Raw genomic sequence first — 52,867 nt, 5'->3', positions numbered from 1 at the left:
CCTCCCAGCGCGGCCCCAACCACCAAATGGCAATCAATAACGCCACCACCAGCAGCGCCCAAAGCAGCGTTGAAAGCCGTAACAGCCCTTTTACCTTGTTGCTCTTGGCCTTGGCACTATTGTGCGCTGTCTGTGCTCTCGATAGACCCGGCACCCAGCGGCCCAGCTTTGATTTTAACGTTGACCACATTAGCCTTTATCCCTCGTCCCTTGTATTAACGATACTGTCAGTGCGACGCATTGAGTGCGGCTTCCAGCCGCGAGACCAATGTCGGCTCCCACTGCTCTAGCGCCAGCGCCGTGACTGTTTGGTGAAGCGTTCGGTAGTGCTGCTGAGCCAGACTTTCCAGTCCCGCTTCATGTAACAAATCCGCGCTTGCCAAACGCCAATAGGCGCTATCGCGTGGCGAGCGGGCACGACTCAATCCTTGATCAAGCACCTTTAACGCGGCTCCGACATTGCCATCCGCCATGGCATCGCGAGCCTCTTGCAAGCCTGCCTGCCAAGCCTCCCCTCCGTCGCTCGATGCTCCCGTACCCTGCGAGCCGCTGAACAACCACCGCTTTGTTTCATCATCGATAAATGCCACCCCGTTATTAAAGGCCAGGGCGTCGATACCCGATAACCGCTCCACAAAGCGCTGGGCTTCCTCACGAATCGCCTCGGCGCAGCGGGGGTGCCCTAACTGCTTCGCAACTCCTGCGCTCAAGCGATGGCCTTCCAGCCAATAAGGGCTCAACGTCAGACTGTTCTCAATGCGCTCCCACAGGTCGTGATCGCTTCCCCGCGCAATCGCGTCGCGGTAATCGGCAACCCGGTCGGCTGAAACAGGCGCCAGTTCGGTTTTACCGTCCTCCCTGGCATTGGGAAGTGCCTGAATCGCGCCCCAGATCGCGAAACGACGCAATCGATAGGCCAAAGGCTCACCGGGGGTTTGCTCGAGCAGGAAATCGGCCATCTTCAACAAGCTTTGGCGATTCGAGCGCTCGTTTCCGGCTTCCATGCGCAGCTCAGGCGCTTTGGCTGAAGAGGGCTGCGTTGTCGTCGCCGCCTGTCTATTCGCATCAGGCTGGTCAGGCAGCGTATTGTCCGACGGCGTTGTCTCGGCAGCGGACGTTGATGCTGTCGGCCGTTGGGCAAGCAATTGTCGGCTCAGCTCATCCAGGTTCTGCCCGGGCAACGCGTTCGCTTCTGCTTGCTGTTGGAGTTCTTCAAGCGATGCCTGGCAGGCCTCAAATTCATCTTCTGCGTTGTGAAAATCGAGGCTCGACACCAACTTCACGCTGCGCTGGATAAACTGCTGAAATAAACGGGCACGTAGCTTGGCACCCCGGCTGCCCGTAAACGGGTAAGCCTGTGACCACCAAGGCTGGCCCACGCTGCGGGCCAGCAGACGCAGCGAAAGCGCAAAACGCACGCCATTTCCACCGTGCTGCAGGCAATGCACTAAATGCCCCAGCACCTTTAGATCCTTGCCTTTGCCGCTTAGCATCCGAACGGCCAGCGTTTCAGCGGTGTCCCAGTCAACGTGGGCATGCTGCAACGAGCCTACCTTCATCATTTCTTCATCGAGCGCCAGATAGTCATTGGTGTCTTCCAGCGGTTCGCCGACGGGGTGTCCTTCATCGTTAACGTCCAGCGGAGCCAATACGGGCGTTAGATGATCTTCAACGGTGATGCGCATTGAGTGACTCCTTTACCAGCGACACGCATCGCGCAGTGGTTGAATATCCTCACGAAGGCCTGATACATCAAAGCGCAGCCCGTCCAAGGCACTCTCATCACTGCGTAATGTCAGTTCCTCAGCACCAAGTAATTGGCGAAGGGTATCGATGGCTGGTAAACCGCGGCCGCCGCTAATCACCTGCCCGCCGTCACGAACCCGCCACTGCTGCTCAATGACGCCTCCATGACCGCTAAGCTCAAGCGTCACTCGGGCACTATCAATGGCTACCGGCATATGCAGTTGAAACCGGGTAATCAGATTTTCACAGGCCATCACCATGACGGGCCTGGGTGGTGTCGTGCCTAATGCGGGCACACTGATCAGCACGTCGCTGCCCGCTTTGCGTATGGTCAACCCCATGTCGTCGCCGGCGCGCGCCGCCTCCTGGCGTTCAATGGCGTGCCATAACGCGGGCAGCTCACTGGTGTCGCCGCTTGGCGTTGGCGTTTTAAACAGCGCGTCGTAGCAGTTCAGGCGCTCTAAACGGGAGGACTCCTCGGCGCATGACCGGGCCTTTTCCAGCAACGCTGTGCGCCCTTCTGCGCGAGAGGGGTGGCTTAATAGCGTCAATAGCACCAGCAAACCACCGGCTAAGACGTGGCGGTTTAACAACATCGTGTTCATTTGGTATCCAGTTCTAATAGCTGGCATTTATGGGCCAGGGTTCGCTTGGGTAAACCAAGGCTTTCTGCTACCTGGGCACGATTGCCCCCGAACCGCCGCAAACGTTGACGAATAATGGCGGACTCGACATCGCGCAGGGCCTGGCGCAGGTCATCAATGTCATCGGGTAGTGCGAATCCAGCGTCTTCCGTCACCTCCGATGAGGCTTGATCACTTTGCTCACCCGGCAACAGGTAAGCGTCGATATCAGCGCCCTGAGGCGTCATGGCGCAGGCATAATCGATCACGTTTTTTAGTTCGCGAACGTTGCCCGGGTAATCGCGGCGATAAAGCAGGCGCAGTGCGGCGGGGGTAATACCCATTTCGTCACGTGCTTCACGTTCACAAAAGTCGCGAATAAAGGACTGGGCTAACGTGGCAATATCGTCGCGCCGTTCACAAAGTGGTGGCAATGCAAGGGGGAACTGGCCTAACCGGTAGTAAAGGTCTGCGCGGAACCGCCGCTCACGAATCTGTTCACGTAGCGGTTGATGCGTAGCCGCCACCAGGCGCAAATTCGCGCAGCGTTCCTCACTGGCCCCGAGCGGTCGGTAGCGGCCACTTTCCAGCACACGCAACAGTTTGGCTTGCAGGGCTAACGGCATATCACCGATTTCATCGAGAAATAACGTGCCCCCGTCCGCTTGGCTGATGAGTCCTTCGCGGGCCTGGTCGGCCCCGGAAAAAGCTCCCTTGGCATGGCCAAAAAGCTCCGACTCAAGCAGCGCTTCGGGAATGGCGGCGCAGTTAATCGCCATGAAGGGACCTTTTGCCCGTCCTGAAAGCTGATGGATAGCACGTGCCACCCGGTCCTTGCCCGTGCCGGTTTCACCCTGGAGGAGGACTGCCAGATTTGTTTCGGCCGCACGCACCACATGCCGACGCAGTGCTTGCATGGCTGACGACTGACCCAGCAGGTCGGCGGCGAGCTGGTCGGCCAGTGCCTGGCGACGGGCACCATCGTTGAGCTTGGCAAGCGAATCTTGCAGCAGGCGGGAGCGCTGACGCTCCCCCTGCTCCCGGGCCAGTCGGGCCCATACACGGCACAGCAAGGCATCAAACGCCACCATGCCGGGGTCTTCCGTCAGGCTGCTTAGCCTTGCCTGGGTACCTACCAACACCATCACTCCCAGCCATTCGTGGTCTTTGTCGGCCGCCCGCAGGGGGCGGATGTGCAGGTACGAGCCTGCGCCAAGTGCGGCCACCTGTTGCTGGAAAGTGGCATCATCCAGGCGCGTGCGTGCATCGGCGACGCTCAGGGTCAATGCTTTGCCGCTGCGAATGACGTGGGCATAGGGGTGATTGAAATCGCTGCAATCAAACTGTCCGTCGTCGCCATCTCGCCCCAGCCAGCGGCCGCTGCCATCGATATACAGACATTCGGCCGATGCCAGCCCCAGGTGGTCTTGCAGCAGTTGGGCTGCTCGCTGGCGCAACATCGACGTTGAGCGACTTTCCACCAGCATCAATGCCAATGGCATAGCCGCCAGTTCAGCTGATAACGCGCTCTTGGCAGAGGATGTGGCATCGGCAGCAGACGTCATGGTGTCAGGCGACCTCCGCAGTAAAGCTGCCGTGGTCAGGATCGACCCCCAACACAACGCTGGCCACGCTTTCACGACGCGCCATCCGCTCAAGCAGTGCACGGGAGAGCGGCGGTAGCAACTCGCCGTCGATCACCGACTCCAGCATGCGCGCGCCATTTTCACTACGCGTTGCCCGGGCGCAGATCGCCTCGACCAGCGCGTCATCCAGTACCACATCTGCCTGGCGGTGGCGTTCGCGGATGCGCGCCGCCAGGGTGGCAAGCTTGGCATTGACGATAGCGCGGAGAGTATCGCCCTCTAGCGGTAAGTAAGTCACCACTTCCATACGTGCCAGCAAGGCCGGTTTGAAGAAGTCGGCCAACTGCGGATAGAGCGCATCATCGAGTGCCGTGGGGTTATCACGGTGAGCGACGATGGCTTCATAACCCAGGTTGGAGGTGAGGAAGAAAAGCACGTTCTTGCAGTCAATCAGCCGGCCTTCTCCATCTGCCAGTTCGCCTTTATCAAACGCCTGGTAAAACAGATTCAGCACATCGGGGTGAGCTTTTTCCACTTCATCCAGCAGTACGACCGAATAAGGGCGCTGACGAATCGCCTCTGTCAGCAGCCCACCTTCACCAAAACCGACATAACCGGGCGGCGAGCCTATAAGGCGGGATACGGTGTGCTTCTCCTGATACTCGGACATGTTGATCGTGGTAAGAAACTGGCGACCGCCATACAGCTGGTCGGCGATCTGTACCACGGTTTCGGTCTTGCCGACCCCGCTGGGGCCAACGAGCAGGAAAGCACCCAGCGGCCGCCCAGGGCGACGCAGGTCGGCACGCGCGGTCAGTAGATGACGGTGGATACGTTCAATGGCAGCGTCTTGCCCCTGAATCATGTCACTCAGGTAGGCAGGTAGCGCGGTCAAACGCGTTAATTCATCGCTGGTCATCCGCTCAACCGGCACGCCGGTCCAGTCGCCAATCACCTGGGCAACTTGCGCTTCTTCAACGCTCGGGTTGACCAGGGTAAAGGTCTGCTGCAATTGGGCTAGCTGCTGTTCACGCGCCGCCAGCTCGGCGTGCAGGGAAGAGGAAAGCGGGTCTTCAGCATGACTTTCGTCATCGAGTAGTTGGCGGTGCAAGGCGACGATGGCATCGACACATTCACGCTGCTCGCCCCAGGCCGCTTCCAGCGTCGCCAGTTCATCGTCAAGGTTGGCTAAACGCTCGTCGAGTTCCTGGCGGCGTGATACGTCGACGTCTCGGCCCAGCAGCGTTTCACGGGCAAGCTGGTCGCGTTCGCGCAGCGCTGCGGTATGCTCGCTTTGCAAATGGCTAAGCTTTCGCGGCGGTGTATCAAGCGTTTGTGCCAGGCGCGTGCAGGCAGTATCCAGCACGTCGATCGCCTTATCCGGCAATTGCCGGCCGGCCAGGTAGCGAGCGGACAGGGCCGCTGCCGCTCTTAGGCCACTGTCGCCAATCAGGACGCCGTGGGCCTGTTCATAGACATCCCGTAAGCCCCGCAGAATCACCAGGGCTTGATCGACGCTGGGCTCAGACAGCGTAACCGGCTGGAAGCGCCGCGAAAGCGCCGGGTCTTTTTCAAAGTATTTCTTGTATTCCCGCCAGGTAGTGGCGGCGATGGTGCGTAGCTCCCCTCGCGCCAGCGCAGGCTTGAGCAAGTTGGCCGCATCTCCACCGCCTTCCTGGTTACCTGCGCCAATCAAGGTATGCGCTTCATCAATAAACAACAGCGTGGGGCGCGGTGCGTTCTTGACCTCGTCTATAACGGCTTTAAGTCGTTTTTCAAACTCACCTTTGACAGCCGCCCCGGCTTGCAGGGCCCCCAGGTCGAGGGTGAGCAACTCGACATCGGCAAGCGCCGCAGGCACCTGGCCAGCCACAATGCGTGACGCGAGACCTTCAACGACAGCGCTTTTGCCGACCCCGGCATCGCCAATCACGATGGGATTGTTTTTGCGTCGACGCCCAAGGATATCGAGCATCTGGTCGATCTCAGGGTCGCGTCCCAATACAGGGTCGAGCGTGCCTTGACGCGCCTGCTCGGTGAGTGAGGTAGCGAAGCGGGCCAGCGCACTGTCGTCAGTATCAGCGGGCACTTGGCGTGGGTGCCCCGTTACCTCGTCCTGGGGAGCCTCGGCTGAATGCGCGGTTATCTGATCCAAATGTCGGCGCAGGCTTTCCCGGTTGATGTCGGCCAGCAGCCTTACCACACCTGCCCCCAAATAGCGTTCCGGATTATGCAACAGCGCAGTAAATACAGCACCGCTTCGCAGTGTTGGATGCTGATACTCGGTGGAGGCAAGCAGCCAGGCATCCTGAAGCAACTCGACCAGAAGCGGTGAAAAGCTCGGCGTTGCCACCTCTACCTCGCGGGGCGGGCGTGTTTCTTCCGCCAACTGCGCGCGTAACGGTGCGATATCCATATCCAGGTGTTCACATATGGCGCGGACATCGCACAGCGGCTGATCCAGCATGGCTTGCAACAAATGCCCCACCGTCACCTCGGGCGCCTGCTGTTGCGCACATAGTAACGCGGCCTGCTCTAGGCCTTGGCGAGCGATCGTATTAAGACGGCCAATCAGCGCTGGTAGCTCTACCCTGAGCATGGTTTCTCCTAACGGTAAAGTTGATTAAGTAGCGAGGTAATTTGTGCCGCCTGTTGGTCCAGCGACCAGGAAAAGCCCCAATAAACGCCGACCATGGCGATACCAAACAACGCAAAGATGCCCCAGGTAGGGAAATGCGATGAACGGCGTTGATGCCCCTGCACGACATTATCAAGGGGGTGGGTTAGCGCTTCTTCACCTGGTTCCTCCAGGCTGTTTAACTGGTCACCCAAGGCCCTGACAACTTGCTCGTACTCCTCGCGACCGTGAGACATCACCCGGTATCGACCTTCAAAGCCAAGGCACAGACACAGGTAAATGAACGCCAGCATGTCTCGGTAGCGTTGGGGTTCTTGCTGGAGGCGGGCAAGAATCGAAAACACTTTTTCGCCGCCCCAGGTTTCGTTATGAAAGCGGGTCAACAGCGAGTGTTCGGCCCATTTACTTTGCCGCCCCCAGGGCATGCCCATCACGGCCTCATCGATAAATGAACACAGCACATAGCGATAGGCGAGCAGCGTGGCTCGGTCATAACCCTGCTCGGTCAGCTCGATTTCAATGGCAGCGATTTCATCGACAACCTGACGGTAAAGGCGCTCAATATCACCCGCTTCATCCAGTTGCCGCACCCTGACCACCATGCCCAGCAGGCTGCTGGCCGCATCAACCAACGGATTCAGGTTATGGCCGCGCAGGCGGAACCAATAATCCTCATCAGCATCAAGCTGCTCGGCGTGGCTATGAATCAAATGCTCCAAACCACGCTCGTTAATTAGATCCTCATGACGCACGCTGTCATTAGGTGCCTGGGAACGGCTCAAGCTGTGCGAATCGGTGGCAAGCTGCTGCATGGTTTAACTCCTGATAGCCCAGAACTGCATTTCCAGCCCTGGAAATTCACCGGCGACGTGAAAAGCAAAGCCGCTGGCACCGTTGAGCATGCCCCACGCCTCGCTTTGGCGGTCGAGCTGGAAATAGCTATAGCCAGCGTGATAGGGCAGTTCGCGTGGAGCCACCGGTAACGGCTCAAGCGGAATGCCGGGTAGCTGAAGGCTGATGAGATCGCGGATTCGCTCGACGCTCGCCACCTTGGTTTGCTGTAAAAACAGCTTGCGTAGCCGTTCATTGGGCATGTCGGCGCGCACGGCGAGGATGAATTCCGCAGATTCGATCAGGCTAAGGTCAGACAGCGGCGCCACTAGCAGGCCATAGCGCCGTGTCTGCAGCTGGATAGCCACGGCACGGGGTTCGAGCACCGTCGACAGCGCCTGGCGAAGCATTTTCATCAACGGATGAAAGGCGCCTTCGGGGTGATCGTGGTCGTAGGCGGGACACTCTGGGGGCAGCCGTGATTCGTCAGTAAAGGTGACAAGTTCACAGGCCACTTCATGCATGGTGTCGTAAAGTCGCTCAGGGTGCAGTTGACCCAACCGAGCGAGGTGCTGAAAACGCGGCTGGGCGCGGTTAAGCAGTTGCAGCAACATAAAATCGGAGACATCAGCAACGCCCGCCTGATGCGGCGTAGACAGGCGCTGGGCAATGTTACGCGCGCGTTCGCGCATCAATCCGGCCATCTCGCCCACAAACCGCTGCAACCCAGGTGCCGCTTGCACATTGAGCAGGGTTGGCAAGAACTGCTCATCAAGCACTAGGCTGCCGTCAGGGCGACGCTCAACAATGCGCGCAACGGCGAGGCAGGCGTAGCCGCTACGGTCATCGCGTTCGAGCAGCAAGCGGGGCGACACCCGAGCGACATTGATATCGGTGGACACGCCCTCCTGCGAGTGAAGATCACGCACGCTGCGCGACAATAACCGGTAGCGCGCCGACAAGTTGTCTTCAGGCCAACGCACTTCGCCAATACCATCGGTTGCCAGCGGCAAGCCTAGGTACACGACCTGATTGGTAATACTGGCGTCACTAATTTCCAGCGGCGCGGGCTCAACGTCATCGCCTGGGAGGTGAAACGCCACGCCGTCGGGCATGACGCCACTTGCCCGACTGATGGCGATGCGGCCAAAACTGAGGAATTCATTATTGAGTTCCAGCGAAAGGAAGCCGTATAAATAGTGGCTTACCCCCTTTAAGCGCGTATCCAAGATCCCTTCCAGGCTGCGCTGCTGTTGCTGGAAGTGCTGAGGCTTGATGAATAAGCCCTCGCTCCAAACCACACGATTCCGGCTGGCCATTATCCCTCCTTCCTTAACTCAGCTTCGCTGTCACGGAGGTGAACCAGCAGGTGATAGTGCTCGCCACGGCTTTTCACCTTGACGACCTTCTTCCATTCCGCCTCATTGGGGGAGGCGTAATACGCAATCAGCCCGATATAACGAGTGTCTTCATCGACCTCGAAGGGCGCGTAGAACTTCCATTGCTCTGGCAGCAACGTAAAGTCATCGTGGGCGAGGTAATTCGTGCCCAGGGTTTCTTCCAGGTCGTTTTCCAACTGACCTAAATCCGCGGCCATAAGCATTGAATCATCTTTCAACTGCAGGACTTGAAAGCGAAGCGGTGTCCCCTCGCCTTCCACGTTAGGGTTCACATCGGGTTCCGCCAGCATGCTGAGATCAATCTTGGTAGGCTGATCACCGGGATAACCCACCGGGATGTCGGGGTCCTTCATGACCTGCCAGGCTTTACTGGTGGCTTCCCGAGTCGACGCGCAACTTGTCAGCAGCAAGGTGAGGCAGAGCAGTCCGACAAGCCTTGCGATACCAGGCGCAGTCATGTCTCCTCCCGCTGCTGGCGACGCACAGACTGGTCGTAGGCTTGCTCAAACACTTCCCAAAACAGCTTTTGAAACCCTTGCTGCCGGTCAGAATTCAGTTCCCGGTAATAGTGGTCATACATTTCCCACGCCCAGCCACTTTCGTTATCGATACGATTTCCGGCGCCGCGATAGGCATGAAAGCGTTTAAGCAACGCCTCGGGGGAAAAGGCGTCCAGAATGGCGCTCAGTGCGTGGCCAATGGCGTCTTCGACCGCCGCTTGATGCTGGCCCTGGTGACGCAAACTCTCGGCCACGGCTTCCGGTGCTGACAGGTGCACAGGGCTGCGGGACGCTGACAGCATGGTTTCAGCCGTTTCCTCGAATGACTGCCCCAAGCGCAGTGGATTGTCCTCGATCGGTTGCAGGCGCCGATCACGTAGCGGGTACTTACTGTCATTTTGGGTCTGTTGTAATACCCGCAGCCCGTCGATGGCGGCACGCAGCGTCTGGCCCGCTTCTTCCAGGAAAGCTTGTTGCTCTTCACTATCCCGAAAAGGCAGGTCAATACCCAATCCCCGCAGTAATGGGTCAGCACCAACATGGCTTAGCGAGCGCGACGTTGGCTTTTGCCAACGGTCTTCCAATTGCTCACCCACCGAGCGTTCCAGGTCGTCTAATTGCCGCTCATCCATGTCATTGCTCCTGTGTGTTTTTTGGCCGTTAAGTGAGGGTATGTCTGGTAGGCTCACCGCTTCGCGACGGCGTTCTTGCTGAGCCCATTGCTGATATTCATGGCGCTGAGAAACAGGCAGGCTATCGACCGATTCCAACATGGCCGGTCTGGGAGCATCGTCTTCCAGTGCCACCATCGGGTCGTGCTGCAACGATCCGGGGATGACGCCGCCCAGCGCTTCGATAGGATCTTGGCGCTGCGGTTGCTCACGATTGAGGCCATGGCTTCCCACCGGCGACGCATGCCCATGAACGGTGACGTCTTCGTGCTCCTCATCAACCAGAGTAGCGAGGGAGTGCGCGCCAGGCTGCCAGGACTGACGATCGCCAAGATGCACTTTCAAGCGGTACTCACCGATCAACAGCTCGTCTCCGTCACGCAGCGCCACCTTCCGTCCACGCCCCAAAGGCAAGGTCGAGCGGTTGATGAAGGTTTGTCCACTGCTATCGATGAGGCAAAACTTCCCGTCAATTTTGGTGATATCAGCATGACCTGGCCGAATACGCCCTCTATGGTCTTGCAGCAGCCAGTGATCGTGCGCGCCGCTGCCCAAGGTGCCACCGCCGCCACGGAAGACGAAGCTGCTGGTCGAGCGCCCTTCGAGCGCTTCACTGTTGATGACCACCAGGGTGATGGCATCGGTCTGAATGGCATTCATGGCTTAACTCGTCATTTGGATGCGCACGCGGCGACGACTTGGGTTATCACCGCTCTCTGGGTCGACAAAGGTGGTCCAGCCAAGCTGGCACGAACCACCATCCCCCAGACGCATGGGTTTGACAGCGCTGGGCAACAGTTCAAGTTCAAGGTCGTAGGCCAGCGGCTCACGCAGTACAAAACTCACCAGCGTTTTCAAAGGATGGTGCTCCTCACCGTCGGGCAAAAAGTCTCTAAAACGAGAGAGGCTCAAGCCCCGTAAGCACAGCGCGAATTTGCCCTTGACGTCGGCAACACGCTCCCCGGCCACCACGTTCTCGCCCAAGGTCATACCAGCAAGGCCCGCACGGCTTCGTTGGTCGGGGGGTATGTCGACCCAACGCAACACCCATTCATCAACCTCTACCTGATCCAGGTCAAAACAGTGACCGACAATGCCGCATACCACGTCGGGAGAACGCGAGCGGCCTGCCAGCAGACCTGCGTAGGCCAGCATCTTGCTCCAGTTGATCGGTGTCTCGCCGCGTAGATCACCGTCAGCCAGCCCCACCAACGCAAAAATCGCCGCTGAAAACCCATCCTTGGCATCATCCTGGTAACGCACGTAGTGGCGGTATTTGCGCCAATTGCGGTGCATCAGGGTTAGCAGGCGATGATTAAAAAAATCTAGAAAATCGCCCGCTGCTCCTTCCTGGTGTGCTGACTCATGGGCCAGCGCTTCAAGGTAATAGCTTGGGAGCGGCGACTGGGCGCCCTGCAGTCCCAGAAAGCTGACCTTCATCTCGTACTGGCCACTTTCGTTCATCGCCAGGTTCAGCACATCGCTACCGGGGAAACCCAATGAAGCCGATGCCTTGAAGCGCACGCGCTGCCTTGAGGGCACGCTACCGCCAGGCCCCTGCTCTAAATCATCGCCATGATGACGGTGCAGGAGCTCAACCAACTGGAAAAACTCGTAACGTCTCGCCTCCTTAATGAGAGGCGCTAGCGCTACATCAGGGGCTGCTGCCCCGCCTGTAAACTCCATGTGTAGCGCTCTTGGTTATGTCGATTAACAACATGCAACTCATGAAAAGAGTTGATGCTGGCGTAAAGAGAGAAAAACCGCGCCAGCACACTGCCAAACAGGTACAAACTGCCTTCATCACCAAAGGCGTCCTGATCCAAGGTCATCACTGAGCGAAGGCCACGTATGGGCATCCCTTTGCTCAGCCGATCAACCGACTGCGTTTCGATATCCACGATGCCTGCCCATCTTTTTTGCGCAATGCGCTCTGCTTGACGATCGACAAGCGCGCGAAAGTCATACGCTCGCAGCACCGAACACAGGGCATCACGCTCCAGTAACGAGAGGTAGTTGAGCGACAGATTGGAGATCAGCATCCAGAGCAGCCCATCATCCAGTGCGGGTCGCAACACAGGCGTCGGACGGGTGATATTGCGAAAATCGGCATAAGCAGGACTGCTCTCAGTCGGCACGCAAACATCGCCCACCGTCAGTTGCTCTGGCAGTTCACGATTGCTGCAAGTCAACTGCAATGAGATTGTTTCACGGCTTTCAAGGTGTGCCTGCTCGTCGCCCCGAATAAAAGCGATATCGTGGTCAAAGCCATCGCTACGCAGGCTGTCACGCACTCGTAAACGGTAATAGAGGGCTTCGCGCCCCCGGTCGCGCTCTATTTGATGTTGAAAACTTTCAAAGGGCACATAGCGCCGGGGCTCACCCTGTTGGCCTGCCCGACCTACCCAACCGTGAACATTGTCCACACTGAACACCTCGTAATGCGACGGTGAGCGTGTGCTTGGACGCAGACGATACTCGCTACGCTCACCACTCAGATCGATCGGCTCGGCATCGTGGCTGAACAAGTTAATCGCCGGTGTGCAATAAAGCGCCAGGTGTTCATCCTGAACCCGTACATCCGTCGGCAGGGTGCGCGAAAACTCAAAACGTAACGTGACCCTTTCCGCTGGCCTTGACGGTAAGTACTGGTTCAGCCTTGTGACATCGAAGAAGTGAAACGCTTCGGGAAAGCAAAGGTACTCCTGCAAAATCCGATAGCCCTGATGCACATTACGGGGGTAAGGCAATAGCGCCTGATCACGCTCAAAACCGACTGCTTGAAGTGCATCGGTGGGCAGGGATTGCTGCCAGCCATCAACGTCCAACTCGACGCGGGTCAGGTAATGGTTAAGCCATAGGTACAACGTTCTTGCCGTATAGGCATCGCCGCCTAGATGCAGCCGCAACGACTCAATCCCCATGGCGTCCATCGGCTGGTCGCTGTGCACATCCATCGCCAGCTCGACCACTGAGGCTTCACGCGTATGCCGTGCGTTCACACCACTATGAGCTAGCGGGTATAGCGTTACGTCGTGACAGGTGCGGAATAAACAGGCGGTATTTTCCACGGGCGTGCTGGCAAGCGACGTACCTCTTGCAACGGGCTGTTGATGGCTTAACGCATGCCACGCTGGGGTAAATTGCACGACCGTCATGCTGGGCACGGGCCGCAGATAGTTCGGCCACAGCATGCTGATAAGCGAATGAGTGAGCTCAGGAAACTCGTCTTCCACTTTCTCCCGCATACGACCGGTTAAAAAGGCAAACCCTTCCAGCAGGCGCTCGACGTCCGGGTCGGTACTACGTTCAGACAGGAAGCGGCTTAGGCCTGGGTTTGCTTGTGCAAACTCCCGCCCCTGACGCTTCAGAAAGTTGAGTTCATCTCGATAATAGCGATTGAGCATGCGTGCCCCTCAGCCCATCAGTTGAGACACTGATAACGCTTGTTGTTAAGCAACAGGTCGATGGTGGTATGGGCACTCGCCTTCCCAAGCGCAACGGTGGCATGGACTTGAAAACGCAGTTGCAATGGATCGCCTGCACTGGGCAAAGCCTCAACATCCACGCGTTTTACCCGCGGTTCGAAGTGCTCAATGCATTGCCGGATCGCCTGCTGGACGCTGAGCTCCAGGTCGAGTACGCCGATCGTGGCATCGTTAAAATCCAGCAGACCCAATTCTGGCGCGCAGGCGCAATTCCCCGGATGACTGTTCAGCAATTCCACCAGATGGCGCTTGATGGACTCAACGACCTCTTCAAGCCGACCGTCTTCTTCGTAACTCACCGGTTGATGAGGTGCAGCAAGACGCTCGAACAAGCGAGTGCCTAATAGCCCGTTGCTGTTAGCTGCCATCGACCTGCCGTCCCTATTATTCCTTGTCGAGACGCCCGACGAGTGATAGCTCGAAGTTAGCTCCCATGTATTTAAAATGCGGCCTAACCGCCATTGAGACCTGATACCAGCCTGGATCGCCCTCTACATCCGACACCTGAATAGAAGCCGCACGGAGCGGGCGCCGACTACGCACATCGGCAGGCGGGTTCTCTTGGTCAGCGACGTATTGGCGAATCCAGGTGTTGAGCTCACGCTCAAGATCCTGACGCTCTTTCCAGGAGCCGATCTGCTCGCGCTGGAGCACCTTCACGTAGTGCGCCAAGCGGTTGATGATGAACATATAAGGCAGTTGGGTGCCCAGCTTGAAGTTGGTTTCCGCCGCCTTGCCTTCCGCCGTGTTGGGAAACACCTTGGGCTTTTGCACAGAATTCGCCGAGAAGAAAGCGGCATTGTCGCTACCTTTTCGCATGGTCAGCGAGATAAAACCCTCTTCAGCCATTTCAAATTCACGCCGATCCGTGATCAGCACTTCCGTGGGAATTTTGGCCTGTAGCTGACCAAACGCCTCATAGGTATGAACCGGCAGGTTTTCGACGGCCCCTCCACTTTGCGGGCCGATGATATTGGGACACCAACGGTATTTAGCGAAGCTGTCAGTCAAACGTTCGGCGAGCAGGTACGCAGTATTGCCCCACAGATAATGATCATGGTCTTCACTTACCGTTTCCCGGTAATTGAATGTTTTAACAGGGTTTTCGACAGGATCGTAAGGCGTACGCAACAGGAAGCGCGGCGCCGTCAACCCTAGATATCGCGCATCCTCAGACTCACGCAAGCTGCGCCAGCGCGCATATTTAGGACCTTCGAAGATGGCCTTGAAGTCCTTGATGTTCGGCAGTTCCTCAAAACTTTCAATACCGAAGAACGAAGGCGCTACCGATGACATAAAGGGGGCGTGCGCCATGGCGCCCACCGCGGCGGTATGCTGCAGCAACTTCATGTCAGGAGTGGAAGGCGAAAAATCGTAATGACCGATTATTCCGGCTACCGGCTCGCCACCAAACTGACCATAACCCGCATTATAAACATGATGATAGAGGCCGCTCTGACTGATTTCCGGCGCGAATTCGAAGTCTTCCAGCAGCTCTTGCTTCGTGGCATGCAGCACATCGAGCTTAATATTCTCACGAAAATCGGTCCGATCAACGAGAAGCTTCAGACCTCGCCAAGCTGACTCGAGCTCCTGAAACCCCGGCTCGTGCAAAATTTCATCGACTTGATGGCTGATCTTGCGATCCAGCTCAACGATCATGTTATCGACCAGCGACTTATTGACACTAGGCGTCGCTTCACTGCCTTTAAGCAACTCAGAAATAAACGCTGCCACACCCTGTTTGGCGACGTCATACCCTTCATCGGCTGGTGCCATGCGGGTCTGAGCCATTACCTGATCGAGCAGCGAAACATCCTCTGATTCTGTCTCTGCCGCCGTAGTCTGCTGCTTTGCTGTTTTACTCATCATTCCGCCCCGAATTCGCTGAAACGCACGCTTTAAAGATCTATCTGACTAAGCGTTACTCGCCTTTGCCCTGGGTATCCAGCAACGCCAACTCATCCAGCAACTGCTGTCGAGCTTCATCGCTTTCCAACAACTTCTGCAGACGATCACGGAAGGCAGGAACATTGCCCAGCGGCCCTTTCAGAGCTACCAGGGCTTCGCGCAACTCGACCAGTTGGCGCAACTCTGGCACTTGCTTGGCAACCGAATCAGGTGAGAAATCGCTGAGCGATTTGAAGGACAGATCCACCGCCATGTCGCCCGACTCCTCGCTATCGTCAGCGAGGCGGTTAGGCACCGACGCCTGCAGGGTTAGGCCTGCCTCGCGCATGACCGACTGAAAGTTGTTTTTATCAACAGAAACGGCTTGCCGCTCTTCTATCGGCGCCTCTTCCTCTTTGCCCTTAAAATCGCCCACAACCAGCAGCTTGAGCGGCAACTCAGTCTCCGCCTGCTGGTCACCAGTCGCCGGTACATACTTGATATTGATGCGCTCTTTTGGCGCAACAGTGCCTTGTTTAGCCATGATGGTTCGCTCTGCCCCGGAGCCTAGCAAAAGGCTTCCTACAACTGTGAATGGTTATTAATCCCGGGAATTTAGCGGACTTGACCAATACCCGCCAACCCGGACATTGAGCAACGACGAGCCACTTCCATCCAGCTGGCTTACAAGGTTTTGGAGATTTTCCTGAATTTCGGCGCTTTTGCCTTCCATTTCACTTCAGAAAAACAAAGCCCAAAATTCCATGTAAGAAATATCTTACATACGAATGGTCAATCTCTTATAAAAATGGACCGCTTTTTCCTACAAACCCACTTATCTTTTATTGCGTAAAGACCAATCTGATCGCTAATCAAAGAAAAACAATACAACAAAAAAACACCAAGAAAAGACCGGGCAAGATACCGCCACAAGGAGCAAAGACTTGCTTAAAACCAGGCAAATAATTGCCTAATCAAAATTAACTATATGCAATAACACAATTAAATTATTGAAATAAAAATAAAATTTATTTTAGGCACGATAGTTGCTGTTTTATAGCGCCCACACTGGGTGTTTTTCTTTTACTTATTCCGTCAAGGAGCAGACTTATGCCAACCCCATGTTATATCAGCATCGAAGGGCAGTCTCAGGGCAACATTACGGCAGGCGCATTCACTCCCGACTCGGTCGGCAACATCTATGTCGAAGGTCACGAAGATGAAATGCTGGTGCAGGAATTCAAGCATGTGGTAACGGTTCCCACCGACCCACAGTCTGGCCAGCCTTCCGGTCAGCGCGCCCACAAACCTTTTGTGTTTACCGTAGCGCTGAACAAGGCCGTTCCATTGATGTACAACGCGCTGGCATCCGGTGAAATGCTGCCCAACGTCGAGCTCAAGTGGTACCGCACGTCGGTAGAGGGTAAGCAGGAGCACTTCTTCACCACGTCGCTAACCGACGCCACCATCGTGGATATCAACCTGCGCATGCCGCACGCCCAGGACGTCACCAAGTCTGAGTTTACGCAGTTGATGGACGTATCCCTGTCTTACCGCAAGATTGATTGGGAGCATACTGTCGCGGGCACATCAGGGTCTGACGACTGGCGCGCCCCCATCGAGAGTTAATCCCTTCACCATGCGTCGCCTTTGAAGGCGGCGCATGGGTTCATATCGATAGTCACCCGCTTCAATGAGCCTCATCCCAGTTGTCACCGCTTTCCGCTTCCACAATCAACGGCACGCTCAACTGCGCGGCACCCTGCATACGCTGCTGCACCTGCTCGATAAAGCTTTCGACCTGAGACTCGGCGACTTCAAACACAAGCTCGTCGTGTACCTGCATGACCATTAGCGCGTCAAACTCGCCCTCTGCCAGCCAGGCATCCACATCAATCATCGCCTGCTTGATGATATCCGCCGCGGTGCCCTGCATGGGCGCGTTGATCGCGGTACGCTCGGCACCCTGACGGCGGTTGCGGTTTTGCGAGTGAATTTCCGGTAAGTAGAGACGGCGCCCTCTTACGGTTTCCACATAGCCGTCCTCTGCCGCCTGGCTGCGAATACGATCCATGTAACGCGCTACCCCTGGATAACGGTCGAAGTAGCGATCGATATAGGTCTGCGCCTGATTACGCTCGATATGCAGCTGGCGTGACAGACCCCAGGCGCTCATGCCGTAGATCAAGCCGAAGTTGATCGCCTTGGCGCTACGCCGCTGATCGCCGGAGACTTTCTCAAGCGACGTGCCAAACACCTCTGCCGCCGTGGAAGTGTGAATATCGCGGCCTTCCGCAAACGCTGCCAGCAGGCCTTTATCTTCCGACAGGTGGGCCATGATGCGCAGCTCGATCTGCGAGTAGTCGGCCGCCACAATACGGTAGCCGGGGCGCGCCACGAACGCCTGGCGAATCTTGCGCCCTTCTTCGGTACGGATGGGGATGTTCTGCAGGTTAGGGTCGGACGATGACAACCGCCCAGTGGCCGTCACCGCCTGGTGGTAGCTGGTGTGTACACGTCCGGTGGCTTTGTTCAAAAGACGCGGCAGCTTGTCGGTGTAGGTGGACTTCAACTTGGCCAGCCCCCGGTGTTGCATAATGACCTTCGGCAACGGGTAATCCAGCGCCAGTTCCTCAAGCACGGCTTCGGCCGTAGAGGGTGCGCCCTTGGGGGTTTTCTTGATCACCGGGATTTTCTGTTCTTCGAACAGGATCTGCCCCAGTTGTTTGGGTGAGCCAAGGTTGAACTCGCGTCCCGCCAGCTCATACGCTTGGCTTTCCAGCTCGCGAATACGCGATTCCAGCTGCTGGCTATGCTCATGAAGGCGTTCAGCATCCAACGCCACGCCATTGCGCTCGATGCGGGACAGCACGCTGATCAGCGGCAGCTCCAGATGATCCAGCACCTCGGCGAGGCGGCCTTCGCGTTCTACCTGGGGGCGCAGGGTTTCCTGTAACCGCAGGGTAATATCCACGTCTTCACAGGCGTACGGGGCCGCCTGCTCAAGAGCGACCTGATTGAAGGTCAGCTGTTTGGCACCTTTACCTGCGATGTCTTCAAACGAAATGGTGCTTTCACCCAGATACTTCAGCGCCAGGGAGTCCATGTCGTGTCGCGTGGCGGTGGAGTTCAACACGTAGGAGGCCAGCATGGTGTCGGCCAGCGGCCCCGCCACGGCAATATCATAGTTGGCCAGCACGGAAATATCGTACTTGAGGTTCTGGCCAATCTTGGTTTTCTGGACGTCTTCCAGCAGCGGTTTCAGCGCAGACAATACCGCTTTGCGGTCAAGCTGCGCCGGGGCATCCAGGTAGTCATGGGCCACCGGAATATAGGCGGCTTCCCCCGCTTCCAGCGCCAGCCCAATGCCAACGATTTCGGCGTCCATGTAGTTGAGGCTGGTGGTTTCCAGGTCGAAGCAGAAACGCTCCGCTTTGTTGAGGCGTTCCAACCAGGCATCAAACTCACTCTGCTCAACAATCACGTGGTCGTGGCGCTCGCTGGGAGTGGCAACGCTATCATCAGCCGCATTAGCCGGTGCGGGCTCGCCGCCCTGGACGTCGTCAACGCCTTCGTCCTTGCCTTCCAGCAGCTCGTTCAGCCACTGTTTGAACTCCATCTCCTTGTAGAGCGCTACCAGCGCTTCGCGATCTGGGTGCGCGATGTCCAGGTCGTCCAGCCCGACCGGCAGGTCGCAGTCGACCTTGATGGTGGCAAGTTGGTAAGAGAGAAACGCCTGGTCACGGTGTTCTTCCAGTTTTTTGGGCAGCGTTTTGGCACCCCGGAATGACAAGGTTTTAACCCGCTCCAAATCCCCGTAAATGGTATCCAGCCCTCCGCCCATGCCCTGAAGCAAGCCAATGGCGGTTTTTTCCCCGACCCCTGGCACGCCGGGAATGTTATCGACCTTGTCGCCCATCAAGGCGAGAAAATCGATGACCAAGGCGGGCGGCAGGCCGAATTTCTGCTCAACGCCCGCTTCATCCAGGGTCTCATCCTTCATGGTGTTGACCAGCGTGATGTGGGCATTGACCAGTTGCGCCATGTCCTTGTCGCCGGTGGAGATCACCGCATCGCGCCCCGCCTGGGTGGCATGGTGGGCCAGGGTGCCAATCACGTCGTCGGCTTCAACGCCTTCAATACACAGCAGCGGCAGGCCGAGGGCTTTCACGCACTCGTGCAGTGGCTTGACCTGGCTGCGCAGGTCGTCGGGCATCGGCGGGCGATGGGCCTTGTAGTCGCTGTACAGGTCATCGCGAAAGGTCTTGCCCGGGGCGTCAAACACGACGGCCATGGGGCTTTCGGGATAATCTTTTATCAGCCGCTTGAGCATGTTCAGCACCCCCTTCACGGCGCCCGTAGGCTGGCCGTTGGAGGTGGTTAGCGGCGGCAGCGCATGAAACGCGCGATACAGGTACGAGGAGCCATCGACAAGCACGATCGGAGCACGGGCCATAACCAAATTCCATTGTTGGCAAACAGTAAGATGTCTGTTTCATGATACGCGTTCAGCGGCCACACTGCAGACCCAAGGTGGCCCGATAACGTTATTCAAGATGACACAATGCTGCCAACTGACGCATCAAGCCGCTACAATAATGGGCTTAGCAACCTGGGCGAGATTCTCATGGCTGTATTCACTCCGCTTAGCGACGCACAGGTCGCTACGTTTTTAGAAAAATTTGATGTCGGTAATTTCTTGTCGCTAAAGGGCGTGACGGCGGGGACGGAAAATTCGACCTTTTTTGTGACCACCGACCGCCGCGAGCTGGTATTGACCCTGTTCGAACAGGGCGAGCATGCCGAGCTGCCTTTCTTTGTCGAGTTATTGGACTACCTGGATGAACACCGCCTACCGGTTCCCGGCACCGTTCACGATCGCGAAGGCATCGCACTGCACAGCCTGGCCGACAAGCCCGCGCTGCTGTTTCCGCGCTTACCAGGGCGTCATCCAGAGGCTCCCAACCTGGCCCAGTGCCACGCTTTGGGTGACACCCTTGGTCGAATGCACGTCGTTTCAAAGCGCTTCCCCGGCCACCGTCCTAACCCGCGGGACCTGCATTGGCTACATGCCATGCATCACAGGGTGCTGACTTACCTCAGCCCTGACGACCAGACGCTGATGAAAGACGAGGTCGATGACTTCGAAAGTGCCTTCGCCCAACACGATGAGTTGCCCCAGGGCGCGCTTCATGGCGACCTGTTCCGCGACAACACGCTGTTTGAAGGCGATGAGCTTGGCGGCATTATCGACTTTTACAATGGCTGCACCGGTGACCTGCTGTTTGACCTCGCCATTGTGATTAACGACTGGGCTTCCAACGAAGACGGTACCTTGAACGGCGAACGCTATGCGACCATCCTGAGCGCGTATCAGGCCCGCCGTTCGTTAACGGCAGATGAGCAAGCGCTATGGCCGACCATGCTGCGCATGACGGCGCTGCGTTACTGGCTCTCGCGGCTGCTGGTGGTTTACGTGGACCCGCCCGCCCACGACTTGACCCCCCACGACCCCGACCGTTTCCGCACTATCCTGAAAGCGCGCATCACCCATGGTGCATTACCACTGCCCGAGGCATCTTCATGAGCGAAGCGTCCACCAACCGTTCAGCCCAACGCGCTCGTCGCACCTGGAACATTGACCAGTGGGGGAGTGGTTACTTCGACGTGGATGACCAGGGCCAGGCACTGGTGCGCCCTTTAGGCAACGATACCGAGGGGCCAGCACTCCCGCTGAGCGGCCTTGTACGCCAACTTCAGAAAACCGGATTACGCCTGCCGGTACTGGTACGCTTTAGCGATATTCTGCATGACCGCGTCGAGCAGCTATGCGGCGCCTTTGACGCTGCCATGCACGACCTTGACTACCAGGGCGGCTACACGGCGGTTTACCCCATCAAGGTCAACCAGCAGCGGCGCGTGGTGGAAGAGATTCTGGCCACCGCCGAACGTGGCCGCGGCCGTGTCGGCCTGGAAGCCGGCAGCAAGCCCGAGCTGCTGGCGGTGCTTGCCCTCTCAGAGGGTGGTTCTTCGCTGATCGTTTGCAACGGCTATAAAGATCGCGAGTACATCCGCCTGGCACTGCTGGGCGAGAAGCTCGGCCACCGGGTTTACCTGGTGGTAGAAAAACTCTCGGAGCTCGAGGTCATTCTTGAAGAGGCTCGTGAGCTGGACGTGACGCCGCGTATCGGCCTGCGCGCCCGGCTTGCCTCCGTCGGCAAAGGCAAATGGCAAAATACCGGCGGTGAAAAATCCAAGTTTGGTCTCACTGCCAGCCAGATCCTGACCGTCGTGGAGACACTGCGCGCCCAGGATGCCCTGAATAGCCTGCAGCTTGTGCACTTCCACCTGGGTTCACAGATTGCCAATATCCGCGATATTCAACGCGGCCTGCGGGAGTGCGCACGCTTCTATCAAAACCTGATGACCCTGGGCGCCCCGATTGATACCGTCGATGTGGGCGGTGGCCTGGGTATCGACTATGAAGGCACCCGCTCTCGCAGCGACTGCTCCGCCAACTATTCAATGCGTGAGTATGCCCGCAACGTGGTCAGCGCCTTTGCCCAATTGTGCCAGGACGCCAACCTGCCTCAGCCGCACCTGATCAGCGAGTCCGGCCGGGCACTGACCGCCCATCATGCCGTACTGATTACCAACGTGATTGGCGACGAACGCATCGATGACACGCCGCCCGAGCGTTCACAACAGGATGACCTGCAAGTGGCTGCGCTATGGCGCGTCTTCGAGCAGTTGGCAGACCCTCAGGAACCTCGCGTGCTGGTCGAAGCGTGGCATGATTTGCTCCAGGCGGTCAGCGAATTACAGGACCGCTTCGTGCTGGGGCTCAGTGATATCAATGCCCGCGCCGAAGGCGAGCGCCTGTATATGGCCGCGTGCGCCAGACTGCGCGGCCAACTGGATACCCGCAACCGGGCGCATCGCGACATCCTGGATGAGCTCGCGGAGAAGCTGGCCGATAAACTCTTCGTCAACTTCTCGCTGTTCCAGTCAGTACCCGACGTCTGGGGCATCGAACAGATTTTCCCGGTACTGCCGTTAAGCGGGCTGGATCAACCCCCAACGCGTCGAGCGATCATTCAGGACATCACCTGCGACTCCGATGGCCGCATCGACAGCTACGTGGATGGCCAAGGCGTTGAAAGCACCTTGCCGATTCCTGAGTGGGAAACCGAGGATGAGCGCTGGCTGGGCTTTTTCCTGGTGGGCGCTTACCAGGAAATTCTCGGCGATTTGCACAACCTGTTCGGCGATACCGACTCGGTGGATGCGGCCCTGGGCCTCGACGGTGAGTGGCAGCTTTCCAATGCCCAGGCGGGCGATACGGTGGCGGAAGTGCTCGCCTACGTGAACTTCGATGCCCGGGTCCTGAAGCAAAAGCTCACCGAACAGCTTGCCACCAGCGGTTTTTCCGCCAGCGAACAGGCGCATTTTGCCGCCAGCCTGAGCGACGGATTGGAAGGCTACACCTACCTGGAGTAGCTCTGACTTACCGTCTTTACAACACAACGGCCACCGAGTCTGTCGGTGGCCGTTTGCGGCGGCGGCTCACTCAACCACGCTGGTGGTAATGTCCAAACCACCGGTCAACGTCATGCGCAGCTTGGCGCCCCGAGGCAGCTCGCCCACCCCCGCAGGCGTCCCGGTCAAAATGACATCACCGGCTTCCAGGGTGAAATGACGGCTCATCTCTGCGACCAGAGTGGGGATGGTGAAAATCATGTCGGCCCCTTCACCGTGCTGGCGTTCTTCGCCGTCAATTTCCAGCTTGAAGGCCAGCGCGTTCCAGTTCGGCACGCGGCTTAACGGTAGAAACGGGGATAGCGGGCAGGCACCGTCAAATCCCTTGGCAATCTCCCAGGGGTGACCTTTCTCTTTAAGTTCGGTTTGAATATCGCGCAGCGTTAAATCAAGCGCCAGACCCAGCCCGGTAATCGCCGCGCTGGCTTCATCCGGCGTCGCATCGCTGATGGTCTTGCCGACTAGAAGCGCCAGCTCAACCTCGTAGTGAACCTCTCCACGATGGAAGGGCGGTGACAACGGCTGCTGGAGATCCACGACGCTGGTCGACGGCTTGATGAACAGCAGTGGCTGGCTGGGAACCGGATTATCCAACTCTTTCGCGTGGTCAGCATAGTTGCGCCCGACACACACAACCTTGCCCAACTCGTAGGGAAACGCTTGACCATCGGTAAATTGAGGAACAAAACGCATGATGGGGTGACTCCTTATGATGCACACATAATAGCAAGCGCACCAGTCTACCCCACCCATGCGATTGTTCCACACCTGAGTCGTTACCGGGTTGCCTCTATTAATGACTGGGCGTCGTCGTCAGGTTCATGAGCAAGAAAGCTCGGCCGCTGCGCTGGCGCCGCATAAGGCTCGCGGCAACGGTTATCGGGGCGGTTGAACACGAAAAAAACGTTGCTGCGGGGGTCCGGCGACAGGTTGGCATTGGAGGCATGCAGCGTGTTGCAGTCGAACAATAACAGGCCACCTGCCTGCCCCTTGGGCGCCTCGATACCATGCTCGGCGACCAGTTCCGTCAGCGCTTCTTTGCTTGGCACACCGATTTCCTGCATTTTAAGCGAGCTTTTGTAGTTGTCTCCTGGCGTTTCTCCCAGGCACGGCACGAATTTCTTGTGCGACCCGGGGATCAACATCAAGGGGCCGTTAAATTCGTGGTTTTCTGTCAGAATCAGTGAGGCACTCACGGCATGCATGTTGGGCATACCGTCTTCAGCGTGCCAGGTTTCAAAGTCGGAGTGCCAGTTGAAACCCTTACCGGCAAACCCCGGCTTATAATTGATGCGCGATTGATGCACATAGGGGTCAGCGCCGATAAGTTGCCGCGCGGCGCCCGCCAGGCGCTCATCCTGGGCGAGCTCACCCATGCGCTGCGAGAGAAGATGCACGGCAAACAACGAACGAATTTCCTGGCTTTCCGGCTCGGTAATGCTGAAAGGCTTGTCACGATAGGCTTCATTGTTCATGAGCGTCTGCATTTCCCGACGCAGCTCATCGAGCTCTGAACCGGAGATCAGGTTGGGAATGAACAGAAACCCTTTACGCTCGAACTCGTCGAGTTGCGCCTGGCTAAGCGGACCTGTCAGGTGACGACCTTTGACAACCTCTTCCTGGCGCGGCTGCCAGAGTGATGCAGGCGCTTCCGACAACCGCGACGGATAAGGATCCTTGACCATCGAAAGCTGCGCCGACGGTACATCCGCCATTTCGCTGTACTGCTTCTGCGTTTTTAAAACATTGAGAGGTGTATTGCTGACTGTCATCTAATCCACTCCTTGTATGATTAAATTTCAGATCATTCTCAGAACAATCATCTTGCAGTGCACAAGGTAGACAATCTCAGTCCTCCTGCAAGGCATGCCCGCTCAGCTCATAACATGGGTTACGTGAAAAAAATTCACTTTTTGAGCAAGCAAGCACAGAAGAGCTCATGAATTTTATATGGCCTGTTTAACCCGATTCAAGTCGACGCTCATCCATACCCGTACAAAACATCACCATAAAAATCACCTGTAGAACCCCTGTATACTTTATGATCAAACACTTTATTGATCACCGGAGGTCTCATGCTGATCCTGCAGCAACTTCACAAAACATTCAGCACGCCGCAGGGAGAGCTACCGGTACTCAACGGTATCGACCTGGCGCTTGACCAGGGCGAGAGCCTGGCCTTGATGGGCGAGTCGGGCAGTGGCAAATCGACGCTTCTGCATTTGGCAGCAGGCCTTGATCTGCCTGACCAGGGCCGTATCAGCATTGACGGTCACGAGCTTTCTACCCTGGACGAACCCGCACGCGCCAGACTTCGCCGTGAGCATCTCGGGCTTGTTTTTCAGCAGTTCCATCTGGTGCCCAGCCTGAATGTCATCGATAACCTACGACTCCAGGCCCGCCTGGCGGGCCGCGAGGACACCGAATGGACTGCCCACCTGATGGCGCGTCTGGGGCTTTCCGGTCGCGAGGCTTACTACCCCGAGCAGCTGTCGGGTGGCCAACAGCAGCGCCTGGCGATTGGTCGCGCGCTGGCCGCTCGCCCCCGTCTGTTGCTCGCGGATGAGCCCACCGGCAACCTTGACGAGCAAAGCGCTGATACCGTCCTCGCGTTATTGCTCGACCTGGTAAAAGAGACGCGTTGTGCCTTGTTGATGGTGACCCACAGCGCCCGCGTGGCGGCACCGCTGAGTCGCCTGGTGCGCCTGCACATGGGCCGCTTGAAGGATAATGCCCCATGATGCTTCGCGTACTGCTCACCCTGTTGAGCCACTATCGCCGCCATCCCGGCCAACTTGCCATGCTGCTGCTTGGGCTTTGGGTGGCAAGCGCCCTATGGAGCAGCGTCCAGGCCGTCAACGCGACCGCCAAAGACAGCTACGCCCGTGCCAATGCGCTGTTCAGTGCCAACGTTGACGAGCTGGCGCGGCGCGATGGCCAGCCGCTCACCCGCGAGGACTACCTGAGCCTCCGGCGAGCCGGCTTACCCGTCTCGCCAATGCTGGAAGGCACCCTGGAAATCGATGGGGAACGCCTGACCATCGTCGGCATTGACCCGCTCACCTTGCCAAGCAGCAACACGCTGGGCGCCAACGGTACCGCGTTGACAGCCTTTATCACGCCACCCTGGCAAACCCGGCTCGCGCCCGACACGCTCGATTTGCTGGGGCTCTCGCGTCAGCAGGCGCCAGGCATGACGCCTGCTGTCGATAATACGGGAGACAGTGCTGGAGACAGTACTGGAGAGAGTGCTGGAGAGAGTGCTGGAGAGAGTGCTGGAGAGAGTGCTGTAGATGGCGCTGGACATAGTTCTGGAAATAGCACTGGAAATAGTGGCCAGCGCCTACCCCCGCTGGCACTGCGCGCCGACCTCCCACCGAATACCCTGGTCATGGACATCGCCGCAGCCGCCCGGTTGCTGGATCGCGATAACACCTTGAGCCAGTTGGTCACCGCCCCGGGTGCGCTACCTACAGCGCCCGAAGGCTATCGGCTTACCCGGGCCGCGACGCTGGCATCGCCTGAGCAGCTCACCGAGAGCTTCCACCTCAACCTCACCGCCCTGGCGCTGCTGTCGTTAGTCGTCGGCCTGTTTATCGTCCAGGCCGCGCTGGGGCTTGCCATGGAACAGCGCCTGACAACGCTAAGAACGCTGCGCGCCCTGGGCGTCCCCGCCGCCACGCTCGTCATGGCCATGCTGCTCGAGTTGCTGGTACTCGGCGTGCTGGGCGCCGCGCTTGGGCTGGCCAGCGGCATCTGGCTGGCGGGCCAGCTACTCCCTGACGTGGCCACGACGCTGTCGTCGCTTTATCAGGCCGACGTCAATCGAAGCCTGGTGCTGCCATGGCACTACTGGGTAGGCAGTCTGGCAATTACCTTCGGCGGCCTGCTGCTGGCGGGTAGCGGTGTCCTCTGGCGGGCCGCTCGCCTCAACGTGCTGGCCCTGGGCCAGTCCCAGGCATGGCGGCTAGCCTACCAGCGCCAGCTAAAGCGCATGACGCTTGGAGCCACCGGGGTGGCCTTTCTCGCCCTGGGGTTAGCACTGTGGCTTGGCCTACTACCGCCCGGCCAGGGTGTCCTGGTCAGCTTTGGGTTTGTTGCCGCGCTACTGTTGAGTAGCGCGCTATGCCTGCCACCGCTGATAAATGGGGTGCTCCACCTGCTGCAGCGATGGCTCCGCCGTCACCCGCTTGCCCACTGGGCAGTCGCCGATATTCAGCTACAGCTGCCGCGCCTTTCCCTGGCCATGATGGCGTTGTTGATTGCGCTGGCCACCAACCTGGGCGTCAGCAGCATGGTCGGTGGCTTTCGCCTTACCTTCCTGGACTGGCTGGACCAGCGGCTGGCCGCCCCGTTATATGTCAATGCCTCGCCGTCGACATTGGCCCCCATGCTGGATTGGCTCGATGCGCGTCCTGACGTTGCCGAAACACTGCCCACCGCCCGCGGCAGCGTCGATCTGCTGGCAGTGAACGATACGCAGGAACAGGGGGCACGCGAGCGCATTGCGCTGTTCGGCATCACCCCGGCACCCACCATTACCGACCGCTGGCCGCTGCTTGATACCCGCGCAGGAAGGCCCGCTGCCTGGGCGTCGCTATCGGCGAACAGCGTGTTTATCAACGAACAGATGGCCGTGGCAAAACAGCTCGCACCGGGTGACGAGCTCAGACTGGATACCCCGCAAGGGGCGAGGTCATTTGAGATTGCCGCGGTTTACCCTGACTACGGCAACCCACGCCAGCAGATCCTGGTACCCGCAGAAGTGCTTATTCAGCGCTTCGGCGGCGAGGTTGCCTCAATAGGCTTGGTAGTCGACGACAGCGCTGACCGTCAGGCATTGCGTGGGGCGCTGGCGAATAGTTTCGATGTATCCCCGGAGGCGATGGTCGATCAACAGGAAATCAAACGGCTGGCGACGCAAATTTTCGAGCGCACCTTTACTATTACCCGTGCTTTGAACGGCCTTACCCTGGGTGTCGCGGCATTAGCGCTGCTGGCGACACTGCTGGCCCAGGCGCGAGATCGACAGCGCCAGCTGGCGTCACTATGGGCACTTGGCGTGCCGCGTAAAACGCTGACCCTAATGCCGCTCTTTCAACTCGGCGGGCTGGCATTGTTAACCGGTGTGGTCGCGATCCCGCTGGGCATTGCCATTACCTGGACGCTCGTGGCCATCATCAACGTTGCCGCGTTTGGCTGGCGGCTACCACTCTACCTTTTCCCCTGGGATATACTCATCACGCTGGCCACCGCTCTGGGCGTGGCCTTGGCCGCCGCCGCCCTGCCATCGATTCAGCTGTGGCGGACCTCCCCCCAGGCGATGCTCAACCAGGGGGCTACATGAATTATTCCCGGTTATCGACAGCGCTCGTGGCGATGGCATGTGCCACCCTCATTGGCTGCCAGGAATCCCCTTCCGATGCGGCACCCCAAGGGTTTGCCGGGCTGGGGGCAAACGCGGAGGAATTTGCTCAGGCGGATGCGTCCACGCCATTGAATTTCCCCCGGGATCACGGGGCGCACCCCGACTACCGCATCGAGTGGTGGTACCTGACCGCCAACCTTGAAGACGACCAGGGCCAGCCGCTCGGTCTTCAATGGACGCTGTTTCGCCAGGCGCTGACACCCCCTAACGAGCGCCCTGCGCCGTCGCCATGGGCAGTGGACCAGGTGTGGATGGCGCACCTGGGGATTTCCCGGGGAGAAACACATGTGGCCGCCGAACGCTTTGCGCGTAGCCACAGTAAACACGCCAATGGGCAAGCGGGCGTCGAAGCGGCGCCGTTTCAGGCCTGGATTGATGACTGGTCACTCGAAAGCCCGTCAGACGCCAACTTTGAGGATTTTACCCTACAGGCCTACAGCGGTGAGGGTGCTGAGCGTTCTGGTTACACGCTTAACCTCAGCGCTCAAGGCCCATTGATCTGGCACGGAGAGAATGGGTTTAATGCGAAAACCGTCGAGGGCCAGGGGTCGCGCTACTACAGCCAGCCGTTCCTAAGCATCACCGGCCGTGTCACGCTGAACGGTGAAACCCGCGAGGTCAGCGGCCAAGGCTGGCTGGACCGCGAATGGAGCAGCCAACTGCTCACCCCGGGACAAACCGGCTGGGACTGGTTTTCGCTGCATCTGGACGATGGGCGCAAGCTGATGGCCTACCGATTAAGAGGCGGCGGCCCGGAAGGGGGTGACTATCTATTCGCGCATTTGCTCTCAGCGGACGGACAAACCCAAATCATCGGGCCTGATAGCGTCTCGTTAACGCCACTGGAAACGCAGTCGGTCGCCAACCGAGATATCCCCACACGCTGGTCGCTCACGCTGCCCGACGCGGACCTGCAGCTTACCGTCGAAGCACGCCACCCCAATCGCTGGATGCCCACCTCGGTACCCTACTGGGAAGGCGATGTCGTGGTTCGTCAGGCAGAAACGCAGGAAAATGTCGGGGTTGGCTATCTGGAGATGACGGGGTATTGATCTGTCCGACGACCTTGACTGTCGGCAATGACCGGAGACGAAAACGGCCGCCTCGAACGAATAGAGTTCAATGACCTCCTGGACCAGCAGCGCGAGCTGATGCTCATGGACATTCGCGCTCCATGGCAGGCACGGGTCATTAAAAAGGTGGCCCAACCATTAGGCCTGAGTATCGGTGAATTCCGCCATGATGTCCCCCGATGTGTTCGAGGCCACCCGTGGAATCAACCAAGATTCTCGTCCCAGCTCAGGGTAAAACGGCGATTTGTCCGACTTTTCTTCTGGACCTTAGTGCACACAACAGCACCAATCTCCCGGGTGTTACTGACGTGAGTCCCGCCGCATGGTTGTAAATCTGTGCCCACGACTTCAATCATCCGCACGCTCCCCTGCAACAACGAAGGCGATAATGACTCCGTGCGAACAATTCCAGGCTGGTCAACCAATACCCCGGGATCCTCATAAAAATGTCGAACCTCCAGCCCCTGGCTGATGAGATGGTTCAACTTTTTCGTCACCTGAGCCTTGTCCATAGGCTCGGGAAGGTCGAAGTCAAGGCGCCCTTTATCTTCGCCGATACTGCAACCAGTAACAGGAGCGTCGATCATCGAGCAAAGCAAGTGCAGGCAGGTATGCATGCGCATGTGGCGGTAGCGACGCTCCCAGTCAATCTCGCAGAGAACCTTTTGCCCCGGTTCTACAACCGCATTCCCCTGCTTGAGTTGGTGCCAAATCAGTCCCGGATTGTTTTCGTCGCGTTCAGTATCGATGACCTGTAACCGGTGACCACTCAGCAGCTTCAAGGTGCCGGTATCACCGGGCTGTCCACCACCGGTCGGATAGAAGATGGTACGCTCCAGCAACACCCGACCGTCTTGGGCATTGACAACCGTCGCTTCTAGTGAGCGGGTGTAGGGCTCGTTATCGAAGTACGGTGTCGTACTATCAATAGCTGCATTCATGGGATGCTTTCTCCTGGGAAGGCATGACAGGCCCGGCGGATGCGAGCAATAAACTCGCTCAACCCTTCCGGGTTCAGTAACGTTAACGAGAGGGAACTGTCCGACAAGCTGACATGGAACTGACCACGAAGCGGGTCCAGTGCTTTCAGATGGGTAAGCGGGAATTGAATGTCGTAGCGCTTGCTGTCTGATGGACTTGGAGAGACCGCAGTGGACACGATCAGCTGGTAATTTTTGTCGAGCAGGCTTGCCCTCAAGTCACGGAACCCATGGCACAACACCACAAACCGGTTACCGTCAACGTAGGAACCGATAAATCGTGGGGCACTGTGCAACTTACTCTGCTCTGGTTTCTCCAACTGGATCTGATTGACAATCAATACCCGAGTATTGTCCGGAATATCTTTCGTGACCACGCAGTTCGGACTAATGAAAACGTTATTGCCAACTTCAATAGGACCCAGTACACGGGCAAAAGCCCCTACCTCGACATTGTTTCCCAGAGTCGGATGACGTTGCCCTTGTGGATTGTTGGCAATACCCAAGGAACCCAGGGTGACACCTCCTAGGATGTAGGCATCGTCGCCGATCCGGCAGGTCTCGCCAATTACTGTGCCATAGGCGTGATCCAGCACGAACCTTGATCCAATTCTAGCGCCCGGGTGAATGTCGATGCCGGAATTAAGCTTGCCTTGCGACGATAACTTGAGGGCGACCAAATCCAAGCTTGAAGCTGGTTCTGCTCGCAGATGCCAGAACTGGTGGGCTAACCGGTAATGCATGACCGCACGAAACGAAGACGATGCGTCGAGAATCAGTTCACTGCATCCACGTGCCGCTGGGTCGCGCTGAACAAATGCTTCCAGGTCCTCAACCAGCATATTGGCAACAGTCTCCAGAGTGGAGGGAAGAAAACCGGAGTCCCGCAGGTTGACCCGCTCGTCATTAGCCAACGTCTGATAGACAATAGCTTCCAGGCGGTTACCCATTTGGTTAAGTAATCTCGAGCTAAACATCCCGCCTCCTTGCCGTCAGTCCCCGAAGTAGTCCAGGTAGGGCTCAACTCCGTCATAAACCATGGTGAGAACATTGGAGCTTGGTGGTATGTTCTCCCCTCCCAATTTGGAAATAGCCACAAAGTTGGCTGCGGACGATATTCCCAAGCCGATCGATTCCATTCGTATGATGCGCTGTGCCATCTCTATACAGTCATCCACACTTACCTTGATCATGGCGTCGATCAGGTTGCAGTTTAAAATACTCGGAATGATGCCGATCGATAGGCCCTGTATTTTGTGGGTAGCATGTTGCCCCCCAAATAGATCGCATTCTTCCGGTTCCACACCATAGATACGCAAACCAGGCCACTGGTCTCGCAACACCTCACCAATACCAGTGATATGACCGCCGGTTCCAATTCCGCCGACAAACATATCAACCGGTATGTCAGCAAAATCAGCAAGGATTTCCCTTGCTGTGTTCTCCCGGTGAGCTTGGGGGTTCGCGGGATTACGCTGCTGGTTCAACATGACGTAATGGGGATTTTCCAACTGCAGTTCCCAGGCCTTCTCGCCATGGGAGTTGTTTCCTAGGCGACTATCGGATAGCACAACCTGGGCGCCATAAATGCGCAACAGTTTTTGCTTTTCCTTGCTATAGTTGTCCGGAATTACTAAGACTAGGCGATACCCCAACAGGTTGGCTGCCATAGCCAGCCCAATCCCGGTATTGCCACCACTAGGCTCAATAATAGTCTGTCCACTGCCACGAACGAGGATGCCTTTCAGTTCTGCATCGTAGATCATGCCCAGAGCAATTCTCGCCTTGTGACTACCGCCGGGGTTCAAGGACTCAAGCTTGGCATAAACATTAAAACCAAGTGACTCCGAGAAATTTTGCAGATAGATAACGGGTGTGTTGCCGATTGCCTGCAAAAGAGATAGACAAATCATCTCACGCTCCAGCCAGCTTGACTCAGTACATCGGCATGGTTGGATCAACATCTCGGGCCCATCGCTTCAGCCCTCCTTGGATGACGAAGACCTTATCACGGCCTTTTTGCATCAGTTGCTGGGCAGCACGTTCCGCTCGGGCTCCACTGAGGCAAAGGATATAGAGTGCCTTCGAACTCTCGAGCTCATGGTATCGGGCCTCGAGTTCGTCCAGAGGTATGTTGAGGCTGCTATCAAGTTTGCAGATCTCTAACTCATTAGGTTCTCGGACGTCGATAATCTGGATGTCTTCTCCGTCCTTTGCCATCAAACCCTCGAAATCGAGTGGCAGAACATAGGCTTTCGATGGCAGTGACGGATTGGCGCTAGACTCGCTCACGCAACTGTTGGCCTCCTGTGTAAGCTCAGTGATTGTGGGATTGGCAGAGCAGACAGGACAATCCTGCCGCTTGCCAAACCTAACCTCACCAAACTCCATCGAGAGAGCGTTATACCGAAGGAGGCGACCGGACAGGCTCTGCCCTAGGCCGAGCAATAGCTTCACTGCTTCAGTGGCTTGGATCATCCCGATCATGCCGGGTAACACTCCAATCACACCGCCAGCACTGCAGTTCGGTGACAGACTGGGAGGGGGGTGTTGTGGAAACAGGCAGCGATAACAGGGGCCCGAGTCGTGATTGAGCACGCTGGCCTGCCCGTCAAACTGATAGATCGCCCCGTAAACGAGTGGCTTGCAAAGCATGACGCAAGCATCGTTGACCAGATAGCGAGTGGCGAAATTGTCGGATCCATCGATCACGATGTCGTAGTCACTGATCAGTTCCAGAGCATTGTCGGCAGTCAAGGCTACTTCGTGGGTTTCGACCCGAAGATTTTCATTGATATCCAGCAATCGGCGTCTGGCAGACTCGACCTTGCTGACGCCCACCGTGCGCACTCCATGGACGACCTGACGCTGGAGGTTACTGATTTCGACGACATCGAAGTCCACCAACCCCAGCGTGCCAATGCCCGCTGCCGCCAGATATAGTGCAGCAGGGGAACCCAGACCACCGGTGCCGATGATCAGCACCCGGCTCGCCTTAAGCCATTGCTGTCCTTGCCGACCCACTTCAGGAAGAGTGATGTGACGAGCGTAGCGCTCGAACTCATTTTTACTCAATGACTCACCTGGGGTATCCAGCCCTCCGGAGGTAGCCAGGAGAATCTCCAGACGGCTGTCGTCATTGAGTGGAGTGTCCACATTAACCAGTTCCCCACCAACGGTCAGCAGGAAATGATCCTTGAGTCGCTCGTTCTCATGGAAAAGATGCTCCTTGAGCACCTCATACTCCCTGCAGAGTTGGGTCAAGGCCTCCGACACTGTCTGCCCTTCGACATTGAATGCTTTAGCTGGCAGTTTGGCTACGTTAACCAAAATGTCTGGCAATAAAATCTTAACCATGTCCTCTCCCTAAGTACTCATAGTACGCAGTTGATTCACTCTTCTTCCTTCCTCGTCGAACGTTTCCGTGCAGTGAAAATCGCTGTCAAAGAAGTGGAATAGCTTTGCCCCGAAGGGGGCGCCTTTCCGAATATCCAGAACCAGATAGGAAACCGGGTAGACAGGTTCGCCACAGAACAGAGCTTTGCTTTTGTCTTCTTCACTAAAATAGGCACCAACATCCGGGTGTGAGTGGTAGATCACCACCGCCGGGTTGGGTGTCTCAAAACTGTTGGCGAGGAGTTTGATGTCACTGATGGAGAAGGCATATCCCATGTCAGCGCCCCTTTCGTAGACCTCCGGATTCTGTTCATGTAGCTGCTGCTGAATGTTCGTGGCCTGGTGAACCCCACCGTTGGAGAACAACATACCGCAGCATTCCTGCGGATATTGCCGAACACCATGTTCAAACATAGTTTTCAGGTTTTCCGGAGTTATTGCATCCATGTTCCTCTCCTTTTCTCAGTTCGGTCAGCCTATTTTTATTACCCTTTTTTCGAAGACAATGCCGACCTCCCTAACAATAGTTTCTCCACGGGGATCTTGGTGATGGCAAATCCCAACAGCATGACACTAGAGAAGAACGCGAACTCGGATGAAACTGGATTGCCTTCGTACCAGGCTCCAATAGCGATTGCGACGACAGGAAAAAGAATAAAGACGAATGAGAGTAATATCGGGCTCATTCTCTTCAATAGATAGAAATAGACAATGAAGCCACCCACCGAAGCGACTAGTCCCAAGTAGATCAGTGCAACCCAGGACCTGATTGAAGCCTCGGCAAAATTCGGGTCTTCCAAGGCAAGACCGCACAGGAAGAGGGCAAGGCCGGCGATGCCTATTGGTAGAGTATTGAATGTTATAACGCTAATATTCGCACCGTATTTACGCGTCAAAATGTAGCAAAGGGCGTGCATCACGGCAGCCGCTATTATTGCCGCTACCCCCATCCAACTTTGCTGATCCATTCTGACGCCTTCGGCAAGAAGGATCATGTAAAGGCTATAGAACCCGATGGCGATGCCCAATATCTGGCTGATCCAGATTCTCTCCTTAAGGATCAGGGCTGAAAAAATCAGTATAAAAACGGGCATGGAACTGAATAACAGTGAAGTTAGGCCGGATGAAACGTACTGCTCTCCGTAATTGATAAGATAGTAGGGGACTGAAAAATAGAATACGGTGATCATCAGACAAAAGCCCAGCGCCCGGCGAGGAAGCAGTATTGGTTCCCGCATGATGCGTGCAAATATCATGAAGAGTGGGAAAGCAATCAAGAAGCGCAGTCCTGCAGACGACAGCGGTGGGATGGTTTCAACGGCCACCTTTATGCCCAACCAAGTGGTCCCCCAAGTAAAACAAACCGTTATGAACAGCAGACAAAGAATGGCTTTACTGAGCCATACTGGTTTAATTTTGGCGCCCGTAGGCTTTCTCGATGAATGACTCATGTCAATTTTGTGTCTCTAGCAGAATTTAGTGTTAATTTTTGAGAGAATAAATCCCATCAATAAGTTTTCATTAAAGATAGAAAGGTGAAATATGGGCGTCAATAAAAATAATGACATGGTGTCATTTATATGCGATGTACTTGCCACTGAAAGTGGACCGAAGTATCGGCGCCTTGCTCTGGGTATAGAGAGGGAAATTCGGGAAGGGCGACTACCAACCGGGACCAAGCTTCCGGCCCATCGCCTGCTTGCGGACCAAGTTCATCTCACCGCTGGCACGATCAGTCGCGCTTATCAAGAGCTCGAACGGCTTGGCCTGGTTAGCTCAAGGGTCGGCGACGGTACCTATGTCAAGATGGCAGAGGAGAATGCTGTCGCCGAGGAAGGTTTCCGGAACGCGCTCAATCTTGATGACAGTGTGATTGACCTGAGTCGGAACAAGCACATTCAAGGCCGCAACGTCGGCCTGTTAGGCAACACCCTAGCTGAAATGGCCAGCCAGCTTGGTATGGTCGCCGAACTATGTGACTACACTCAGGAAGGTGGGCTGTACCGACACCGCGAAGCGGGCGCGTTGTGGTTTTGGCATAGCCAGGTGGAGGCCAAACCAGAGCAGGTGATCTGTACCAACGGTGCGCAGCATGCGCTGATGTCCTGCCTGCTGGCCATCGTCCGTTCAGGAGAATCGGTCGCGACCGAGCAACTCAGCTACCCGGGCCTCATCTCCGCTTCCCGTTTGCTGGGTTTTCGTTCAGTCGGGGTTGATATCGATGAGCAGGGCCTGGTTCCCGAATCTCTAGATGATGTTTGCAGCAACAACCGTATATCCGCACTATATTGTACGCCCACGCTACAGAACCCCACTACGTCCATTATGTCGGCGGAACGTCGTGAGGCTGTTGCCACAGTTTGCAGGAAGCATAACCTAATCATTATCGAGGATGATGCCCACGGCCTGCTTGCTTCCGAACGGCCTCCAGCCTTGCAGGTGTTTGCTCCTGAACGGACGCTGTTGATCTCGAGCTTGAGCAAAGCTGTCTCAGCAGGCTTGCGGGTGGGTTACATCTATGCGCCCGAGGCGCTATGGCACCGGCTCGCTGCAGCGATACGAGCATCCTGCTGGATGGCCACCCCGCTATCTCTGGAAATTGCCAGCAACTGGATACTAGATGGTACCGCCAGCCATTTACGCTGCCAGCAAATTGAGGAAGTACGGCGGCGCAAGGCCCTAGTCGAACCTCTACTGAATGACCTCAATTATCAGTCGAAGCGGGATTGCTCGCATTTCTGGATCGAGATTCCCGAACCCTTTCGAGCCATCGAAATTGAGGAACAGTTGAGGCAGAAGCAGATATTGGTGAAATCTTCCGAGTCCTTCGCCGTAGGCCGCAAGGCTGTCCCTCAGTTTATCCGAGCCAGCGTGAGCAGCGCTCGCTGGGATGAGCAGCTAAACCAGGGCTTTCAAACCCTGGCGGCGGCTCTGAACGATTTGCCTAGGGAAGACTTAATGGGGCGGCCTGACGGCCAGTCCTGGCGGCAGAGGCCACTAGGAAAGCACTGAACAATTCGGTTCTGGGTCACGGAACTGTTCAGGCTGAAGTCCATCGCCTCACCGGCCGCGTCAGCTCGCCGACCGAGACCTCCCCACACTCTGGTCGCTCACGCTGCCCGATGCTGGGTTACAACTTATCGTAGAGGCACGCCACCCCAATCGCTGGATGCTCACCTCGGTACCCTACTGGGAAGGCGATGTCATGGTTCGCGAAGCCGAAACGCAGGAAAATGTCGGGGTTGGCTATCTGGAGATGACGGGGTATTGATCAAACCACTATGGATCGTGCTGGCAAGGCGTCAACTTGGCTTAGGCGCGCTCAAGGAAGAGGGCCATCAGGAGGGTATTGATGTAGAAGTTGCTGCGGCCGACTTTGGTTTTGTCCAGCAGGCCGATGCTGGCCAACTCATCAAGATATTTGGTAGCGGTAATACGGCTGACGGCCAAATCCTCCATCACGAACTCGATTTTCGTATATGGGTGGCTGAACAAGTTGCTCAGCAGTTCCTGCCGGTAGATTTTGGGGCATTCATCACGCATCCGGTGTTTGGTATGCTGCATCAACTCACGGATCTGGCCAATCAGGTCGATGGTTTGCTGAGCGGTTTGGCTGATACCTTCCAGCATATAAAGAAGCCACGGCTCCCAGTTACCAGTATCGCGCACGGCCTGTAGTTGCCGGTAGTAGTCGGCTTTGGTCTGGATCAGATAGCGGCTGAGATACAACACGGGCAAGTCGAGAAGACCTTTGGCGACCAGGTACAGCATGTTGATGATACGCCCCGTCCGGCCGTTGCCATCTCGACCTGACCAAGGGGCAACATTGGCAACACGGAGCGCCTCTTCCTTAGATCATGCATAGAAAAACAAAAAATCTATACATATCGGGATGGATATGCAAAGGAAACGGCATTTTTCTTTGCATGTGAAGCTGAAAATATATAAATCACGACAATATTTAGCGATTTACCATGGTTGCTTAGTCTGAACCATGTGAGAAAACTAAGACATAGCGTCAGATGTAGAAGATACACTCGCAGCATCTCCGCAATAAAATCAAATGACCGTGACAAAAAATGACTGCGACAAAAAAGAAGGCAACGCTATGTAGAGAACTACAGAAATTAAAAAAGCCGCCCTGGAAGGCGGCTTTTTAAGATTCTTTAACGTGCTTTTTAAAACCACTTTCAGTGGTGCCGACACCAGGAGTCGAACCCGGGACCTACTGATTACAAGTCAGTTGCTCTACCAACTGAGCTATGTCGGCTACACGTAGAGTCGGCAATGGCTGGGGTACCAGGATTCGAACCTGGGAATGCCGCTACCAAAAAGCGGTGCCTTACCACTTGGCGATACCCCAGCAGTGTGGTGGCCAGAGACGGAATCGAACCGCCGACACGGGGATTTTCAATCCCCTGCTCTACCGACTGAGCTATCTGGCCGCTGCCAACGGTGCGTATTAAACAAGAATCTCGGCTTTTCGTCAACTCCTTTATAAAACTTTCCGTTTTGTCGGCAAGTTATGTGGCTTGTGTCGGCGGCACGTAACCTTCGGCCTGGTCGGTTTCCTGGTTATCGAAAAAGCGCTGCATCTGCTCCATCAGGTAGGCGCGAGCCTCGGGGTCTAACATGTTGAGGTGTTTTTCATTGATCAAGCGCGTTTGCAATGCCTGCCAGTCTTCCCAGGCCTGCTTGGAAACGGTTGCCTGGATTTCCTGGCCCTGCTTACCCGGCAAGGGGGGAAATGGCAGGGCTTCCAGCTCTTTTTGATACTTGCGGCAAAATACGGTCTGCGGCATGAGGTGGCTCCTAGACTTAGCGGTTACCCAGGGTCAAGCGTGCCCTGGCGTCGACGTCAGTGTGAAAGGGGTAAGTTGATTGATCAGCGACTTTACGGGGGCGGCCAGGCCGAGCTCAGCCGGTTGGCTGGGGTCGTACCAGACACCTCCTTCGCGCACGCCCTTCAGCCTATCGCAACTGACTGGCTGGGGGGTAATCGCCAGGCGAAAATGACTGAAGGTGTGCTGAAAACAGGCCAACGGCGGCAAACGCTCAGGCCTCAGCACATGGTCATCCAACCATGAGGCCAGTTGGCTTTGGCTGTCAAACTGCGGCAGGCTCCAAAGCCCCCCCCAAAGTCCGCTTGCCGGACGTTGCTCAAGCCACACTCGCCCGTCGGGGTCGTAAAGCATCAACATGATGGTTTCCCGAGTGGGCAAGGGTTTCTTGGGCTTGGATTCGGGATAGCGCTTGGTCTCGCCTTGCGCGTAGGCCAGGCACACATCATTGAAAGGACAATGCCCGCAAAGCGGGGTACTGCGCTTACATAGAGTGGCGCCAAAATCCATCATGGCCTGGGTGTAATCCGCCACGCGCGAGTCGGGCGTGTAGTAGTCAGCGAGTGCCCACAACTTGCGTTCTACGGCAGGTGTACCCGGCCAGCCCTCTACCGCATGCAAGCGCGTCAGCGAACGCTTGACGTTGCCATCCAGGATAGCAGCACGCCGCCCTGTGCTCTGGGCGATAATCGCTCCCGCCGTCGAGCGGCCGATGCCGGGTAGCGCCATGAGCGTCTCGACGCTGTCGGTGGGTAACTCCCCATTGTGATCCTCAAGCGCCACTTGCGCGGCTTTATGCAGGTTACGCGCTCGGGCGTAATAGCCAAGCCCGGTCCATAAGTGAAGCACTTCGTCCTGCGGGGCCTTGGCCAGCGCCTCCAACGTCGGGAAACGCGCCATAAAGCGCTCGAAATAGGCAATGACCGTGGCCACCTGGGTTTGTTGCAGCATGATTTCCGAGACCCAGACACGGTAGGCACTTCTCGGCGACTGCCAGGGCAGATCATGGCGACCGTAGCGATCAAACCAGTCCAGCAAGCGCTGTTGAAATACCTCAGCAGCCAGCCGCGGTGCGGGCATGTCCGTCATGCAAACTCCTTAATCAAGCATTGCGCTGATATAAAAAAACAGCGCCGATTCAAGACCGGCGCTGTTCGGGCTGATGGCCACTAATCAAATAAACGCTGCAGCCCCTCACGCAAGGCATTGCCACTGCCTTCACCGAGACGTTCGTCAAGTGAATCAAGCGATTCGCCCAGGCGTTCTTCCAGCGCTTCACTTACCTGCCCGCCGGCTTCTTCCTGAATGAGTTCGACAACAGCGCCCTGAAAGGCATCACGATCAAAACGGCACCACTCGCCCCGGGCGTCGCTGATATGGCCCTCGCAACGCAATGGCAAAGGCAATGCTTCAAGACGGGGATTGACCTCGCACGCGGCATCGGCGGTATCCACGAGCCTGGCATTGGCCTGGGTATCAAACCTCTGGCTGGTGAGGTCATATTCGCCCTCACCCTGCACGTCGATCCCCGGCACGGTAATCAGCAAATCGTCGCTTTGAACCACGCCGTCTCGAATCTGCAGCGTAGCGGCAAACTCATCGAAGGCGGTATCGCTTGGCCAGTCACGCTGGACTTCTTCGCCCTCCAACTGGGCCGCAAGCTCGCACATCTCTTGAGAGACATTAATGTCGAGAATGGCGCCTTCCGTTAACCGGGCCTCCAGGTCGCCATTCAGGTGGCGCAACAATACCTCGCGCTGATTACCGCGCGAGGTGAGATCACCACTCATATTAAGTCGCCCCCTCAGCGGAGAGGCCTTTTCACTCTCGCTGAGCGTCTCGATAAGCGGCGCTACCTGAACATTCTGTATCGTGGGCGAGAGCGCCCACTGTAGTTCATCCTTAGTGGCGTCTATGCGCCCATTAGCGGTCAACTCGCCTTCGTAAAAGTCTGCTTCAAAATTGCTTAGCCGATGCAGGCCTTGGTCGCCCTGCAGTTGGAGACGCGTATCGCTGAACGCCATGCCCGCAAGCTCCAGCGACTCGATATTCAGGTTGCCATTCACGCTTGACGACGCCAGCCATGCCTGAGGTAGAAGCTCAGCCGGGCCGTCGGCAACGGCGGCCTTGATAACCCCCAAGCTTGCTTGCTGTTCGGTTTCTTGGCGCGGCAGATAACGGTCCAGGTTGAGCACGTCACCTTGCAGATCAAAGTCGACACGCGACCCGTCCAGTCGCGACGCGATATTGCCAGTAAAAGTACTGTCATCCACTACCAGCGAGAGGCTGGGTAACGATACTTTCTGCAAATCCCCTTCAATGGGGCTGGTCATGGCAACATCGCTGAGTGCCGCTTCACTGGCCGTCTCAAGCGCCACCCCCGCCCGAGCCAACCACGGGCGCAAGGTTAATGGCGCGACGGTTAACTGACCCTGGTATTCCGGCGCATCGCGGAATTGCGACACGTTAAGGTGACCGCTGACACGCAGGTTATCAGGTCCGGTCAGCTGCAGTTCTTTTAACCGGGCGGTTTGCGCCTGCCAGTCGCCTTCCAGACCAAACGCAAGCGCCAGCGCCAGCCCGCCGTCCCAGTTTTCCGGATGGCGAAGCGTGGTTTCCAGCTTTCCATCGCGAATGCTCAGTTGCTGTTCAGCGAGCCGGACAGTAGCTTCGGCCGCTGATACGTCGAGCTGCTGCGGTTCGCCTTCCGCCTCAAACCGTGTACGCGTACTAAGCTGGGGGTTTTCCAGCACGAACCTCTGCTCGGACAGGCCAAGCTGCATGCGGGTTTCCAGGCCGATATCGCTTGATATATTGGGCGCTCTCTCCAGTGCCTCAGCGTCCAGGTTATTGTGCTTGGTCAAGGTGAACATGGCTTTAAGCGGAAAGGCACGAACGGGATTGACGTTACTGCCGGAGACATTCAGATCCTGTACATGCCAAAGCGCCTGGGACTGCTCATCCCGGAAACGAATATTGGCATCGCTAATATTGACATTGGCAATGCTCAACACGACTTCCAGGCTGCCAGCATCCACGTTGGGCCCCGCACTCGCTGGTGCCAGCACGGTTTCGGCTTCTTCACTTTGCTCTACAAGCCTGTCCAGGAGCGGCTCCCAGTTGCCCTCGCCGTCGGCATTACGCTGCAGATTTAAACGCACGCCGCTCAGGGTCAGGCCATCAACGGCAATTTCACCGCGTAACAAGGGCGCAAACGCGACGCTGACCTCGGCACGGTCGACCGCCGCAAATGCCGTGTCTTCTTCATCCTGACTGGGAAGCCTTGCATTGGCTGTCTCTACGCTGACGCCAATACGCGGGTAAAACGACCAGTTAATCGGTCCATCCAGGTCCAGGTTCAGCCCTGTTTGTTCTTCGACCACGGCAGTGAGGCGAGGCTTAAAATCCTCCGGATCTAAAAATGTCGTGACGTACACAACAGCCGCGACGGCCACAATCGCCAAAATACCGATTGCAGCGAGTACAATACGTAATAATTGTCTCATTACCCTTTCCTTGTGGGTTGAATTCAGCGAGGGTCTAATTCAACAAAATCACTGGTCACCGGGGTCTCTAAAGACGGCTTTTCAGTGTTTGCGACGGGCCGGTACCCCAGTTTTGACAACAAGACGCGGTCTGCCAACGGTAGCGACGACGTGGCGATACGCAAGACACGCCCATCCTGCTTGGCTTTTTCACCGAGTAACGCCATCAATCGGGACCCCACGCCCCGGCGCCGGGTTGTCTTGCGAACGCACAAGTCCGATAGCCACCAGGCGCCGTCTTCCGCCTGTTTGATCGCGACAGCCCCCAACAAGCGGTCATTGAAATGGGCGCAGCCGAAAAAGTGTTGTTGCAAATGCTGCTCGATAAAAGGCTCGACGGTTTGGGTGGGCATTCGATCCTTTGGCGCATCATAATAGATGCGCACCAAGTCAAGGCGCACTTGCTCATCGGCTTGCCATCGGGCCTGGTCGACGTAGTGCAGTGTCACCGGCATGGAACATTCCTCTTCACCAACGCAGCAAGGCTGCTTTTTCTTCACAATGGAAGGCGGTTACCTTTTAAGCATTGTAGCGGATGGGGGCACCGATTCACTATAATGGCCGCTTTGCAGAAGGCTTTATCCTTCTCGCTCGGTGGTATGTTCACTTGGGCCATCGGCTTTCTTCTAGAGTGCGCAACAGCGCAGGAGTTGCATGATGTCAGCGCGAATCGCCACGGTAAGCCGTGACACCAACGAAACGCAGATCAGCGTCAGCGTCAACCTTGACGGCGAAGGTCGTCTCGCTGGCCAGTCCGGCGTACCGTTTCTCGATCACATGCTCGACCAGATAGCCCGGCATGGCATGATAGACCTCGACATCAATGCCAAGGGCGACCTGCACATCGATGACCATCACACCGTCGAGGACTTGGGCATCACGCTTGGCCAGGCATTTGCCGATGCCGTGGGCGACAAGCGCGGCATTTATCGCTACGGTCATGCCTATGTCCCGCTGGATGAAGCATTATCCCGTGTCGTGGTGGATTTCTCGGGCCGCCCCGGTTTGTATATGAATGCCGACTTTACACGCGACACCATCGGCCACTTCGAAACCCAACTGGTTGCCGAGTTTTTCCAAGGCTTCGTCAATCATGCGCGTGTTACGTTGCACATCGACAACCTGAAGGGCCTGAACGCTCACCACCAGGTCGAGACCATTTTCAAAGCCTTCGGCCGGGCGCTGCGCATGGCGGTTAGCGAAGATCCGCGCATGGCGGGGCAAATGCCCTCGACCAAGGGAAGTTTATAAGGAGCGCTTAATGACCATCGCTGTCATCGACTATGGCATGGGTAATCTGCACTCGGTCGCCAAGGCACTCGAGCATGTTACCCATGAAAACGTGGTCATTACCCGTGACCCGCGACGTATTTTAGGGGCCACCCGGCTTGTGTTGCCCGGCCAGGGGGCAATCCGCGATTGCGTCGGCGAACTGGAACGGACTGAACTGCGCGGGTTGGTCGACGACATCCTCACCCGCCAGGCCAAGCCGCTTTTGGGTATCTGCGTGGGGCAGCAGATGCTGTTGGAGCGCAGTGACGAAAACGGCGGCGTTGATTGTCTGGGCTTTTTCCCTGGCAACGTGAAGCGCTTTCCCGCCACCATGCGCGACCAGCACGACCAGCGCTTGAAAGTACCGCATATGGGCTGGAACTTGTTACACCAGCGTCAGCCGCACCCGCTATGGGAAGGCATCGAGCAGCATGAACATTTCTACTTTGTGCATAGCTACTATGTGGAAGCGGCGGATGACGCTCACGTATTCGGTACAACGGACTATGGCAGTGTGAATGCCCATGTCGCCATCGGCCGTGACAGCACCTTTGCCGTGCAGTTTCACCCCGAAAAAAGTGCCCGCGCGGGTCTACGCCTGCTGGAAAACTTTGTCACCTGGACGCCCTGAGAGGTTTGGTTATGTTGGTAATTCCCGCGATTGATCTCAAAGACGGCCAGTGTGTCCGTTTGAAGCAAGGCCGAATGGACGACGCCACCTCCTATGGCGATGACCCCGTTGCCATGGCAGCCCGTTGGGTGGAAGCGGGCGCGCGCCGCCTGCATCTGGTGGATTTGAACGGTGCTTTCGAAGGCAAGCCGGTCAATGGCGACGCGGTGACGGCCATTGCCCGGGCTTATCCAGACCTTCCCATTCAGATTGGCGGCGGCATCCGCTCGGCCGAGACCATTGAGCACTACCTCGAGGCAGGCGTTTCCTATGTCATCATCGGCACCAAAGCAGTGAAAGAGCCGGATTTCGTCACTGATATGTGCCGCGCTTTCCCAGGTCACATCATTGTCGGGCTCGATGCAAAGGAAGGTTTTGTGGCCACCGACGGCTGGGCAGAGGTCTCCACGCTCAAGGCCACCGATCTGGCCAAACGCTTCGCCGACGACGGTGTTTCGAGCATTGTTTACACCGATATCGCCCGTGACGGCATGATGCAAGGCGTCAATATCGAGGCGACCGCGGAGCTTGCCCGTGAAGGCGGCCTGCCGGTCATCGCCTCAGGTGGAGTGACTAACCTTGACGATATCAACGCCCTTTGCAAGGTCGCTGAAAGCGGTATTCTGGGTGCCATCACCGGGCGTGCTATTTATGAAGGCAGCCTGGACCTTGCTGATGCCCAGCGCCTGAGCGATCAACTGACGGGAGGCCGTAAATGAGTCTCGCCAAACGCATTATTCCCTGCCTGGATGTCGATGCAGGCAGGGTGGTCAAAGGCGTCAATTTCGTGGGTATCCGCGATGCCGGTGACCCGGTGGAAATCGCCAAGCGCTACAACCAGCAGGGCGCCGATGAGATCACCTTTCTGGACATCACCGCGAGCCATGAAGACCGCGCCACCACGGTTGATATGGTGGAGCGTATTGCGGGCGAGGTGTTTATTCCGCTTACCGTGGGCGGCGGTATCCGCAGCTGCGACGATATTCGCACCATGCTGAATGCAGGCGCCGATAAAGTCTCCATCAATACGGCAGCGGTCACCAACCCCGATTTCGTCTTTGAGGCGGCTGAGCGCTTCGGCAGTCAATGCATTGTGGTGGCCATTGATGCCAAAAAGGTATCCGGCGAGGGTGAACCGCCGCGCTGGGAGATTTTCACCCACGGTGGACGCCGCCCGACAGGGCTGGATGCCATCGAGTGGGCAAAAAAGATGGTGGACCTCGGTGCAGGCGAGCTACTCCTCACCAGCATGGACCGCGACGGCACCAAGTCAGGCTTTGACCTGGGGGTCACCCACGCGATCTCAGAAGCGGTCAGCGTGCCGGTGATTGCCTCGGGGGGAGTGGGCAATCTGGACCATCTTGTCGACGGGGTACTGAAAGGCGGTGCTGACGCCGTCTTGGCCGCCAGCATCTTCCACTTCGGTGAATACACCATTCCTGAAGCGAAGCGTTACATGGCCGAACGCGGTATCGACATGCGTTTGTGACCCGCTCACAGCCGTCGACCTGTCCGGCGACAGCCTGCCGTCATGCTTCGTCCAGCGATAAGCCCAGGTTACTGACGCCGCCATTACGGCCAAGCTGGCGAATGTCTTTCAGGGTATCTTTGGTCAGCGGCTGCGATACTTCTTCTAAAACAGCGTCCTGGAAGTTATTTTCGTCTTCCGTCAACGGGTGGTCACGGATGAGGAGTGCCAGCGCGTTGGCGTCTTCTTCGCCTTCGGTCAGCTCGATAAAGGCGCGTACCCCGGCACGGGAAGTACGGCTGACATCCAGCACGGCTTCCGGCGACTCGCCCTGCAGCGTATCCAGCAATGCCGATATCGACACGACCGCATCCAGAGCCCGACGCGCGCCAAAGCTTTCGTCGCCTTCGGGCGGCTCACATTCGGCCAGTTTTTCTGCCTGGCGGGCAAAATCGATGCTCGCGCCGGGCACGCTGAGGCGCTCCCAGACCAGGTTGAGCACCGCCCGCAGCGTATGCCCGTCGCCATGCCCGGTGGTCTGTTCATAAAGCGCATAGTTGGGCAGCAGTCGCTCGCAGAGTGCGGCCATAAACGCTTGCTGAGCAGCTAGCGGCAACTGTTGTAGCCGTTGATAGAATCCCGGTGGATTGGTGGACGCCATACGCTATTCCTGGATTGAGTGACTCAAGTTATTGGTGAACGTCGGACAATACGTTATCGTCGCCATCGTGGCGGCAGCCTCTGTTGGCAAATTGCCGCAAGGCCGGCGAGGAGATTATCATGCATATTCATCTACTACAGCACGGCCCAGACCATGGACCCGCCCGATTAACCGACTGGCTAACCAGTATGGGGCACAGCTTCACCATTTTTCATCTTTATGACCAGGAACTAGCCCCACACGTCAGCGATAGTGACGCCCTTATCGTACTGGATGGGCCAGACCGCTTCATCGAACAGCCACCGGCCTGGTTCAAGGCCGAAAACAAACTGATCAATCGCTATCTGGATGGCCAGAAGCCTTTACTGGGTATTGGCCTGGGAGCATTATGGATCGCCGACGCGCTCGGCAGCGTGGTCGCCCTCGGCACCTACCCCGAATCAGGCTGGCACACCATTCACCTGGCACCGGAAAGTCCCATCGACCTGCCCGAGCAGTTCGATGCCTTCATGTGGCATCGCTACGTCTTCAGCCTGCCCGATGATGCCTTACCCTGCGGGGGGAGCGAAGCGGCACCGCTTCAGGGTTTCAGCTGGGACGCAGGCCGCGTGGTCGGGCTGCTATGCCACCTTGAAGTCACCCAACAAAGCATTGAGCCGTTATTGGCGCGTCATTCTCTCGAGGCAGAACGCCGCGATTTCCTGCAGACCGAGGCGGATATACGCCAGAGCCCCAAGCGCTTTGATGCCTTGGCGGCGCTGCTTGACCGCTTGCTGAGTCAGTGGCTTCGCCCCGCATCGCTATAGCCACCTCGCTAGCCTAGCGAGCAGCTGCCTGGTCAAGGCTCCATTGGCGGGCCGCCGCCAGGCAGCTTTCCCAGTCCCCCACATGGTATTCAGGTACGAAAGCGTCACGCTGGCGTTCCAGATGATAGCGATACATGGGGTCGTAATATTCCGTGAGCAGCGGGGCTAGCCAAGCCTCGTGCGCTTGTGTATTGCCCTGCTCATGCGCCGTAAAAGCCAGTGCTTGCAGCCTCTGCAACCGCTGCAACCTCGCGTTGCCCAGTCGTTTCTTCAACCGTAGCAAGGCGTTACTAAGCTGCTGGCACATTCGCTGCCACCCTTCTTCAGGCCCGTAACGGAGCTGGTAGGCGTGCTCGAGATCGAGAATATAGTCGCGCCGCAGCTGCTCCAGACGCCAGTCCAGGGGCATCTCGACGCGTAAACGCGGCGCGCGTTCCATCGCGCCCCAAAAGCTTAACGGCACGTTCACTTCACCTATTTGCCGCGACTCGTCTTCAACTACCAAAGGACCTGGCAGCTCAAGCAAACGCTTTGACAACCAGTGCTCAAAGTCGATCTGGCAAGGCGGTGGCTCAGGCGAACGACCAAAGGCGGAGCCTTTGTGCTTGGCAAAGCCTTCCAGGTCAACGCCATTGGCTAAACGATTGATCAGCACCGTTTTAGCGCAGCCCGTCAAACCGCCCACCACCAGCAGTGGCTGTTGAGCCGCCCCGTCTATATGGACGAGCAGGCGTTGGCGCAGCGCTTTCCAGCCTCCCTCGATACGTGGCCTGACCATACCTGACTCGGCAAGCCACTGCTGGACAATTTGCGAGCGCAACCCCCCTCGGAAGCAGTAAATCACGGCTTCGGGGTGACGGGTCAAATAATCCCGCCAAGCGGCCATGCGGGCCTCCTTGACGGCCCCGCTAACCAGCTCGTTGCCCAGCGCAATCGCCGCCTGCTGACCCTGTTCCTTGTACGCAATGCCGACCCGACGGCGTTCCTCATCGTCCATCAGTGGCAAGTTGACAGCACCGGGCAAGGCCCCCTTGGCAAACTCGACAGGCGCGCGTACATCAATCAATGGGTGGCCCTGACGAATAAGTTGAAGATCGGCAGACACCGTTGGCAATATCACCCGATAACCTCAATCAGCGACTCGCCCTGGGGCTTTTTGAGCTTCCCAAACGGCTGCAACGTCAGCCCGAAAGTACGCCCAACGCGCTCGACATCGTCTTCCCACGCCGGATCGACCGCCAGCAGCAAGCCACCTGAGGTTTGTGGATCGCATAGCCACTGCCAGTGGGCTTCATCCATATCGGGGAGCGCGCTGCCCAGCGCATCGCGATTGCGTTGCGTACCACCAGGCACTGCCCCTTGCCGACGATAGCTCTCCGCTTCAGCCAGGCGCGGCAAGCGACGAAAATCAATTTGTGCCATGACACCACTGGCTCGGCACATTTCGGACAAATGGCCAGCCAAGCCGAACCCGGTGACATCCGTCATGGCATTCACGCCTTTTATCTCAGCCAGCGGCACCCCGATACGATTCGATTGCAGCATGGTTTCGCGTGCCAACCCATGATGGCCCGCGGCTAGCAGGCCACGTTTTTCCGCCGTCGTGAGCATGCCAACGCCAATCGGCTTGGTAAGGAACAGCAGGTCACCGGGCTTGGCATGGGAATTTAGCTTCAATTTATCAAGCTCTACCAAGCCATTCACCGACAGGCCAAACATCGGCTCAGGCGCGTCGATGGAGTGACCTCCCGCCAGAGAAACGCCGAGTTCACGACAGACGGCCTGGGCCCCGGCCACCACATCACCGGCGACGTCGGCACTTAATTTATCCAGGGGCCAGCCCAGAATCCCCAACGCCATGACCGGGGTGCCGCCCATGGCGTAGACGTCGCTGATCGCATTGGTGGCGGCAATACGCCCAAAATCAAACGGATCGTCGACAATGGGCATAAAGAAATCAGTGGTGGCAATCATGCCGCGGCCGTCACCCAGGTCATAAACAGCCGCGTCTTCACGCCCCTGATTACCGACAATCAGTCGTTTATTCTTGGCCGCGGGGCCTGCCTTGGCAAGAATATGATCCAAGACATCGGGCGCAATTTTGCAGCCACAGCCAGCACCATGACTGTATTGCGTTAATCGGATGGAACTCATGGTGTCTCTCCTTGGCTCATTGATATCATCTAAGTGTACCCCAACCGCACCCTGTTAGAGGGCCTCGAGGGCATCGCTCAATTTATCCACGGCGATGACTTCCATCCCCTTTGGTGGCTGTTTCGGGGCGTTGGCACGTGGCACGATGGCACGCTGAAAGCCATGCTTGGCCGCTTCGGTAATCCGCTCCTGACCGCTCGGCACCGGGCGTATTTCGCCCGACAGGCCGACTTCACCAAACACTACCAGCTCGCGGGGAAGCGCACGGTTCTGCAGGCTGGAAACGACCGCCAAAAGCACGGCCAGGTCCGCGCTGGTTTCGAGCACCTTGACGCCCCCCACAACGTTTAAAAACACGTCCTGGTCGCCGGTAAACAAACCGCCATGGCGGTTAAGAACGGCCAATAACATGGCGAGGCGGTTCTGATCCACGCCCACCGCCACCCGCCGTGGATTACCCAACGCCGACTCATCCACCAGCGCCTGCACTTCTACCAATATAGGTCGCGTGCCTTCCCAGACCACCATCACCAGGCTGCCCGGCGCTTGCTCTTCCTGCCGGGACAAGAAAATCGCACTGGGATTTTTCACCTCTTTCAAGCCCTGCTCGAGCATGGCGAACACGCCCAGTTCGTTGACAGCGCCAAAGCGGTTTTTCTGGCCGCGCAGGGTACGAAAACGGGAGTCGGCCCCACCTTCAAGTAACAGCGAGGCATCAATCATATGCTCAAGTACTTTCGGCCCTGCCAGTGTGCCATCTTTGGTGACATGCCCCACCAATAGCAGAACGGTATTCGTTTGCTTGGCAAAACGCGTGAGAGCCGCGGCCGACTCACGTACCTGGGCAACCCCGCCCGGTGCCGAGGCGATATCCTCAAGGTGCATGGTTTGAATCGAATCGATCACCAGAATCTCGGGATTTTCCCGCTCGGCAACCGCCAGTATGGTTTCCACACTGGTTTCCGCCAACATCTTCAAGCCCTGGCTGGGTAGCTGCAGCCGATGGGCGCGCATGGCCACCTGGGAAAGCGACTCTTCCCCGGTCACGTACACGATACGCCGTTGCTGGGCCAGCTTGCAGGCGGTTTGCAGCAACAGTGTCGACTTGCCAGCTCCCGGGTTACCACCCAACAGCACCGCTGAACCTGGCACGAGGCCACCGCCCAGCACACGATCAAATTCGGCGAAGGTCGACGTTAGCCTCGGGACTTCGCTGAGATCAACCTGGCCGAGGTCTACAATCTGTCGAGAGTGATCCCCCGCATAGCCTGCTCGCCCGGAGCCAGAAGCTCCACTGCCGGGGCGTGCGCTGGCCAGACGCACCTCGCTTAGCGTGTTCCATTCCTGGCAACTGGAACATTGCCCCTGCCATTTTCGGTATTCCGCACCGCATTCAGTGCAAACGAAAGCGCTTTTGGCTTTTGCCACCGCAGTGAGCCTCCATTTCATTCATTACATACACAAAAGGCGGCCAGTGGCCGCCTTTACATGTGCAACATGTGCCGTTATTGGCGGGTAAGCTGCAGCGTTTCACCGTTTTCAAAGCGACGACGCTCTGGGTCAATCAACTCCAAGGTGCTTTCATCGATGCGTAAAAAGTAATAGATCTGGCCATCGCCATTCGGCGTCAGCTCGTAAACAGTGGCATCGGGATTCGATGGTGTCCCACTGAGAACTTCCCAATTACCTTCATAGTTTTCATCCGGCGGATTTTGCGGATGGTTGCGATAAGAGGCGTTCAGCGTGAAGGTGCGCTCTTCGGCAGCACTCGTTTCTTCACCCATCATGGTGACATCCAGATCGATACCGTCGCAGTTGCGGCAAGGCAGTGAGCCCTGATAGCTCGTCTGTGCGGTCGCTTCCTCTTCTTGCGGCTGTTCCATTGGGCCGCTCGCGCAGCCAGCTAGAAGTGCCAACATAGCCGAACCGGCTAGCAAACTCCTGAGTTGCATTGGGTCTCTCCTTATCGTGTTGGGCATTTTCTTTGATACGCGCACTTGTGACAGCATAACGCCTACAAGGTGCAACGCCCACCCCTGTGAGCTGAATGCTTGCGCTAAGATAGCCTTCAAGCGACCATGGACTATCTTGCAAGGATAATCAGGTTACCCCCATGAGCCAATACTGGAGTCCGGCCGTTCGCGAACTTACGCCATACGTGCCCGGTGAGCAGCCACGCGAGCAGCTTGTAAAGCTCAATACCAATGAAAACCCTTACCCGCCTGCCCCTGGCGTCGGCGAAGCACTGCGCGATTACGCGATCGACCACCTACGCCTCTACCCGGACCCAACCTCTGCAGCGCTGCGTGAAGCGCTCGCAGAGACGTTTCAGGTTGCCAGTAGCCAGGTGTTTGTCGGCAATGGGTCCGATGAAGTGCTTGCCCTTGCCTTTCAGGCGTTTTTCCGCCATGGCGCGCCACTAGACGTTCCCTCGATTACCTACAGCTTCTATCCCGTTTACGCCAATCTTTATGGCGTTGAGTTGCGTAAGCACCCGCTCAACAAGCAGTGGGAAGTCGATATTGATGCGCTTACGGCGGAAACTAGCCGAAGCGGCGTTATCTTTGCCAACCCGAATGCACCGACCGGCCATGCACACTCACTGGAGGTCATTGAGTCGTTGCTTAACCGGGTCACGGATCGTGTGGTATTGGTGGATGAAGCCTATGTCGACTTCGGCGCTGAGAGCGCTGTAGCGTTGATTGACCGCTACCCCAACCTGCTCGTTACCGGGACATTCTCCAAATCGCGTAGTCTGGCAGGCCTGCGCCTTGGCTATGCGGTGGGTTCGGAGGAGTTGATTGATGGCCTGCTGCGGGTAAAGGACTCCTTTAACTCTTATCCCGTGGATAGCCTGGCAAGCCTGGTGGGCATTGCCGCACTGAAAGATGTCGAGCATTTTGAAGCCTGTCGCGAGCATGTGATTACCACCCGTGAGCGCACCCGTCAGCGCCTTGAAGTGCTGGGGTTTGAGGTATTGCCCTCCAAGGCTAACTTTGTGCTTGCCCAGCACCCTGATTATGCAGGGGCTCAGATCTTTGCAGGCTTACGCGAACGCGGCATCCTGGTCCGTCATTTCAATACCCCGGAACTCAACAACTTCCTGCGCATCACCATCGGCACCGATGACGAGATGGACAGCTTGATTGAAGCGCTGGAAGTGATCTGCGGTTAGTGACCAGCATCGCTTTTTAAGGGCGGCGCAAGCCGCCTTTTTAATAGCGGCTTTTCTTCCACGCAAACAAAAACCCCCAAGCACGATGTGCTCGGGGGTTTCTGCGGTATAGGTGCCTGACGATGATCGGGGCGGCTCTCCGCTACTCTCCATGGGAGACCCCTAAAACAAAAAACCCAGCCGATGGCTGGGTTTTCTGCGGTATAGGTGCCTGACGATGACCTACTCTCGCATGGGGAGACCCCACACTACCATCGGCGCGAAGCGGTTTCACTGCTGAGTTCGGCAAGGGATCAGGTGGTTCACGCTTGCTATGGTCGTCAGGCGTAACTGGCTGTATATCATGCTGTGTTTCGTGGGCGTCTCTTACCAAGCCGTTTGATCGGCTCAGTGCGCGTATCCGGTTCTCTGAGTGTCTTCACACTCTCATCGTTATCATCACGACCAGACCCCTTGGGTGTTATAGGGTCAAGCCTCACGGGCCAT

General features: G+C 57.1%; 46 protein-coding genes, 3 tRNA genes, 1 rRNA gene and 1 pseudogene. 14 read left to right on the top strand and 37 right to left on the bottom strand.

Annotated features, from left to right (window positions below):
- From ADS46_RS10820 to tssB, 14 genes are all read right to left on the bottom strand, one after another.
- Positions 1 to 190 (bottom strand): hypothetical protein (locus ADS46_RS10820; RefSeq protein ID WP_156524503.1); only part of this gene is annotated, 190 nt, incomplete at its 3' end.
- 37 nt (positions 191 to 227) lie between these two features.
- Positions 228 to 1,685 carry a type VI secretion system protein TssA gene (gene tssA / locus ADS46_RS10815; RefSeq protein ID WP_066319901.1) on the bottom strand — a complete coding sequence of 486 codons (1,458 nt, stop codon included), beginning with the start codon at positions 1,683 to 1,685 and terminating at the stop codon, positions 228 to 230.
- A gap of 12 nt (positions 1,686 to 1,697) precedes the next feature.
- The gene (vasI, locus tag ADS46_RS10810) at positions 1,698 to 2,351 is read right to left on the bottom strand and encodes a type VI secretion system-associated protein VasI (protein WP_082926060.1); all 654 of its coding nucleotides are present in this window, start codon (positions 2,349 to 2,351) and stop codon (positions 1,698 to 1,700) included.
- On the bottom strand, positions 2,348 to 3,934 hold the full coding sequence (locus tag ADS46_RS10805; protein WP_082926059.1) for a sigma-54 interaction domain-containing protein: 1,587 nt from the start codon (positions 3,932 to 3,934) through the stop codon (positions 2,348 to 2,350). The genes vasI and ADS46_RS10805 overlap by 4 nt, the downstream gene beginning before the upstream one ends.
- A 4-nt stretch (positions 3,935 to 3,938) precedes the next feature.
- Complete coding sequence (tssH, locus tag ADS46_RS10800; protein WP_066319896.1) at positions 3,939 to 6,554, bottom strand: type VI secretion system ATPase TssH; 2,616 nt, start codon at positions 6,552 to 6,554, stop codon at positions 3,939 to 3,941.
- Positions 6,555 to 6,562: 8 nt separating this feature from the next.
- Complete coding sequence (gene icmH, locus ADS46_RS10795) at positions 6,563 to 7,405, bottom strand: type IVB secretion system protein IcmH/DotU (RefSeq protein WP_082926058.1); 843 nt, start codon at positions 7,403 to 7,405, stop codon at positions 6,563 to 6,565.
- Positions 7,406 to 7,408: 3 nt separating this feature from the next.
- The gene (gene tssK / locus ADS46_RS10790) at positions 7,409 to 8,743 is read right to left on the bottom strand and encodes a type VI secretion system baseplate subunit TssK (RefSeq protein ID WP_066319894.1); all 1,335 of its coding nucleotides are present in this window, start codon (positions 8,741 to 8,743) and stop codon (positions 7,409 to 7,411) included.
- Positions 8,743 to 9,282 (bottom strand): type VI secretion system lipoprotein TssJ, encoded by a 540-nt coding sequence (tssJ, locus tag ADS46_RS10785; RefSeq protein WP_066319892.1) that lies wholly within the window; start codon positions 9,280 to 9,282, stop codon positions 8,743 to 8,745. Before tssJ ends, tssK begins: the two co-directional genes overlap by 1 nt.
- Positions 9,279 to 10,655, bottom strand: a complete 1,377-nt coding sequence (tagH, locus tag ADS46_RS10780) for a type VI secretion system-associated FHA domain protein TagH (RefSeq protein WP_066319891.1) — start codon at positions 10,653 to 10,655, stop codon at positions 9,279 to 9,281. Before tagH ends, tssJ begins: the two co-directional genes overlap by 4 nt.
- A 3-nt stretch (positions 10,656 to 10,658) precedes the next feature.
- On the bottom strand, positions 10,659 to 11,681 hold the full coding sequence (gene tssG / locus ADS46_RS10775) for a type VI secretion system baseplate subunit TssG (RefSeq protein ID WP_066319914.1): 1,023 nt from the start codon (positions 11,679 to 11,681) through the stop codon (positions 10,659 to 10,661).
- On the bottom strand, positions 11,645 to 13,402 hold the full coding sequence (gene tssF, locus ADS46_RS10770) for a type VI secretion system baseplate subunit TssF (protein ID WP_066319889.1): 1,758 nt from the start codon (positions 13,400 to 13,402) through the stop codon (positions 11,645 to 11,647). Before tssF ends, tssG begins: the two co-directional genes overlap by 37 nt.
- A 17-nt stretch (positions 13,403 to 13,419) precedes the next feature.
- Positions 13,420 to 13,851, bottom strand: a complete 432-nt coding sequence (gene tssE, locus ADS46_RS10765; RefSeq protein ID WP_066319887.1) for a type VI secretion system baseplate subunit TssE — start codon at positions 13,849 to 13,851, stop codon at positions 13,420 to 13,422.
- 16 nt (positions 13,852 to 13,867) lie between these two features.
- On the bottom strand, positions 13,868 to 15,352 hold the full coding sequence (gene tssC, locus ADS46_RS10760) for a type VI secretion system contractile sheath large subunit (RefSeq protein ID WP_066319885.1): 1,485 nt from the start codon (positions 15,350 to 15,352) through the stop codon (positions 13,868 to 13,870).
- A 55-nt stretch (positions 15,353 to 15,407) separates the two neighbouring features.
- Positions 15,408 to 15,917: a type VI secretion system contractile sheath small subunit gene (tssB, locus tag ADS46_RS10755; protein WP_066319911.1), complete on the bottom strand. Its 510-nt coding sequence runs from the start codon at positions 15,915 to 15,917 to the stop codon at positions 15,408 to 15,410.
- Positions 15,918 to 16,483: 566 nt separating this feature from the next.
- Between tssB and ADS46_RS10750 the strand changes: the two genes are divergently transcribed.
- Complete coding sequence (locus ADS46_RS10750) at positions 16,484 to 17,002, top strand: Hcp family type VI secretion system effector (RefSeq protein WP_066319883.1); 519 nt, start codon at positions 16,484 to 16,486, stop codon at positions 17,000 to 17,002.
- 61 nt (positions 17,003 to 17,063) lie between these two features.
- Here ADS46_RS10750 and polA read toward each other — a convergent pair whose 3' ends face one another.
- Positions 17,064 to 19,829 carry a DNA polymerase I gene (gene polA / locus ADS46_RS10745; RefSeq protein WP_066319880.1) on the bottom strand — a complete coding sequence of 922 codons (2,766 nt, stop codon included), beginning with the start codon at positions 19,827 to 19,829 and terminating at the stop codon, positions 17,064 to 17,066.
- Between the two features lie 171 nt (positions 19,830 to 20,000).
- Between polA and ADS46_RS10740 the strand changes: the two genes are divergently transcribed.
- Both ADS46_RS10740 and speA read left to right on the top strand, forming a co-directional pair.
- A complete protein-coding gene (locus ADS46_RS10740; protein ID WP_066319909.1) occupies positions 20,001 to 20,960 on the top strand; it encodes a homoserine kinase in 960 nt (319 codons plus the stop codon).
- On the top strand, positions 20,957 to 22,873 hold the full coding sequence (gene speA / locus ADS46_RS10735) for a biosynthetic arginine decarboxylase (RefSeq protein ID WP_066319872.1): 1,917 nt from the start codon (positions 20,957 to 20,959) through the stop codon (positions 22,871 to 22,873). Before ADS46_RS10740 ends, speA begins: the two co-directional genes overlap by 4 nt.
- A 66-nt stretch (positions 22,874 to 22,939) precedes the next feature.
- On the opposite strand, the gene ADS46_RS10730 is transcribed toward speA, so the two are convergent.
- Positions 22,940 to 23,605 (bottom strand): fumarylacetoacetate hydrolase family protein, encoded by a 666-nt coding sequence (locus tag ADS46_RS10730; RefSeq protein WP_066319870.1) that lies wholly within the window; start codon positions 23,603 to 23,605, stop codon positions 22,940 to 22,942.
- Positions 23,606 to 23,688: 83 nt separating this feature from the next.
- Positions 23,689 to 24,684, bottom strand: coding sequence for an ectoine hydroxylase (thpD, locus tag ADS46_RS10725; protein ID WP_066319868.1), 996 nt, complete (start codon positions 24,682 to 24,684; stop codon positions 23,689 to 23,691).
- Between the two features lie 303 nt (positions 24,685 to 24,987).
- On the opposite strand from thpD, the gene ADS46_RS10720 reads away from it, so the two are divergent.
- Genes ADS46_RS10720 through ADS46_RS10710 form a run of 3 tightly spaced genes read left to right on the top strand, consistent with a single transcriptional unit; the run spans position 24,988 to position 29,392 of the window.
- Positions 24,988 to 25,653 (top strand): ABC transporter ATP-binding protein, encoded by a 666-nt coding sequence (locus tag ADS46_RS10720; protein WP_066319866.1) that lies wholly within the window; start codon positions 24,988 to 24,990, stop codon positions 25,651 to 25,653.
- Positions 25,650 to 28,259 (top strand): ABC transporter permease, encoded by a 2,610-nt coding sequence (locus ADS46_RS10715; RefSeq protein WP_324611681.1) that lies wholly within the window; start codon positions 25,650 to 25,652, stop codon positions 28,257 to 28,259. The genes ADS46_RS10720 and ADS46_RS10715 overlap by 4 nt, the downstream gene beginning before the upstream one ends.
- Positions 28,256 to 29,392 carry a lipocalin-like domain-containing protein gene (locus tag ADS46_RS10710; RefSeq protein WP_066319863.1) on the top strand — a complete coding sequence of 379 codons (1,137 nt, stop codon included), beginning with the start codon at positions 28,256 to 28,258 and terminating at the stop codon, positions 29,390 to 29,392. The genes ADS46_RS10715 and ADS46_RS10710 overlap by 4 nt, the downstream gene beginning before the upstream one ends.
- Positions 29,393 to 29,616: 224 nt before the next feature.
- Here the strand turns inward: ADS46_RS10710 and ADS46_RS10705 are convergent, their stop codons facing one another.
- Genes ADS46_RS10705 through ADS46_RS10685 form a run of 6 tightly spaced genes read right to left on the bottom strand, consistent with a single transcriptional unit; the run spans position 29,617 to position 35,240 of the window.
- Positions 29,617 to 30,354, bottom strand: a complete 738-nt coding sequence (locus ADS46_RS10705; RefSeq protein WP_066319862.1) for an alanyl-tRNA editing protein — start codon at positions 30,352 to 30,354, stop codon at positions 29,617 to 29,619.
- The gene (locus ADS46_RS10700) at positions 30,351 to 31,370 is read right to left on the bottom strand and encodes a serine O-acetyltransferase (protein WP_066319861.1); all 1,020 of its coding nucleotides are present in this window, start codon (positions 31,368 to 31,370) and stop codon (positions 30,351 to 30,353) included. Before ADS46_RS10700 ends, ADS46_RS10705 begins: the two co-directional genes overlap by 4 nt.
- A gap of 15 nt (positions 31,371 to 31,385) precedes the next feature.
- Positions 31,386 to 32,306, bottom strand: a complete 921-nt coding sequence (locus ADS46_RS10695; protein WP_066319859.1) for a PLP-dependent cysteine synthase family protein — start codon at positions 32,304 to 32,306, stop codon at positions 31,386 to 31,388.
- A gap of 22 nt (positions 32,307 to 32,328) precedes the next feature.
- Positions 32,329 to 33,750, bottom strand: coding sequence for a molybdopterin-synthase adenylyltransferase MoeB (gene moeB / locus ADS46_RS10690; protein ID WP_199825221.1), 1,422 nt, complete (start codon positions 33,748 to 33,750; stop codon positions 32,329 to 32,331).
- A gap of 9 nt (positions 33,751 to 33,759) precedes the next feature.
- A complete protein-coding gene (locus tag ADS46_RS18875; protein WP_199825220.1) occupies positions 33,760 to 34,236 on the bottom strand; it encodes a Mov34/MPN/PAD-1 family protein in 477 nt (158 codons plus the stop codon).
- 38 nt (positions 34,237 to 34,274) lie between these two features.
- Entirely contained in the window at positions 34,275 to 35,240 is a 966-nt protein-coding gene (locus ADS46_RS10685; protein WP_066319856.1) for a DMT family transporter, read from the bottom strand.
- 91 nt (positions 35,241 to 35,331) lie between these two features.
- Here ADS46_RS10685 and ADS46_RS10680 point away from each other — a divergent pair, with 91 nt between their 5' ends.
- Both ADS46_RS10680 and ADS46_RS18545 read left to right on the top strand, forming a co-directional pair.
- Positions 35,332 to 36,801: a PLP-dependent aminotransferase family protein gene (locus tag ADS46_RS10680; protein ID WP_066319853.1), complete on the top strand. Its 1,470-nt coding sequence runs from the start codon at positions 35,332 to 35,334 to the stop codon at positions 36,799 to 36,801.
- A 79-nt stretch (positions 36,802 to 36,880) separates the two neighbouring features.
- Positions 36,881 to 37,060, top strand: a pseudogene (locus ADS46_RS18545) (lipocalin family protein); the annotation flags it as partial.
- 41 nt (positions 37,061 to 37,101) lie between these two features.
- Here the strand turns inward: ADS46_RS18545 and ADS46_RS10675 are convergent.
- From ADS46_RS10675 to ADS46_RS10640, 8 genes are all read right to left on the bottom strand, one after another.
- On the bottom strand, positions 37,102 to 37,560 hold the full coding sequence (locus ADS46_RS10675; protein WP_199825219.1) for a Fic family protein: 459 nt from the start codon (positions 37,558 to 37,560) through the stop codon (positions 37,102 to 37,104).
- A 423-nt stretch (positions 37,561 to 37,983) separates the two neighbouring features.
- Positions 37,984 to 38,059: transfer RNA gene (locus tag ADS46_RS10670), tRNA-Thr, on the bottom strand.
- Between the two features lie 18 nt (positions 38,060 to 38,077).
- Positions 38,078 to 38,152: transfer RNA gene (locus tag ADS46_RS10665), tRNA-Gln, on the bottom strand.
- 6 nt (positions 38,153 to 38,158) lie between these two features.
- Positions 38,159 to 38,234, bottom strand: a tRNA-Phe gene (locus ADS46_RS10660).
- 78 nt (positions 38,235 to 38,312) lie between these two features.
- Complete coding sequence (locus ADS46_RS10655) at positions 38,313 to 38,591, bottom strand: oxidative damage protection protein (RefSeq protein WP_066319851.1); 279 nt, start codon at positions 38,589 to 38,591, stop codon at positions 38,313 to 38,315.
- 33 nt (positions 38,592 to 38,624) lie between these two features.
- On the bottom strand, positions 38,625 to 39,719 hold the full coding sequence (mutY, locus tag ADS46_RS10650; RefSeq protein WP_066319849.1) for an A/G-specific adenine glycosylase: 1,095 nt from the start codon (positions 39,717 to 39,719) through the stop codon (positions 38,625 to 38,627).
- Between the two features lie 80 nt (positions 39,720 to 39,799).
- Positions 39,800 to 42,136 carry an AsmA family protein gene (locus tag ADS46_RS10645; protein WP_066319847.1) on the bottom strand — a complete coding sequence of 779 codons (2,337 nt, stop codon included), beginning with the start codon at positions 42,134 to 42,136 and terminating at the stop codon, positions 39,800 to 39,802.
- 23 nt (positions 42,137 to 42,159) lie between these two features.
- The gene (locus tag ADS46_RS10640; protein WP_066319844.1) at positions 42,160 to 42,630 is read right to left on the bottom strand and encodes a GNAT family N-acetyltransferase; all 471 of its coding nucleotides are present in this window, start codon (positions 42,628 to 42,630) and stop codon (positions 42,160 to 42,162) included.
- Positions 42,631 to 42,832: 202 nt separating this feature from the next.
- Between ADS46_RS10640 and hisB the strand changes: the two genes are divergently transcribed.
- The 4 genes from hisB to hisF are packed head-to-tail and all read left to right on the top strand — an operon-like array spanning position 42,833 to position 45,606.
- Positions 42,833 to 43,426, top strand: coding sequence for an imidazoleglycerol-phosphate dehydratase HisB (gene hisB / locus ADS46_RS10635; RefSeq protein WP_066319843.1), 594 nt, complete (start codon positions 42,833 to 42,835; stop codon positions 43,424 to 43,426).
- A gap of 10 nt (positions 43,427 to 43,436) precedes the next feature.
- Positions 43,437 to 44,078 (top strand): imidazole glycerol phosphate synthase subunit HisH, encoded by a 642-nt coding sequence (gene hisH, locus ADS46_RS10630; protein ID WP_066319841.1) that lies wholly within the window; start codon positions 43,437 to 43,439, stop codon positions 44,076 to 44,078.
- An 11-nt stretch (positions 44,079 to 44,089) separates the two neighbouring features.
- Positions 44,090 to 44,836: a 1-(5-phosphoribosyl)-5-[(5-phosphoribosylamino)methylideneamino]imidazole-4-carboxamide isomerase gene (gene hisA, locus ADS46_RS10625; RefSeq protein ID WP_066319839.1), complete on the top strand. Its 747-nt coding sequence runs from the start codon at positions 44,090 to 44,092 to the stop codon at positions 44,834 to 44,836.
- Positions 44,833 to 45,606 carry an imidazole glycerol phosphate synthase subunit HisF gene (gene hisF / locus ADS46_RS10620; protein ID WP_066319838.1) on the top strand — a complete coding sequence of 258 codons (774 nt, stop codon included), beginning with the start codon at positions 44,833 to 44,835 and terminating at the stop codon, positions 45,604 to 45,606. The genes hisA and hisF overlap by 4 nt, the downstream gene beginning before the upstream one ends.
- A gap of 40 nt (positions 45,607 to 45,646) precedes the next feature.
- Here hisF and ADS46_RS10615 read toward each other — a convergent pair whose 3' ends face one another.
- Positions 45,647 to 46,246, bottom strand: coding sequence for a YjaG family protein (locus ADS46_RS10615; RefSeq protein WP_066319837.1), 600 nt, complete (start codon positions 46,244 to 46,246; stop codon positions 45,647 to 45,649).
- Between the two features lie 119 nt (positions 46,247 to 46,365).
- On the opposite strand from ADS46_RS10615, the gene ADS46_RS10610 reads away from it, so the two are divergent.
- Positions 46,366 to 47,052, top strand: coding sequence for a type 1 glutamine amidotransferase (locus ADS46_RS10610; protein WP_066319835.1), 687 nt, complete (start codon positions 46,366 to 46,368; stop codon positions 47,050 to 47,052).
- A gap of 13 nt (positions 47,053 to 47,065) precedes the next feature.
- Here the strand turns inward: ADS46_RS10610 and mnmH are convergent, their stop codons facing one another.
- From mnmH to ADS46_RS10590, 4 genes are all read right to left on the bottom strand, one after another.
- Complete coding sequence (gene mnmH, locus ADS46_RS10605) at positions 47,066 to 48,172, bottom strand: tRNA 2-selenouridine(34) synthase MnmH (protein WP_066319832.1); 1,107 nt, start codon at positions 48,170 to 48,172, stop codon at positions 47,066 to 47,068.
- Positions 48,169 to 49,206, bottom strand: a complete 1,038-nt coding sequence (gene selD, locus ADS46_RS10600) for a selenide, water dikinase SelD (protein ID WP_066319829.1) — start codon at positions 49,204 to 49,206, stop codon at positions 48,169 to 48,171. Before selD ends, mnmH begins: the two co-directional genes overlap by 4 nt.
- A 54-nt stretch (positions 49,207 to 49,260) precedes the next feature.
- Positions 49,261 to 50,634 carry a DNA repair protein RadA gene (gene radA / locus ADS46_RS10595; RefSeq protein ID WP_066319826.1) on the bottom strand — a complete coding sequence of 458 codons (1,374 nt, stop codon included), beginning with the start codon at positions 50,632 to 50,634 and terminating at the stop codon, positions 49,261 to 49,263.
- Positions 50,635 to 50,711: 77 nt separating this feature from the next.
- Positions 50,712 to 51,158, bottom strand: coding sequence for a copper resistance protein NlpE N-terminal domain-containing protein (locus ADS46_RS10590; RefSeq protein WP_066319824.1), 447 nt, complete (start codon positions 51,156 to 51,158; stop codon positions 50,712 to 50,714).
- Between the two features lie 161 nt (positions 51,159 to 51,319).
- Here ADS46_RS10590 and hisC point away from each other — a divergent pair, with 161 nt between their 5' ends.
- Positions 51,320 to 52,381, top strand: coding sequence for a histidinol-phosphate transaminase (gene hisC / locus ADS46_RS10585; RefSeq protein WP_082926056.1), 1,062 nt, complete (start codon positions 51,320 to 51,322; stop codon positions 52,379 to 52,381).
- 209 nt (positions 52,382 to 52,590) lie between these two features.
- Here the strand turns inward: hisC and rrf are convergent.
- Positions 52,591 to 52,706, bottom strand: a 5S ribosomal RNA gene (rrf, locus tag ADS46_RS10580).
- Positions 52,707 to 52,867 lie beyond the last annotated feature (161 nt).

Source organism: Halomonas sp. G11 (assembly GCF_001663515.1).
Classification (GTDB): Bacteria; Pseudomonadota; Gammaproteobacteria; order Pseudomonadales; family Halomonadaceae; genus Vreelandella.
This window is presented reverse-complemented; position numbering and strand designations above follow the sequence as displayed.

Coding starts and splice junctions, on each gene's coding strand:
- tssK (WP_066319894.1), bottom strand. CDS start 8,743: ATGGCCAGCCGGAATCGTGTGGTTTGGAGCGAGGGCTTATTCATCAAG.
- ADS46_RS10680 (WP_066319853.1), top strand. CDS start 35,332: ATGGGCGTCAATAAAAATAATGACATGGTGTCATTTATATGCGATGTA.
- ADS46_RS10705 (WP_066319862.1), bottom strand. CDS start 30,354: ATGAATGCAGCTATTGATAGTACGACACCGTACTTCGATAACGAGCCC.
- ADS46_RS10805 (WP_082926059.1), bottom strand. CDS start 3,934: ATGACGTCTGCTGCCGATGCCACATCCTCTGCCAAGAGCGCGTTATCA.
- hisA (WP_066319839.1), top strand. CDS start 44,090: ATGTTGGTAATTCCCGCGATTGATCTCAAAGACGGCCAGTGTGTCCGT.
- tssG (WP_066319914.1), bottom strand. CDS start 11,681: ATGGAGTTTACAGGCGGGGCAGCAGCCCCTGATGTAGCGCTAGCGCCT.
- mutY (WP_066319849.1), bottom strand. CDS start 39,719: ATGACGGACATGCCCGCACCGCGGCTGGCTGCTGAGGTATTTCAACAG.
- ADS46_RS10655 (WP_066319851.1), bottom strand. CDS start 38,591: ATGCCGCAGACCGTATTTTGCCGCAAGTATCAAAAAGAGCTGGAAGCC.
- ADS46_RS18875 (WP_199825220.1), bottom strand. CDS start 34,236: ATGGATGCAATAACTCCGGAAAACCTGAAAACTATGTTTGAACATGGT.
- moeB (WP_199825221.1), bottom strand. CDS start 33,750: ATGGTTAAGATTTTATTGCCAGACATTTTGGTTAACGTAGCCAAACTG.
- ADS46_RS10720 (WP_066319866.1), top strand. CDS start 24,988: ATGCTGATCCTGCAGCAACTTCACAAAACATTCAGCACGCCGCAGGGA.
- ADS46_RS10730 (WP_066319870.1), bottom strand. CDS start 23,605: ATGCGTTTTGTTCCTCAATTTACCGATGGTCAAGCGTTTCCCTACGAG.
- hisH (WP_066319841.1), top strand. CDS start 43,437: ATGACCATCGCTGTCATCGACTATGGCATGGGTAATCTGCACTCGGTC.
- tssE (WP_066319887.1), bottom strand. CDS start 13,851: ATGGCAGCTAACAGCAACGGGCTATTAGGCACTCGCTTGTTCGAGCGT.
- tssC (WP_066319885.1), bottom strand. CDS start 15,352: ATGAGTAAAACAGCAAAGCAGCAGACTACGGCGGCAGAGACAGAATCA.
- selD (WP_066319829.1), bottom strand. CDS start 49,206: ATGAGTTCCATCCGATTAACGCAATACAGTCATGGTGCTGGCTGTGGC.
- ADS46_RS10695 (WP_066319859.1), bottom strand. CDS start 32,306: ATGATTTGTCTATCTCTTTTGCAGGCAATCGGCAACACACCCGTTATC.
- ADS46_RS10610 (WP_066319835.1), top strand. CDS start 46,366: ATGCATATTCATCTACTACAGCACGGCCCAGACCATGGACCCGCCCGA.
- ADS46_RS10715 (WP_324611681.1), top strand. CDS start 25,650: ATGATGCTTCGCGTACTGCTCACCCTGTTGAGCCACTATCGCCGCCAT.
- hisB (WP_066319843.1), top strand. CDS start 42,833: ATGTCAGCGCGAATCGCCACGGTAAGCCGTGACACCAACGAAACGCAG.
- hisC (WP_082926056.1), top strand. CDS start 51,320: ATGAGCCAATACTGGAGTCCGGCCGTTCGCGAACTTACGCCATACGTG.
- polA (WP_066319880.1), bottom strand. CDS start 19,829: ATGGCCCGTGCTCCGATCGTGCTTGTCGATGGCTCCTCGTACCTGTAT.
- tssB (WP_066319911.1), bottom strand. CDS start 15,917: ATGGCTAAACAAGGCACTGTTGCGCCAAAAGAGCGCATCAATATCAAG.
- tssH (WP_066319896.1), bottom strand. CDS start 6,554: ATGCTCAGGGTAGAGCTACCAGCGCTGATTGGCCGTCTTAATACGATC.
- ADS46_RS10740 (WP_066319909.1), top strand. CDS start 20,001: ATGGCTGTATTCACTCCGCTTAGCGACGCACAGGTCGCTACGTTTTTA.
- tagH (WP_066319891.1), bottom strand. CDS start 10,655: ATGAATGCCATTCAGACCGATGCCATCACCCTGGTGGTCATCAACAGT.
- ADS46_RS10615 (WP_066319837.1), bottom strand. CDS start 46,246: ATGGCGTCCACCAATCCACCGGGATTCTATCAACGGCTACAACAGTTG.
- hisF (WP_066319838.1), top strand. CDS start 44,833: ATGAGTCTCGCCAAACGCATTATTCCCTGCCTGGATGTCGATGCAGGC.
- ADS46_RS10710 (WP_066319863.1), top strand. CDS start 28,256: ATGAATTATTCCCGGTTATCGACAGCGCTCGTGGCGATGGCATGTGCC.
- ADS46_RS10645 (WP_066319847.1), bottom strand. CDS start 42,136: ATGAGACAATTATTACGTATTGTACTCGCTGCAATCGGTATTTTGGCG.
- icmH (WP_082926058.1), bottom strand. CDS start 7,405: ATGCAGCAGCTTGCCACCGATTCGCACAGCTTGAGCCGTTCCCAGGCA.
- tssA (WP_066319901.1), bottom strand. CDS start 1,685: ATGCGCATCACCGTTGAAGATCATCTAACGCCCGTATTGGCTCCGCTG.
- ADS46_RS10675 (WP_199825219.1), bottom strand. CDS start 37,560: ATGCTGTACCTGGTCGCCAAAGGTCTTCTCGACTTGCCCGTGTTGTAT.
- tssJ (WP_066319892.1), bottom strand. CDS start 9,282: ATGACTGCGCCTGGTATCGCAAGGCTTGTCGGACTGCTCTGCCTCACC.
- ADS46_RS10750 (WP_066319883.1), top strand. CDS start 16,484: ATGCCAACCCCATGTTATATCAGCATCGAAGGGCAGTCTCAGGGCAAC.
- ADS46_RS10590 (WP_066319824.1), bottom strand. CDS start 51,158: ATGCAACTCAGGAGTTTGCTAGCCGGTTCGGCTATGTTGGCACTTCTA.
- tssF (WP_066319889.1), bottom strand. CDS start 13,402: ATGCTCAATCGCTATTATCGAGATGAACTCAACTTTCTGAAGCGTCAG.
- speA (WP_066319872.1), top strand. CDS start 20,957: ATGAGCGAAGCGTCCACCAACCGTTCAGCCCAACGCGCTCGTCGCACC.
- thpD (WP_066319868.1), bottom strand. CDS start 24,684: ATGACAGTCAGCAATACACCTCTCAATGTTTTAAAAACGCAGAAGCAG.
- vasI (WP_082926060.1), bottom strand. CDS start 2,351: ATGAACACGATGTTGTTAAACCGCCACGTCTTAGCCGGTGGTTTGCTG.
- ADS46_RS10700 (WP_066319861.1), bottom strand. CDS start 31,370: ATGTTTAGCTCGAGATTACTTAACCAAATGGGTAACCGCCTGGAAGCT.
- ADS46_RS10640 (WP_066319844.1), bottom strand. CDS start 42,630: ATGCCGGTGACACTGCACTACGTCGACCAGGCCCGATGGCAAGCCGAT.
- ADS46_RS10685 (WP_066319856.1), bottom strand. CDS start 35,240: ATGAGTCATTCATCGAGAAAGCCTACGGGCGCCAAAATTAAACCAGTA.